This window comes from Phytomonospora sp. NPDC050363 (assembly GCF_040655735.1).
Classification (GTDB): domain Bacteria; phylum Actinomycetota; class Actinomycetes; order Mycobacteriales; family Micromonosporaceae; genus Phytomonospora.
Genome location: NZ_JBFAKK010000006.1, coordinates 453,314 through 503,800 on the forward strand (window position 1 = coordinate 453,314; position 50,487 = coordinate 503,800).

At 70.2% G+C, this 50,487-nt stretch carries 44 protein-coding genes and 1 tRNA gene (1 of these 45 running past the window's edge); 14 read left to right on the forward strand and 31 right to left on the reverse strand.

The window, feature by feature from the left end:
- A protein-coding gene (locus tag AB0I28_RS19380; protein ID WP_357495033.1) for a glycosyltransferase family 2 protein crosses the window boundary here: on the reverse strand, nucleotides 1–1,807 show its 5' portion. 80 nt of this gene lie to the left of the window's left edge; the window shows 1,807 of its 1,887 coding nt (coding positions 1–1,807); its start codon is at nucleotides 1,805–1,807; its stop codon lies beyond the left edge, outside the window.
- 141 nt (nucleotides 1,808–1,948) lie between these two features.
- Between AB0I28_RS19380 and AB0I28_RS19385 the strand changes: the two genes are divergently transcribed.
- The 5 genes from AB0I28_RS19385 to AB0I28_RS19405 all read left to right on the forward strand — a co-directional run bounded on the left by AB0I28_RS19385 (nucleotide 1,949) and on the right by AB0I28_RS19405 (nucleotide 11,261).
- On the forward strand, nucleotides 1,949–3,196 hold the full coding sequence (locus AB0I28_RS19385) for a crosslink repair DNA glycosylase YcaQ family protein (RefSeq protein ID WP_357495035.1): 1,248 nt from the start codon (nucleotides 1,949–1,951) through the stop codon (nucleotides 3,194–3,196).
- A 539-nt stretch (nucleotides 3,197–3,735) separates the two neighbouring features.
- The gene (locus tag AB0I28_RS19390; protein ID WP_357495037.1) at nucleotides 3,736–5,208 is read left to right on the forward strand and encodes a hypothetical protein; all 1,473 of its coding nucleotides are present in this window, start codon (nucleotides 3,736–3,738) and stop codon (nucleotides 5,206–5,208) included.
- On the forward strand, nucleotides 5,205–8,561 hold the full coding sequence (locus AB0I28_RS19395) for an AAA domain-containing protein (protein ID WP_357495039.1): 3,357 nt from the start codon (nucleotides 5,205–5,207) through the stop codon (nucleotides 8,559–8,561). Before AB0I28_RS19390 ends, AB0I28_RS19395 begins: the two co-directional genes overlap by 4 nt.
- Nucleotides 8,558–9,736, forward strand: a complete 1,179-nt coding sequence (locus AB0I28_RS19400; RefSeq protein WP_357495041.1) for a hypothetical protein — start codon at nucleotides 8,558–8,560, stop codon at nucleotides 9,734–9,736. Before AB0I28_RS19395 ends, AB0I28_RS19400 begins: the two co-directional genes overlap by 4 nt.
- Nucleotides 9,729–11,261 carry a phospholipase D-like domain-containing protein gene (locus AB0I28_RS19405; RefSeq protein WP_357495043.1) on the forward strand — a complete coding sequence of 511 codons (1,533 nt, stop codon included), beginning with the start codon at nucleotides 9,729–9,731 and terminating at the stop codon, nucleotides 11,259–11,261. Before AB0I28_RS19400 ends, AB0I28_RS19405 begins: the two co-directional genes overlap by 8 nt.
- 122 nt (nucleotides 11,262–11,383) lie before the next feature.
- On the opposite strand, the gene AB0I28_RS19410 is transcribed toward AB0I28_RS19405, so the two are convergent.
- Both AB0I28_RS19410 and AB0I28_RS19415 read right to left on the reverse strand, forming a co-directional pair.
- The gene (locus AB0I28_RS19410) at nucleotides 11,384–11,818 is read right to left on the reverse strand and encodes a type II toxin-antitoxin system PemK/MazF family toxin (RefSeq protein ID WP_357495045.1); all 435 of its coding nucleotides are present in this window, start codon (nucleotides 11,816–11,818) and stop codon (nucleotides 11,384–11,386) included.
- 88 nt (nucleotides 11,819–11,906) lie between these two features.
- Nucleotides 11,907–12,785, reverse strand: coding sequence for a LysR family transcriptional regulator (locus tag AB0I28_RS19415; protein WP_357495047.1), 879 nt, complete (start codon nucleotides 12,783–12,785; stop codon nucleotides 11,907–11,909).
- 108 nt (nucleotides 12,786–12,893) lie between these two features.
- Here AB0I28_RS19415 and AB0I28_RS19420 point away from each other — a divergent pair, with 108 nt between their 5' ends.
- From AB0I28_RS19420 to AB0I28_RS19435, 4 genes are all read left to right on the forward strand, one after another.
- Nucleotides 12,894–13,799: an MBL fold metallo-hydrolase gene (locus tag AB0I28_RS19420; RefSeq protein WP_357495049.1), complete on the forward strand. Its 906-nt coding sequence runs from the start codon at nucleotides 12,894–12,896 to the stop codon at nucleotides 13,797–13,799.
- A gap of 180 nt (nucleotides 13,800–13,979) precedes the next feature.
- Nucleotides 13,980–14,438: a pentapeptide repeat-containing protein gene (locus AB0I28_RS19425; RefSeq protein WP_357495051.1), complete on the forward strand. Its 459-nt coding sequence runs from the start codon at nucleotides 13,980–13,982 to the stop codon at nucleotides 14,436–14,438.
- Nucleotides 14,439–14,649: 211 nt separating this feature from the next.
- The gene (trpS, locus tag AB0I28_RS19430) at nucleotides 14,650–15,687 is read left to right on the forward strand and encodes a tryptophan--tRNA ligase (RefSeq protein ID WP_357495053.1); all 1,038 of its coding nucleotides are present in this window, start codon (nucleotides 14,650–14,652) and stop codon (nucleotides 15,685–15,687) included.
- Nucleotides 15,688–15,778: 91 nt separating this feature from the next.
- Nucleotides 15,779–16,531 (forward strand): sporulation protein, encoded by a 753-nt coding sequence (locus AB0I28_RS19435; protein ID WP_357495055.1) that lies wholly within the window; start codon nucleotides 15,779–15,781, stop codon nucleotides 16,529–16,531.
- Nucleotides 16,532–16,565: 34 nt separating this feature from the next.
- On the opposite strand, the gene AB0I28_RS19440 is transcribed toward AB0I28_RS19435, so the two are convergent.
- Nucleotides 16,566–17,153: a TetR family transcriptional regulator gene (locus AB0I28_RS19440; protein ID WP_357495057.1), complete on the reverse strand. Its 588-nt coding sequence runs from the start codon at nucleotides 17,151–17,153 to the stop codon at nucleotides 16,566–16,568.
- A 68-nt stretch (nucleotides 17,154–17,221) separates the two neighbouring features.
- Nucleotides 17,222–19,660 (reverse strand): glycoside hydrolase family 3 C-terminal domain-containing protein, encoded by a 2,439-nt coding sequence (locus AB0I28_RS19445; protein ID WP_357495059.1) that lies wholly within the window; start codon nucleotides 19,658–19,660, stop codon nucleotides 17,222–17,224.
- A 225-nt stretch (nucleotides 19,661–19,885) separates the two neighbouring features.
- Between AB0I28_RS19445 and AB0I28_RS19450 the strand changes: the two genes are divergently transcribed.
- A complete protein-coding gene (locus AB0I28_RS19450; protein WP_357495061.1) occupies nucleotides 19,886–20,464 on the forward strand; it encodes a TetR/AcrR family transcriptional regulator in 579 nt (192 codons plus the stop codon).
- Between the two features lie 63 nt (nucleotides 20,465–20,527).
- Here AB0I28_RS19450 and AB0I28_RS19455 read toward each other — a convergent pair.
- The 3 genes from AB0I28_RS19455 to cmk form a co-directional block, all read right to left on the reverse strand.
- A tRNA-Pro gene (locus AB0I28_RS19455) sits at nucleotides 20,528–20,601 on the reverse strand.
- A 218-nt stretch (nucleotides 20,602–20,819) separates the two neighbouring features.
- Nucleotides 20,820–22,241, reverse strand: coding sequence for a ribosome biogenesis GTPase Der (gene der / locus AB0I28_RS19460; RefSeq protein WP_357495063.1), 1,422 nt, complete (start codon nucleotides 22,239–22,241; stop codon nucleotides 20,820–20,822).
- On the reverse strand, nucleotides 22,234–22,914 hold the full coding sequence (cmk, locus tag AB0I28_RS19465; RefSeq protein ID WP_357495065.1) for a (d)CMP kinase: 681 nt from the start codon (nucleotides 22,912–22,914) through the stop codon (nucleotides 22,234–22,236). The genes der and cmk overlap by 8 nt, the downstream gene beginning before the upstream one ends.
- A 132-nt stretch (nucleotides 22,915–23,046) precedes the next feature.
- On the opposite strand from cmk, the gene AB0I28_RS19470 reads away from it, so the two are divergent.
- The gene (locus tag AB0I28_RS19470; protein ID WP_357495067.1) at nucleotides 23,047–23,577 is read left to right on the forward strand and encodes a methylated-DNA--[protein]-cysteine S-methyltransferase; all 531 of its coding nucleotides are present in this window, start codon (nucleotides 23,047–23,049) and stop codon (nucleotides 23,575–23,577) included.
- 4 nt (nucleotides 23,578–23,581) lie between these two features.
- On the opposite strand, the gene AB0I28_RS19475 is transcribed toward AB0I28_RS19470, so the two are convergent.
- From AB0I28_RS19475 to ald, 7 genes are all read right to left on the reverse strand, one after another.
- Entirely contained in the window at nucleotides 23,582–24,310 is a 729-nt protein-coding gene (locus AB0I28_RS19475) for a pseudouridine synthase (protein WP_357495069.1), read from the reverse strand.
- Nucleotides 24,303–25,184, reverse strand: coding sequence for an SMC-Scp complex subunit ScpB (gene scpB / locus AB0I28_RS19480; RefSeq protein WP_357495147.1), 882 nt, complete (start codon nucleotides 25,182–25,184; stop codon nucleotides 24,303–24,305). The genes AB0I28_RS19475 and scpB overlap by 8 nt, the downstream gene beginning before the upstream one ends.
- Entirely contained in the window at nucleotides 25,174–25,980 is an 807-nt protein-coding gene (locus tag AB0I28_RS19485) for a segregation/condensation protein A (protein ID WP_357495149.1), read from the reverse strand. Before AB0I28_RS19485 ends, scpB begins: the two co-directional genes overlap by 11 nt.
- A 203-nt stretch (nucleotides 25,981–26,183) precedes the next feature.
- A complete protein-coding gene (locus AB0I28_RS19490; RefSeq protein ID WP_357495071.1) occupies nucleotides 26,184–26,825 on the reverse strand; it encodes a hypothetical protein in 642 nt (213 codons plus the stop codon).
- A 4-nt stretch (nucleotides 26,826–26,829) separates the two neighbouring features.
- The gene (locus AB0I28_RS19495) at nucleotides 26,830–27,756 is read right to left on the reverse strand and encodes an AAA family ATPase (protein ID WP_184788740.1); all 927 of its coding nucleotides are present in this window, start codon (nucleotides 27,754–27,756) and stop codon (nucleotides 26,830–26,832) included.
- A gap of 147 nt (nucleotides 27,757–27,903) precedes the next feature.
- Nucleotides 27,904–28,824, reverse strand: coding sequence for a site-specific tyrosine recombinase XerD (locus tag AB0I28_RS19500; protein WP_357495074.1), 921 nt, complete (start codon nucleotides 28,822–28,824; stop codon nucleotides 27,904–27,906).
- Entirely contained in the window at nucleotides 28,821–29,936 is a 1,116-nt protein-coding gene (gene ald / locus AB0I28_RS19505) for an alanine dehydrogenase (RefSeq protein ID WP_357495076.1), read from the reverse strand. The genes AB0I28_RS19500 and ald overlap by 4 nt, the downstream gene beginning before the upstream one ends.
- A 159-nt stretch (nucleotides 29,937–30,095) precedes the next feature.
- Between ald and AB0I28_RS19510 the strand changes: the two genes are divergently transcribed.
- Both AB0I28_RS19510 and AB0I28_RS19515 read left to right on the forward strand, forming a co-directional pair.
- Nucleotides 30,096–30,704 carry an NINE protein gene (locus tag AB0I28_RS19510; protein ID WP_357495078.1) on the forward strand — a complete coding sequence of 203 codons (609 nt, stop codon included), beginning with the start codon at nucleotides 30,096–30,098 and terminating at the stop codon, nucleotides 30,702–30,704.
- A 58-nt stretch (nucleotides 30,705–30,762) separates the two neighbouring features.
- On the forward strand, nucleotides 30,763–31,281 hold the full coding sequence (locus tag AB0I28_RS19515) for an NINE protein (RefSeq protein WP_357495080.1): 519 nt from the start codon (nucleotides 30,763–30,765) through the stop codon (nucleotides 31,279–31,281).
- A 354-nt stretch (nucleotides 31,282–31,635) separates the two neighbouring features.
- On the opposite strand, the gene AB0I28_RS19520 is transcribed toward AB0I28_RS19515, so the two are convergent.
- From AB0I28_RS19520 to AB0I28_RS19580, 13 genes are all read right to left on the reverse strand, one after another.
- On the reverse strand, nucleotides 31,636–32,190 hold the full coding sequence (locus tag AB0I28_RS19520) for an NUDIX hydrolase (protein ID WP_357495082.1): 555 nt from the start codon (nucleotides 32,188–32,190) through the stop codon (nucleotides 31,636–31,638).
- Entirely contained in the window at nucleotides 32,187–33,908 is a 1,722-nt protein-coding gene (locus AB0I28_RS19525) for a CTP synthase (protein WP_357495084.1), read from the reverse strand. The genes AB0I28_RS19520 and AB0I28_RS19525 overlap by 4 nt, the downstream gene beginning before the upstream one ends.
- Before the next feature lie 209 nt (nucleotides 33,909–34,117).
- Complete coding sequence (locus AB0I28_RS19530) at nucleotides 34,118–36,442, reverse strand: hypothetical protein (protein WP_357495086.1); 2,325 nt, start codon at nucleotides 36,440–36,442, stop codon at nucleotides 34,118–34,120.
- Between the two features lie 40 nt (nucleotides 36,443–36,482).
- Nucleotides 36,483–37,604: a glycosyltransferase family 4 protein gene (locus AB0I28_RS19535; RefSeq protein ID WP_357495088.1), complete on the reverse strand. Its 1,122-nt coding sequence runs from the start codon at nucleotides 37,602–37,604 to the stop codon at nucleotides 36,483–36,485.
- A gap of 14 nt (nucleotides 37,605–37,618) precedes the next feature.
- The gene (locus AB0I28_RS19540; protein ID WP_357495090.1) at nucleotides 37,619–39,217 is read right to left on the reverse strand and encodes a lipid II flippase MurJ; all 1,599 of its coding nucleotides are present in this window, start codon (nucleotides 39,215–39,217) and stop codon (nucleotides 37,619–37,621) included.
- 37 nt (nucleotides 39,218–39,254) lie between these two features.
- Nucleotides 39,255–40,100: a hypothetical protein gene (locus tag AB0I28_RS19545; RefSeq protein ID WP_357495092.1), complete on the reverse strand. Its 846-nt coding sequence runs from the start codon at nucleotides 40,098–40,100 to the stop codon at nucleotides 39,255–39,257.
- A 42-nt stretch (nucleotides 40,101–40,142) separates the two neighbouring features.
- Nucleotides 40,143–41,072 carry a copper transporter gene (locus AB0I28_RS19550; protein WP_357495094.1) on the reverse strand — a complete coding sequence of 310 codons (930 nt, stop codon included), beginning with the start codon at nucleotides 41,070–41,072 and terminating at the stop codon, nucleotides 40,143–40,145.
- Nucleotides 41,072–42,250, reverse strand: a complete 1,179-nt coding sequence (gene steA, locus AB0I28_RS19555) for a putative cytokinetic ring protein SteA (protein WP_357495096.1) — start codon at nucleotides 42,248–42,250, stop codon at nucleotides 41,072–41,074. Before steA ends, AB0I28_RS19550 begins: the two co-directional genes overlap by 1 nt.
- A gap of 53 nt (nucleotides 42,251–42,303) precedes the next feature.
- The gene (recN, locus tag AB0I28_RS19560; protein ID WP_357495098.1) at nucleotides 42,304–44,082 is read right to left on the reverse strand and encodes a DNA repair protein RecN; all 1,779 of its coding nucleotides are present in this window, start codon (nucleotides 44,080–44,082) and stop codon (nucleotides 42,304–42,306) included.
- A 64-nt stretch (nucleotides 44,083–44,146) separates the two neighbouring features.
- On the reverse strand, nucleotides 44,147–45,049 hold the full coding sequence (locus AB0I28_RS19565) for an NAD kinase (protein ID WP_357495100.1): 903 nt from the start codon (nucleotides 45,047–45,049) through the stop codon (nucleotides 44,147–44,149).
- Nucleotides 45,050–45,056: 7 nt separating this feature from the next.
- A complete protein-coding gene (locus AB0I28_RS19570; protein ID WP_357495102.1) occupies nucleotides 45,057–45,866 on the reverse strand; it encodes a TlyA family RNA methyltransferase in 810 nt (269 codons plus the stop codon).
- A complete protein-coding gene (locus tag AB0I28_RS19575; RefSeq protein ID WP_357495104.1) occupies nucleotides 45,863–46,084 on the reverse strand; it encodes a hypothetical protein in 222 nt (73 codons plus the stop codon). Before AB0I28_RS19575 ends, AB0I28_RS19570 begins: the two co-directional genes overlap by 4 nt.
- On the reverse strand, nucleotides 46,081–46,680 hold the full coding sequence (locus tag AB0I28_RS19580) for a hypothetical protein (protein WP_357495106.1): 600 nt from the start codon (nucleotides 46,678–46,680) through the stop codon (nucleotides 46,081–46,083). The genes AB0I28_RS19575 and AB0I28_RS19580 overlap by 4 nt, the downstream gene beginning before the upstream one ends.
- Nucleotides 46,681–46,810: 130 nt before the next feature.
- Between AB0I28_RS19580 and AB0I28_RS19585 the strand changes: the two genes are divergently transcribed.
- Nucleotides 46,811–47,149 (forward strand): SCP2 sterol-binding domain-containing protein, encoded by a 339-nt coding sequence (locus AB0I28_RS19585; protein WP_357495108.1) that lies wholly within the window; start codon nucleotides 46,811–46,813, stop codon nucleotides 47,147–47,149.
- On the opposite strand, the gene AB0I28_RS19590 is transcribed toward AB0I28_RS19585, so the two are convergent.
- The 3 genes from AB0I28_RS19590 to AB0I28_RS19600 form a co-directional block, all read right to left on the reverse strand.
- Complete coding sequence (locus AB0I28_RS19590) at nucleotides 47,127–48,089, reverse strand: hypothetical protein (protein ID WP_357495110.1); 963 nt, start codon at nucleotides 48,087–48,089, stop codon at nucleotides 47,127–47,129. The genes AB0I28_RS19585 and AB0I28_RS19590 overlap by 23 nt on opposite strands.
- Nucleotides 48,090–48,127: 38 nt before the next feature.
- Entirely contained in the window at nucleotides 48,128–49,168 is a 1,041-nt protein-coding gene (locus AB0I28_RS19595; RefSeq protein ID WP_357495112.1) for an HAD-IIA family hydrolase, read from the reverse strand.
- Nucleotides 49,165–50,487 (reverse strand): hypothetical protein (locus AB0I28_RS19600; RefSeq protein WP_357495114.1); only part of this gene is annotated, 1,323 nt, incomplete at its 5' end. The genes AB0I28_RS19600 and AB0I28_RS19595, both read right to left, overlap by 4 nt.

The following is a 50,487-nucleotide window of genomic DNA, read 5'->3' on the forward strand; positions in this document are numbered from 1 at the left end:
CGGCGACCTCGCGGCGCAGATCGCCGATCCGCACCTCGGCACGGACCTCCCACGCGCCCGGACGCACGCGCAGGATCGGCAGCGACAGGCTCGCGGTCAGCCGGAAGGCGCCGGACTCGACCGTCACGGCCGTCGGCATCGTCAGCCGCGCCGAGCCCCGGGCGAGCACGATCGCCGCCTCAGTGCGGCGGGCGTCCTTAGGCGGCGGGTAATCGGCCACCACGCGCAGGCTGGTCGTGGTGCTGCGCAGGCTCACCAGGCGCGGTGAGGGATAGCTGGAGTGGACCCGTTCGCCCAGATCGAGGCCCAGGTTGCCGTGCTTGCTGAAGAAGGTCGTGGCGACGACCGACCCTCCCGGGCGCCGGACCTCGTGCGAGTCGGCGGCGGTCTCCACCGACTCGGCCCGCCGCGCGCCGAGGCGCCTCTCCCGCCGAACCCCCTCGGCCGAGATCGAGACGGACAGGTCCCACAACCCGTCGGCGAGCGCCTTGCCCCCGGCGGCCTTCGAGACGTCCACGAAGGCTTCGAAGGAGGTGCCGCCACCGGCAGGGGTGGCCTCGACGTGGTGCCCGGTCTTGCCGTCGCGGGCGCGCACGATCACGGAGACGGTCTGCGGCCGGTCGCTCAGGTCCGGCAGCACGGCCTCGAAGCCGATGGTCAGGCCGCGCTCGCTCCACGCCAGCGAGGTCAGGCGGTGCTCGACGGCCAGCCGGTCGGTCAGGTCGTAGACCGAGTCGGGGACGCGCAGGGTCTCGTCGCGGAAAAAGTTCAGCGGCCGGTAGACCCGCTCGCCGTCGACGACCGCGGCCGGCGACTCGGTCTTCAGAAGGTCGGGAAGAGCCTCCTGGAAGGCCTCGAACTCCCCTTCGGCGATGAGGTGGGACATGAGACGCCGGCGGGGGTCGAGTTTGGCGAGGACGCCGTCGGTCAGGCAGTCCTTGAGCACCGCGCGGGCGAGCTCGAAGGTCTCGCGTTTCTCGGCGGGGGTCAGTTCGCGCGCCCAGTAGGCGGAGAAGAGCGTGAGCACGGCGGTGCGGACGTGCCGGGCCATGAGGTGGTCGCGTTTCGGGCCCGGCGGGACGTGATCGGCGACGATGGCGACCAGGTCGGCCGCGACCGCGTGGAGGGCCGGGTAGTCGGGCCGCTGGGAGGTCGCGTTGGAACCGTCGGGGCGCGTGCGCAGGTAGTAGCAGTCGTAGTCGGCGAGGATCGAGATGACCTCGGCGTTGAGGTAGCAGCGGCTGGTGAAGGGCCCGTCCTCGCGGCGGGCGACGCCTTCGGGGAAGCGGATGCCGTGGCGCTCGATCATCTCGCGCCGGAAGAGCTTCCACGGGCCGAGGCTGTTGAAGACGTTCGACTTGTACAGGTCGACCTTGTCCGCCGAGCGACCGAACATCGACTTCGGGGCGCGGTCGCGGTGTCCGGGAGGCGTGGCCATGCGGCCGAGCAGGACGTCCGAGGACGCGCGCTCGGCCATGGCGACCATGCGTTCGAGGGCCTCGTCGCCGAGGTAGTCGTCGGCGTCGAGGAAGAAGACGTAGGTGCCCTTGGCGCGATCGAGACCGAAGTTGCGCGGGCCGCCGGGGCCGCCGGAGTTCTCGGGAAGGCGGTGGACCCGAAGCTCGGGGAAGTCGGCGGCGAGTCTTTCGAGTTCTTCCCAGCTGCCGTCACGGGAGCGGTCGTCGACGGCGATGACCTCGATGTTGTCCGTCCCGATCGTCTGGCGCCGCACCGAGGCGACGCATTCGGCGAGCCAGGGCCGGACGTCGAAGACCGGGATGATGACCGTCACAAGAGGGGCAGGCACATGCGGATCCTAGCGGTGCGTGTCCGCCCGGTCCCCGCAGCGGCATAGATCAACTTCAGTCCATGTTCGAGTCGCGTCCTGTCACCCCCCACCGGTACTCTGCGCCACCGGAGCCCTTTCGCTCCGGGAGCAGAAGACGAGGTGCCCGAGATTCCCACCGCAGAGCGAGTCCTCACCATCAGCCGCGTCGAGGCGAGGCGGCTGGCCATCTCGCGCCAGCACCTCGCCGCGGTCCGTCCGCGCGCCGACGACGAGGGCCTGCGCACGGTGCTGCGCGCGCTGCGCTACCTCCAGCTCGACCCGATCAGTGTGGTCGCGCCGAGCCACGACCTGGTCGTGTGGAGCAGGCTCGGGCCCACCGCCGGGGCGGGACTGCGCCGGCTGTGGTGGGAGGACCGGTGGCTGTTCGAGTACTGGGCCCACGCCGCCGCGATCGTGCTCACCGAGGACTACCCGCTGCACCGGGCGACGATGGACGCCCACCCGCCCGCCAACTTCACCGCGATCAAAGCGTGGGTGGAGGCCAACGGCCGCCTGCTCGGCCATGTCCTCGAGCGCCTCGGTGAGGGCGTCGCACTGCCCACCGACGCCTTCGACGACTGCGCCGATGTGTCCTGGGAGTCCACCGGCTGGACGGCCGGCCGCAACGTCGAGCGCATGCTGGCCCACCTGTGGCGGCAGGGCCGGATCATGGTCGCCGGCCGCGCCGGCGGCAAGCGCCTGTGGGGACTGCCCGAGGCCTGCCTGCCCACCGGCACCGACCGGGTCGCGATGTCGCCCGTCGAGAAGGTCACCGCGGCCACCGAGCACACCCTCCGCGCGCTCGGCGCGGCCCGCCCGCTCGACATCCGCCAGTACTTCCTGCGCGGCGACTATGTGGGGCTGCCGGCGATCCTGCGCTCGCTCACCGAACAGGGCCGCGTCGTCCCCGTTCGCGTGGACGGCACCGCCGCCAAGGAGACCTGGTACGTCCACGCCGAGGCGCTCGCCGGGCTCGACGCGATCCGCGCCGGAGAGTGGGAGGGCCGGACCGCCCTGCTGTCGCCCTTCGACAACCTCATCAACGACCGGCGCCTCACCGAGCGGCTGTGGGGTTTCGCGTTCCGCAACGAGATGTACGTTCCGAAGGCCCAGCGCGAGTACGGCTACTACCTCATGCCGGTCCTGCACGGCGACCGGCTCGTCGGGCGCCTCGCCCCCAGGCACGACCGCAAGCGCGGCGTGCTGGTCATCGAGGGCCTGTTCCTGGAACCCGACGTCGAAGCGACCGCCGCGCTCCGCCGGGCGGTGTCGGCCGAGATCGCCGACCTGGCCGCGCTCACCGGAGCCTCCGCGATCGAGTACGGCGTCGTCCCGGACCGTTGGAGGACGGCGCTGGTTCGCGACTGAGGCGGTGGGGTCGAGGGCGATGCTGGACTGCGGTGCCCAGGAAAGACCGGGCTCGCCGGCAGTAGGCCTCCAGCAGCGCGTGCTCCTTCACCGGCCGGTCGAGCCGCCGTCCGTGGAAGGTCGCGTCCCGGCCGGGTGGGGTTCACTGCCACTGGTTCGCAGGGTCCTCGGGCGGGCCGAGGTCGCCGCCGGTCACGTGAACGCGCAGGACCAGCACGGGAAAGGACCAGCCGCAGCGGCTGGTGCCGTTCCCCCATCGGATGATGTGACTAAACGTCGGGCATGGGGGATATGACATCGGCAGGCCTATGGGCGACCATGAGCCACCGGCCTTGTCAGATCAACGACACTAACGGTCGCGAACACTCGTATCGCAAGTACATTCCATTCTTCGCCGCCGCCGGCCTTGCATCGAGAGCGCGATGGAATCATTGATCATCCTTCTTCGCGAGCCGAACTGAACTCATTCTTGACCGTTTTCTAGAGGAGGGGTCGGCTGGCACCCCTCTTCTGCTTCGACCGAGAGGGTGGTCGGCGACGTGGCCGACGGGACCGAACTTACGTTCGACCAACGCATGGAGATCATGCGCAGCATCACCCTCGGCTCCGAGACATACGGCGAAGGCATCGCATACGAGCAGGCGACTCGCTTCTACCTTGAACACCTCGTCGACGAGTGCGCCGAGCGCATCCGGATGGACTGCCCCGGCCTTCCTTCGCGTGTGGATCTATTGATCAGCGTCACCGGTTTCTCTCCGAGGCCCACCATCGTGGTCTGCAAGGTTCTGCAGCCGCGACGACTGGTGGTGATTCCCTCCGAGAACGCTCGAGGCAGTGTCAACGACATCGCCCGACACGTCATCGGACCGACCGGGCTCCAGCAGGCCGACTTCGTGCAGCGTCGATGCACGCCGACCGACCCTTTGAGCATCTACCACGTAGTCAAGGACGAACTTGAGCTCCTGGCGAGGGAAGACGAGCGAGCGGTGTCCTACATCGACATAACCGGCGGTCGCAAGGTCATGAGCGCGACGGCGGCTCTCGCAGCCTGGCAACTGGATCTCGGTCTGTGCTATTTGGACGGGGAGTGGGATCCCGTGCTGCGCCAGGCGGTTCCCGGTCGCGACCGGTTGCTCCTGCTCGACAATCCCACCTCCCTCTTCGGCGAGCAGGAGATGAACGCGGCCGATCATGCCTTCGACGGTGGTGCCTACGAAGCCGCACGAAATCGCTTCGACGAGTTGGCGGTGCGCCTGGCTCGGCCGATCGAGGCGAGGTTCTGGGGCGCACTGTCCAGGCTCTACCAGGCCTGGTGCGACCTGGATCTGGTCTCTCTTCCCGATGCGATCGATGGCGTGCGCCGTACCCTTTCCCCCATGCAGAGACAGCTCCCGGCTTCCGCTGCGACCCGCCTGGCGGCGCAACTGGAGTTTCTCGAGCAACTCGTCAATCGTGACCCGCGAGCGCTTCTACTCTCGTTCAACCTGCTCGACGATCACTATCGAAAAGTCGGCCGCCACGACTTCGCCGCGCTCTTCTCGTATCGGACGATCGAGCGTTGCCTCGTCGGGCGACTGGCCGCTCAAAACCCTACCTTCGATCCGAAGGCACCTTCTTATGATCTTTTGACGAACGATGTACCGGCATTGCGCCAGGCCTACCGCAGCGTCTGTGACGCCGTTGACGGCCCGAAGCCCGGCCGTGCCCTTCCCAGGAACCTCGGCGTCTTCGCGGCGGCAGCACTGTTGCAAGCACAAGGCGATGCGGTCACTGACCCCGCAGAACTTGCGACCGCGACTGATCTCCAGGAGCTTCGCAAACTCGCCGAGGCCAGAAATCAGTCAGTTCTGGCCCATGGTGAAGAATCGGTGTCGCCGAAGATCTCGGCAGATCTCAACCGCAAAGCCCTGCGCGTGCTGCGCGCATACTGGCAACTCACGTACCCGGGCGAAGATCTCGACGGTATCCGAGCCGAGCTGGCCTTCCTCAGCGCCGAGGATTCGGGTAAATGATCAGGATTGTTCTGGCGGCCATCTGGCTCGATGAGCTCCGCCGCCAGCTGAAAGCTCGGTATGACGTACCCACTCCATCCGCAAGCGGACTGCGTCTGACGGCGTTCGGTGATCTCGACAAGCGTCTCGCGCGATCCCGGTTGGACCGAGGCGAAGTACGCGACCAAATCGCGGCGGGCATACTCGACATCACCTCGATCGACTCGGATAATCCTGAGCATCCGCGCTTTCGTCTGACCACCCGACGTCTTGAGGTCTACCTGCACACGGAACCTTGGGCGAGAGATCGCCGGCGATCGCTCACCGTCCTCGACAGGGCCGTAACTCGCGGCAAGAGGCGATCGGTCGACCCGTACGCCCCGTTTCTTCCCGGCCTCGTAACCATCGATGCTCCACAAGACACCGGACCCTGCGACTTGGCGACCATCGCGGATGGGGTCCAGCGTCACCGCCTCGCGTCCGAGGCCGAGCACGCACTGCCAGAATTGCAGCTCCACCCCCGAATGCAGCTGGACCTGCGGGCTTCGGCTCGAAAACGCTTCGGCTCCCTGCGTGCCCTCCTCGAACTCGGTGCGCAGCGAGCGGCCCACGGCGCTGAACTCTCTCGTTCGGGAACGATCGTCGACCCCGGACTCATCAGCGGCGAAAGCTTCACCGGAGGGCTCACCATCGAACTCGACGCTCCGGCCCCATTCGCAGCCGAGAGCGGCGACACAGTGTCCCTGGCCTTGACAGGTAGTGCCTCCTCGAAACCCCACCGGCTGCAACTTGTCCAGTTGTTCGACGAGGGCGCCATGGTGACATGGCCCGACAACCCTAGGGACGCCGCTCGTGCGCAACGCGAATTCACCGTCGGCACACGTGTAGTCCTCGCACAGACTAAGGATTTCCGATACCAACGTCACTACACCGCAGTCCGGGAATTCCTTGACGAGAGAAACATCGTCGGGAACTGGGCGGCATTGGCCACCCTGCTGTGCGAGCCCGGCCGCCTTCCACGGCCCGTGACAGCGCCGCCGATCCCGGCCACGGAGCTTGCTCTCAACGACGGCCAGAAGGAAGCCGTCCGGACGATCCTCGCGGCGCCCTATGCGTGCATGATCCAGGGTCCACCGGGCACCGGGAAGACGCAGGTGATCGCCGCCGCCGTCACCGCCCTGGTCAAACGCGGAGAACGCGTGCTGCTCACGGCTCCCACGCATGTGGCACTCGATGAAGTGCTTGCCCGCCTGCTGGACGAGACCGACGTGCTACCGATCCGCCGCAGTTGGCGTTTGGATCTGGTCGACGAACGGGTGCGGCATCTCACTGAAGACGGGTACACACACGAACTCTCCACCGGTCTTCAGACACCTCACAACAGCCAGATGGCGACCTGGCGAAGCCGCCTCGAACGGATCCTGCTGGAGCGCGGGGCGCTGACGAGTTGGACCGAGGCCGCAGCGGACGGGCGTAGGAGCGCGGCCATGCTCGTAGTCGCCGAATCACAGTTCGCCCGCAACGAGCGTCAGCGCCGAAGCGACTATGAGGCCGTGCACCGGCACGTCGCGCAAGCGCGCGCTTCAGTCTTGACCTGCGCGGACCACCGCGAGCGATACCACCACGAGTACGGTACCGCTGCTCGTGATCTGCTTGCCGTCGAAGGAAGCGCCGGCAGCTGGATTCGCGGGATCGCGAAACTAGGACTCGGTGCCCTTGCTCGAGCACGTCGTCGAAGCAGGAATCTCTGGGATCAGCTGCAGCGAGCGGACTCGCGGCTCAGCCAGGCACTGAACGACGAACACCGAGCCTTGGGAATCGAGGAAACGACCCTACGCCGACTCACCGCCGACCACTCGACAGACACCGCCCTGGTCAAACGCGCCGAGAAAGAACAGACCACGGCGCGTGCAAGCCTTGAAACGGCAGTCGAAAGGCTCGCGAACCTCGGCTTGACGCCGTTGCGGAAGTCCCCCGAACAGCACGGGACGTTTCTACGCCGGCTAGAGGCCGAGGAACGACAACTGCACGCGCGAATAGAGGTGCAGCAGCGCTGGTTCGAACTGGCGGAGATGCGAGGGACGGACGAAGAAGCCGACCGGAAGAGTGGCGTAAAGGTCATGGGGCCAGCGCTGGTCGGCGCGGTCAACCTGGTCTGCAGCACCGCCGCAGGTTTCGGTGGTGACGCGTCCTTTCGCGAACTCGACTACGACACACTGATCGTCGACGAGGCCAGCAAGGTCACCAGCGCCGAATTCCTCATCCCCGCACGCCGGGCCGCGAGATGGGTGCTCGTGGGTGACGAACGACAGCTGAGACCTTTCGTGGAACAGACGGATGAGCACCACCTTCACGCGATGGCCGCACTGGACTTCTCGGAACGCACACCCGGCCTCGCCCTCAAGGAGGCCGTGAACCACCTTTCCGAACTCTGGCGCGGTGAAGACGACGCCGAGGCGCACCAGTTCCGCGACATCAGCGTGGAGATCGCCGCGCAACGGCTCCTCGACGGCGGTAAATGGGTCGCGGCGCATCGCGCCATCTACTCCCGGCAGTTCCGCCACATCAACGCTCACGACACCTCACCTGAGCAGGCCCTCCTGCGAGCCATGCGAGAGCACCTCGTGGTGAGCCTCTTCGAGTTCTGCGTCGCCCGTGCACCGCGGGAACTGTGCCGCGCGCTCATCCAACAGAGGCGCATGCCCGGCGAACTCGCCGAACTCGTCCGCCTGCCGGTCTATCAGGGCAAGTACGAGACACCGAAACTGCTTCCTCCCGAGTCACAGCCACTGGTCAGCGTCACCTTCCCCCACCCGCTGACCTTCCTGGACACCTCCGCGCAGCCCAAGCCCTGGCATACACAGGACGGTACGACCTGTTACAACGAACTCGAAGCGAAGTTGGTCGTCGAAGTCTGCCGAGCGTGGAACCGCGAACTCACCAAACGCAACGCGACACGCCCGCTCACCGTCAGCATCCTCGCCTTCTATGGCGCGCAAGCACGTCTGATCCGCCGAAAACTCGGTGGCCCGAACCTCCGCGCCTATCCGCGCCTCGAATTCCGCGTCATCGACAGCGTCGATCGCATCCAAGGGCAGGAAGCGGACCTGGTCATCCTCTCCTTCTGCCGGGCCTACCGACTTCCCCGCCACAAAGAGTTCCGTCCACGAACGGCGCTGTGGCTGCAGAACATCAACCGGCTCAATGTGGCCTCGACACGTGCTCGCCGGGCGCTGGTGCTCGTGGGACATGCCGAGACTCTCCGTCGTCTGCGCGAGATCCCGGCGGCCGAGCGCTACTACGACAACCTCTTCGGTCTTCTTGAAAGCGGCAAGGGCTCGCTGCTCAACGAACTCGACACGGGTGCTCCATGACCAGCTTCCGTTCCGCCGATCACCATCTCCTCGATCCCGGCGCGCTCCATGCCCCCTGGGCCCGAATGCCCGTCCTGTGGTGGCGCGACGTTCCCCTTGCCGCCAGCGAGCCAGTCGAACTCACGCCCCTCGACCGCTTCGTGATCGAGGCTGCGATGAAGCTCGGCCGTCTCGGCAAGGAGGACTTCGAGCTGTTCACGGGGCTGCCTCAACGCGTGTTCGGGGGACTCGCGCGCCGCCTATGGAGTCTCAACATGGTCGAACTGACCGATGGAATCATCACGACTTCCGCAGGTGCCGCCGATGGCCTCGCCGATGGAACAGCACCCCGAACACGTGACATCAACACGGACCTGCTGTTTCTCCCATACACCGATGACCTTATCGCCGTCGAAGGCGGTCTCGGGGACTTCGAGCGAGCCATACCCCGTACGCAACGCAACGGGGTCCCGCTCCCTGACCGCTTCCATGGCCTTAGCCGCCACGAACTTCTCCGCGAACGCGTCCGCGCCGGCTCAGTGCTCAACCTCCCCGCCGGCGTGACCGGACCGGCGAACGATTCAGTCGACGAGCCGCTGGACGCTATGGCCGGGGTCAAAGGCGATCCGACGATTCCGCTCATCCCTACCATCGAGTGCTCGATCACCGTGCCACACGATTTGCAGCATCCGCACGTCATCCTGGAGCTGACAGCGAAGAACGCGAGCGCCCGTCTCGACGTCGGAGCGCCGGCGGGACTGATCCGATGGTTGACCTCAGTTGACCGCGAACTCCAGCGGGAACCTACTTCCCTGCGGCCCCTTGGCGCAGGCACGTTCGACTCGGCCAGGCTCCGCTACCACGATCTTGGCCGCTGGAGCGTGCAGGTCGACGGCCGGGAAGCCTCCCGGCTCGCTGAGCTCGGCTCACTCACCGCGGCAAGGTGCATCGACATCAGGAAGGAGGATGTCCGTCTGCTCAGTTCGATAGCCCTGCGGCCCTCGGACCCCGCCGCCGAGGAGCTCTTCGCTCTTGATGAGTTCCTGGACAGGCTGCTGGGCGCGCCGGATGAGGTGTACGAGCTTGCGAAGTCGTTCACCGGCGACCGAGCCGTCCTCCGGCGGCGCGCATGGACCCTTGGTCATTTCTGGATCGTGCACGTGCTTCGCGAAGCGGAGGACTTCGCCTATGGATGAGCACTCCACACCATCTGTGGTCGACCTTGGTGCCCTGCGGTCGGCCACAGGGTTCTTCGTACCTACAGCCAACATGCAGGCACCGTTCGCCGTCGAAGAAGACACCGGGAGGTGGCGCTTCGGTGCGACCTTCCGGGATTCCCCACAATCCTTGCGCGATCAAGTACTCGACATTGTCCGAGGCGCCCGGGAGAAGGTATTCGTCACCAGTTTCATCCTCGGCGACGAGCAACTGTCCCGGGAGCTCATCGCAGCGGCGGATCGCTTGAACGGCGGCGTATATGTCATCAGTGAGCTCAGTGAGGCCAGCCTGCGCCGGGGACTTGCCCGCCTAGCGGAAGCGCAAGAGAAGGACCCGCAGATCACGGCGAAGGTCGAGCAGGAGAAGAAGCGGTTCATGAGTCTCACGCGGCGCGGCATCGCGCTGCGAGGGCACGAGAACTGCCATGCCAAATTCGTCGTGGCCGACGACGCCATCGCCTGGGTTGGCAGCGCGAATCTCGAAACACGCGCCTTCACCGAGGTCGGTGAGGCTGGCGTCGTCATCACCGAGCCGCTTGAGGTCGGCCGACTCGCCCGCTTGTTCGCACGCATGTGGCTGACAGGGTGCCAATGGTGGCTCCCCAGCACGAGCACATACAGCGTTCAAAACTTGAAGGAAAGCCGTCTTCAGTGCCCGCTTCCGTTCGACGTTCCGGCGCCAGAGCCGACAGCGGGTCGACCCGCGATCATCTGGACCGATGCCGAAGACGAGAGCCTCCTGGCCACCATCCGCGACATCATCGACTCGGCGGAAAACTCCCTCCTGCTGGCCTCTTACACACTGGACGGCATGAGCACGAACCCCGATCTGATTCTGGAACGGATCGGGAAGGCGGTCGCGCAAGGAGTAGAGGTCACGATGCTGGTGCGCGCCAACAACCACAGAGACCGTCATCGCCGGGACGCCACCGCCTTCCACGATCTCGGGGTGCGTCTCGTCGCCGACGATCTCAATCACGCGAAAGCGGCCGTCGCCGACGAGAACAGAGGTGCCTTGTTCTCCGCAAATTTCGAGGCCAGGCACGGTCTTATCGCGGGTTCAGGCATGGAGATCGGCGCCCGCCTCGACGGCACGACCGCACTGGCCAAGCTGACGCGGTATCTGCGTCACGCGATCGAGACAGCCACCTACACATTCGACCCCGCACCGCATCAACTCCAACTGAACGACCGCCGTGTCTCACGAAGACCGCAGTGGCCACTGCCGAATCGTATGAAGGTGCTGGCCAACCCTGATGTTTGGCATCGGTTCACGCGCGGCGCCGTCCGCGGCCCCGCGCTGTGGACCAGACAGGGCGGACAACTCGAACTGCTGGTCGGAGACCGCCGCTGGCCCCTCGGGCCGGACAAGGCCGGAAACCTGCGCATGGGCCACTCCCAGGCCACCGAGCTGTCGACCATCGAACAGCTGACTGCATGGGAGCAGAGAACTCCACGCGATGTCACTTGGGGCTACTGTCCGGCCGCTCTCGAGAGGCGCTGACAGTCTGCGTTCGCGACGTCGGCGCACCGGCCCCGCCTGGCGGTGAACGCCGCCCCGGCCGACTGACCGGCATGGAGAAGCCGCCCGGCGCAGACCCCGCCGGGCGGCTCGTCACGTCGGTGTCAGCGGGGCCGTACGGCGTTCCAGCCGTGCAGGCGGATCAGCTCGGCCGCGACCCGCACGAACCGCTCCGGGTCGAGCACCGAGCCCTCCCTGCGGATGTCGTCCTCGTCGAGCGCGAAGACGCGGTCCAGCCGCAGGTAGGAGTCGCGGGCCTCACGGTCCCAGGTTCCGGTGCCCAGTGCGAGCCAGTCCGGGTGGTCGTCGTGACCCCGGCTGGACAGCATCATCGCCAGGAGCCTGCGGCCGTAGCGGCCGACGACCAGCAGCGGCCGGTCCTTGCCCTGGCTCGGGTCCTCCTCGAAGGGCACCCACGACCACACGACCTCGCCCGGGTCGGCGAGGCCGTCCAAGTCGGGTGAGTACTCGATGGTCGCGGCCCGCTCGGGGGTGTAGATCTCGCGGACCCTGCGGTCCATGTCAGCGTCGCCCAGCATCCCGGCAGACTAACCAACCGGGATCACACGACGAGCGCGGCGGTCCGGCACGGGAGCGTCCACATTGCACGCCCCCTCCCGGGTGCCGCTACCCGCCGACGTCCTCGCGGCGGTGGAGCGCCACCGCGATCCGCACGAACGCCTCGACCAGCGAGCTGCGGTCGGCGCTCCTCCAGGCGATGACCAGGTCGCTGGCGGGCAGGTCGGTCAGGCGGACCGCCGTGAGCCCGTCGGGAAGGGCGTGCCCGAGCGGCGCGAGACCCACCGTGCCGTTCCACAGCACCGACCTCAGGCACTCGCCGGCCGTCCGCACGACCGGACCTCCCCGGCGTCTCACGTCGTCGGGCGCGCCCGTCCAGTAGGCGCGCCACACCGGGTCGGTGCCCTCCGGGAACCGGAACCAGCGCCGGTCGGCCAGTTCGGCGAAGCCGAGGGACTCGCACCCTGCGAGCGGGTCGTCGGAGCGCAGGATCACGCCGACGGGGTCGGAGCGCAGAACGCGGGTGGAGATGCCTGTGGTGGTGAACGGCGCCCTGGTCAGGGCCACGTCGACCAGTCCGGCGGCGAGTCCGGCGGTCGGGTCGGTGAAGTCGGTCTCGCGGATGCGGACGGCGACTCCCGGATGCCGCCGGCGGTAGGCCTCGGCGAGGTGGACCCCGGTCTGCTCGACGCTGTCGGCAAGGCTGCCGACGGTGATGGTCGCGCTCCCCGCCGCCGCGGCGACCCGGGCGCGGGCCAGTTCGACCCGCTCGGCGATCTCGCGCGCCTCCTCGTAGAGCGCCGTTCCAGCGGCGGTCGGGGTGACACCGGCGGGCGAGCGTTCGAGCAGGACGACGCCCAGCTCGTTCTCCAGCGCCTTGATCGCGCGGCTGAGCGGCGGCTGGGTCATGTGCAGGCGCTCGGCGGCCCGGCCGAAGTGAAGCTCTTCGACGACCGCCGCGAAGTATCGCAGCGTACGCAACTCCATGAGCGGCCACGATACCCGCTCGGTATCGGCACGGCGGGAGCGGACTTGGACACGGCCGGGGTTCGAGGGCTGGACTGGACGGGACAGTCCACGAACGAAGGAACCGCCATGTCCGAGCCCGTGATCCCCGACCCCGAGGTACGCGTCGAAGGCGCCGTGGAGCTCGCGCGCGACCTGCTGGTGATCCCCGACCGGCGGCTTCCGCTGGTGCCCAACATCGGGATCATCGGCGGCCGCGACGCGGTCCTGGTCGTCGAGACCGGAATGGGGCCCGGCAACGCGCGCGAGGTGCTGGACTTCGCCGCCGAGCACGCGAGGGGCCGCCGGCTCTACCTGACCACCACGCACTTCCACCCCGAGCACGCTTTCGGGGCGCACGTCTTCGCCGGTGCGGCGACCTACCTCGTCAACCGTGACCAGGCCGCGGATCTGCGCGACAAGGGCCGCGGCTACCTCGACATGTTCCGAGGGCTCGGGGAGTCGGTGGCGAGGCGGCTGGACGATGTGGAGTTGACCGAGCCCGACCTCGTCTACGACACCGAGTACGACCTGGACCTCGGCGGCAGGGTGGTCCGGTTGCGCGCGACGGGCCGCGCGCACAGCAGGGGCGACCAAGTGGTCGAGGTACCCGACTCCGGCGTGCTGTTCACCGGGGACCTCGTGGAGGCCGCCGGGTTCTCGATCTTCCCGTGGTTCCCGCCGCACGACACCGACGTGTCGGGCACGCGCTGGCTGGCGGTCGCCGAACGCCTCGTCGCACAGGGGCCGCGTGTGGTGGTGCCGGGCCACGGTGAGATCGGCGGGACCGGGCTGCTGACCGACGTCGCCGACTACCTGCGCCTGCTTCGCGACGAGACGTGGCGCCGGCGCGACTCGGCGATGGACGAGGCGACGATCACCGAGGAGGTCACCGCGCTGATGATCGCGCGGCATCCGGAGTGGGAGGGCCGCGACTGGATCGGCAAGGGCGTCGGCTGCCTGTGCGCCGAGCACGGCACGGACGTACAGGGCTGACCGCCCACCGACTCAGTCCACAAGCGAGTTCCGTGCTCTTCGAGAGGCAACCTCTATATCGGCACATTTCAGTCGGATAGCGGACAAAATGTATCCCTTTCGTCTCCCGGTCCCTAGATTGACCTTGGGCCGGCGGCTGTCCGGCTCTTGAGGGGTGAGCTCAGAATGTTGCGTCCCGGGATGCTGTCGTCCACCGCGATGCTGGCCGCTACGGCCTTCGTCGCCACTGTTCCGGCCTTCGCGCCGTGGACACACGAGCCGCCGGCGGTGGCGCGGCACCAGTCCACCCTCGCTCCGGCGGAGGAGTGCCTGCTGCCCGAGATCGCCGATCAGCGGGGCGCCGACCTTCGCGGCTGCGACTTCACCGGCCTGAGCCTGTCCAAATGGGACTTCCGCTCCACGGACGCCAGCTGGTCGGCCTTCGTCGGCACCGACCTGTTCGACACGACCTTCGCCGGCGCGAAGCTCTACGGGGCGGACTTCCGCTACGCCGATCTGACCGCCGCGGACCTGCGGGACGCCGATCTGCGCAACGCCGACCTGCGTGGCGCGATCCTCGACGGCGTCATGTGCGGCGGCGCCGTGATCGAGGGGGCGGCCCTGCCGGAGCAGTGGCCCTGCACCGACGTCCCGGGCTGAGCCCGCCACCACAGGGCCCCGCGACGGCGCCGGCGATGCGTTAGGCTTCCACCATGCATCTGCGCGCGAATCTCGCCTGGTGGCCGTCCTAGGACGGCCGCGAAGATGCGCTACCCACCGACTGGGCCGTCCGTTGTGACGGCCCTGACGTGTGTCTCCGCGAGGCGGACCGGGCCCGGCACGGCGGCGGCCCTCCGCTCAAGGAGAAACCATGACCACCGTCACTCCCCCTCGCGACCTCGAACTGTCCGCGCGCGTGCTCTCGGCACCGGGTGACTTCCGGGTGCTGACCGGGGACCGGCCGACCGGCGAACTGCACGTCGGCCACCTCTTCGGCACGCTGCTCAACCGGGTCCTGCTCCAGGATCTCGGCGTGGAGATGTTCGTGCTGGTCGCCGACTACCAGGTCCTCACCGACCGCGACATCGACGGCCGTCTCGGCGGCATCGTCGACGGGATCGTCCTCGACTACCTCGCCACGGGCCTCGACCCCGAACGGACGACGATCTTCGCGCACTCGGCCGTACCCGCCCTCAACCAGCTGGTCCTGCCGTTCCTGAGCCTGGTGTCGACCGCCGAGCTGAGCCGCAACCCCACCGTCAAGGACGAGATCGCCAACTCGGGCCGATCGATGGTCAGCGGCCTGATGTTCACCTATCCCGTGCATCAGGCCGCCGACCTGCTCTTCTGCAAGTCGAACCTGGTGCCCGTCGGCGATGACCAGCTCCCGCACATCGAGGTGACGCGCACGATCGCGCGGCGCTTCAACGACCGCTACCGGCCGATGTTCCCGCTGCCCGAGGCGATGCTGTCGCACGCTCCCCGGCTGCTGGGCACCGACGGCGGCAAGATGGGCAAGAGCCGCGGCAACGCCATCGCGCTGCGGGCGAGCGCCGACGAGACCGCGCGAATGATCAAGGGCGCCAAAACCGACGCCGAGCGGCACATCACCTTCGAGCCGGAACGGCGGCCGGAGGTGTCGAACCTGGTGCTGCTGGCGGCCTTGTGCGCCGGACGGGATCCGCACGAGGTCGCCGCCGAGATCGGGGACGGCGGCGCGGCCGCGCTGAAGGCGGCGGTGACCGAGGCGGTCAACGAGCGCCTGCGCCCGATGCGGGAGCGGCGGGCCGTGCTCGCCGCCGAGCCCGGGCTGTCGTCCCGGGTGCTGCGGGCCGGCAACGAGCGGGCGAACGCGATCGCGGAGTCCACTTTGGCCGAAGTGCACGAGGCGATGGGAACCGGGTACTGACACCCGTCTGGGCTAGGGTCTGTCTGTCGGTCGGCGGGCAGGCCCTGGCGCGGCCGGCCACCCCCGGTACGCGATGAGAGGAACACCCCTGATGGTGCTGCGCAGGTTGTTGGCCGCTTTCGGTGCGGGCGTGGAGGTCGACACACTGCTGTCGGGCTCGGTCCGTCCAGGTGGGACGCTCAGCGGGGAGGTGCGGTTCTCCAGCGGCAAGTCCGACCACCGGGTCACCGCGATCAACCTGGAGTTCGTCGCCGAGGTCGAGGTGGAACGCGAGGGGCAGACGCACAAGTCGCGCTACGAGTTCTTCGAGGCGAAGGTCGCCGGCGAGGTGCTGCTCGCGGCGGGTTCGACGCACTCGGTCCCCTTCGCGCTGCCGGTGCCGTGGGAGACACCCCTGTCGACGCTGGGCGGGCATCAGCTCTACGGGATCCGCCTCGGCGTGTCGACCGAGCTGGAGCTGGCCGGTGCACTCGACAAGGGCGACCTCGATCCGTTGCACGTCGAGCCGCTGCCGGTGCACGAGGCGGTGCTGAACGCGCTCGGCCGGCTGGGTTTCACCTTCTCCAAGGCCGATCTGGAGTCGGGCACCATCCCGGGTTCGCAGATGCCCTTCTACCAGGAGATCGAGTACTGGCCCGGCGGCCAGTTCCGCAACTCCTTCAAGGAACTGGAGCTGACCTTCGTCACCGGTCCGTCCACGGTGGACGTGATCCTGGAGGCCGACCGGCGCGGCGGCTTCCTGTCGGCGGGCCGCGACGCGCTCAACCGCTTCACGCTCCCGCACTCCGAGAGCGGCGACCTGACCGCGCTGATCAACGAGAAGCTGGGCCGGCTGTCGGCCTAGGCCCCACGGGCGCGGGGTGATCTGCCGCACACGCCTAGGGCTCCTCGGCGGTGAGGTAGCGCTGGACGGTCGGGCCCATCCAGGCGACGAACTCCTCGGGTTCGAGCGCCGCGACCGGCGGAAGGCGCAGCACGTAGCGACACAGCACGATCCCGAGGAGCTGGGTGACGACGAGCCCGGCGCGCTTCTCGGCGCGCGCGGTGTCCTCGCCGAAGAGCCGTCCAAGTCCGGCGAGGACCTGTTCGGCCCAGATCTCGCGCATGCGCGCGGCGGCGGCCTCCTCGCTGGAGACCGCGGTGCGCAGCAGCGCGACGAGAGTGCGGTCGCTCTCCCACAGACCGAGAAGGTGCCGCACGATCGACTCGCCGAGCTCGTCGCGCGGGATCGCGGTGAAGTCCGGCAGTCGCAGGTCGTAGCTGGCGGCGAGGGCGAACAGCTTCTCCTTGCTGCCGAAGTAGCGCATGACCATCGCCGGGTCGATGTGGGCGTCGGCGGCGATGGCACGGATGGTGGCGCCCTCGTAGCCCTCGGCGATGAACCTCTCCCGGGCCGCGTCGAGGATGGCCGCTTTCGTGGAGTCCGAGCGGCGCCGTCGCGTGGGGGTCTGGTCGGTCGAGGTCATGACCGCATCCTACGTCAACAGCCGTTGACCCGGGGTCGCCCGAGCGGGCGACCCCGGAAGGGGCGGGTCTACACCTCGACGACCGCCGAGAGGCGCAGGTCGGCGACCGAACGCCCGGCGTGCACGACATAGGAGCCGCCGACCGTCCGCCACTCCCCCGCGCCCTCGTCCCAGATGCGCGCCGAGCGCGCCGGGATCTCGACCACGGCCTCCGTCTCACCGCCCGCGGGGGCGGTCACCGACGCGAAACCCGCGAGCCACCGCGCCGGACGCTCGGCGTCGGCCTCCGCGGGCTCCAGGTACACCTGCACGACCTCGCGACCGTCGCGGTCACCGGTGTTGGACACCCGCACGCGCACCGTGGCGAGCACCTCGGGGTCGTCCGACTCCTCGGCGGCGATGTCGCCGTACTCCCAGTCGGTGTAGCCCAGCCCGTGCCCGAACCAGAACGCCGGCGCCACGCCGCCGCGCTCCCAGGCGCGGTAGCCGATGAACACGCCCTCGTCGTAGACGAGCCGCCCGCCGGCCGGCTCGACCTGGGACACCGGGGCGTCGGCCAGCCGTGCCGGCCAGGTCGTCGGCAGCCGCCCGCCGGGCTCGGCGGCACCGGTCAGCACATCGGCGAGGGCCCCGGCGAACTCCTGGCCGCCGAACCAGGTCAGCAGGACCGCCGAGACGTCGTCGGCCCACGGCATCTCCACCGGCGCCCCGGCGGTGACGACCACGACGGTGCGCTCGTTGGCGGCGGCGACCCGCGCCACGAGGTCGTCCTGGCGCCCGGGCAGCGCGAGGCTCTCGCGGTCGAAGCCCTCGCTTTCGACCGTCTCGGTGGTGTTGACGAACACGACGGCGACGTCGGCGGATCCGGCGGCCTCCGCGGCGCGCTCGATGCCCTCGTCCTCGCCCGGTTGCGGGGCGGTGTGCCCGAGGGTGAAGAAGACCAGTTTCAGGGGCCCGGAGACCTGCTCGGGCGCGATCGTCGCGGTCAGGGAGAGCCTCGCCGCCTCCCCGGCGTTCAACGGCACGGTGAGGCGCGTGCTGGGCGGGTCGATGAAGGCCGCGACCGGGTCGGGGCTGGTGGGAAGCAGGGCACCCTCGAAGAGGGTCCGCTCGTCCAGGGTCAGGCGGTAGTAGCCGATGCCGGCCACCGTGAAGTGGTGATCGCCCGACACCGCGGGCGTGAACGCGCCCGTCAGCTCCACCGACGACAGCCGCAGCGAGTCGACTCCCGTGGGCAGCTCGCCCATCCAGCCGACGCGGCTTTCGACGAGGACGTCCTCGGACAGGATCGTGCCCTGGGCGTCGCGCGCGATCGACCGGAACTCACCGGATACCGGCGGGATCTGCGTTCGCGCATCGGTGCCGACCTCGTAGGAGACCTTCACTCCCGGCAGCGCCTCGCGCAGCGCGTCGAGCGGGGAGGCGATGTGGGGAACGAACACCTGCGCGCTCCCGCCGCCCATCACCCGCGGTTCGGTCGCCGCCATGCCGATCACCGCGATGCTGGCGACGTCTGCGAGCGGGAGCAGCCCGCCCACGTTCCTGGCCAGGACGAAGGAGCGCGCCGCCACGTCCCGCGCGTGCGCGGCCCCGTCGACCTCGGCCGGGAACTCGACGACCGCGGCGGGCACGTCCTCCAGGGCACCGACGCGCGCGGCCAGCCGCAGGACCCTCCGCACCAGTTCGTCGACGACGGCCTCCTCGACGCGTCCGTCGCGCACCGCGGCGGCCAAGTGCTCGCCGTAGACCGTCACCGGGCCCGGCATCGCCACGTCGGTGCCGCCCAGGGCCGAGCCGACCGTGTCGCGGGAGGCCGTCCAGTCCGAGACCACGAACCCGTCGAAGCCCCACTCCTCGCGCAGCACGCCGTTCTGGAGGGCGGAGTGCTCGGTCATCGTCGTGCCGTTCACCGAGTTGTAGGCCGACATCACGCCCCAGGCGCCCGCCTCGCGCACCGCGGTCTCGAAGGGCGCCAGGTACAGCTCGCGCAGCGCGCGTTCACCGACGACGGCGTCGAGCGTCATCCGGTCGGTCTCGGAGTCGTTGGCCACGAAGTGCTTCACGGTCGTGGCGACCCCGCCGGACTGGACGCCGCGCACGAAGGCGGCGGCCATCGCCCCGGTGAGCAGCGGGTCCTCCGAGTAGCCCTCGAAGTGGCGTCCGCCCAGCGGTGAGCGGTGCAGGTTCACCGTCGGCGCGAGCAGCACGTGGACGCCCTTGCGGCGGGCCTCCTGCGCGAGCAGACGGCCGCTCTTCTCGGCGAGTTCGGGATCCCAGCTCGCTGCCTGGGCCGTCGGACTGGGCAGGGCGATGGCGGCGTCGCCGGTCCAGGAGCGGCCCCGCACCCCGATCGGCCCGTCCGACATCACGATCGGCGCGAGTCCGACCTCGGCCACGCCCGGCAGCGACCACATGTCCTGCCCTGCCAGCAGCCTGGTCTTGGTGTCGAGGTCGAGTGCGGCGAGGGCCCGCTCTACGGCGGCTTCGGCGTCTTCGGTGTGCGGCATGGTCGGCGAACCCCTTTTGGTGTGAGCGGCGGTGCCGCGCCGCCGTTCCGGCGGCGGGGAGCGCCGGCGAAGCTCGGCGCGAAATGGTCGTGGTCCTTCGAAGCATCCCACGACCTACCGAGTGCTCGGTAGGTATTCGGAGGGGCGGACCCCGGCCGACCGACTCAGGATCCGACCATAACGGGCAGCACTCACCGACCGGCCGGGAACACATAGGCTCGGCCCATGACGCAGGCACGCACCGCACGTCGCACCGCCCGGCCCGAGGAACGCCGCCAGGAGATCCTCGAAGCCGCACTCGCCCTGTTCGCCGAACGCGGCTACCGCGGTGCCAGCCTCGCCACCATCGCGGAAAGGGTCGGGCTCACCCAGCAGGGCCTCTTGCATTACTTCCCCAGCAAGGACCGGCTCCTCGCCGAGGTGCTGCGGCTGCGCGACGAACGCGACATGGCCGCCCTCGGTTCTGCCAACCCTGACCTCGACGCACTGGCGCGCATCGTCGAACTCAACGAGAAGCGCCGCGGAATGGTGCAGTCCTACACGGTCCTGTCGGCCGACAGCGTGACCGAAGGCCACCCCGCGCGGGAGTTCTTCACCGAGCGGTACGAACGCCTGCGAGGCGAGCTCACCGCGGTCGTGCGGGCCGAACTCGGCGAGGATCTGCGCGCGGGTCTCACGCCGGAGACGGCGGCGGCGCTGCTGATCGCCGTGATGGACGGAATGCAGCTCCAGTGGCTGCTGTCCGACGAGCGCGTCGAGATGGCCGGCGCCTTCCGGGGGATGCTCGCACTGCTGCGCGGGTGACGGCGGCGGACCCGGGACACAAAAAAGCTCGAAACGGAACTTTCCCGTTTCGAGCCGTTTCTGTCGGGATGGCGGGATTCGAACCCACGACCCCCTGACCCCCAGTCAGGTACGCTACCAAGCTGCGCCACATCCCGAAGCCGCCCGCACCTTGTGAGCACTGGCAGCGATGAGAAGCTTAACGCAAGCCCCCCGGGCGCCCGCAAGCAGGTAACCGTGCTCGGCGAATCCCCGGCCCACCTGCGAACTCTCACCTTCGCGTCCTCAATGGACGTTCCCGGCCCGCCGTGTCGTGCCGTTGACGCGAAAGCGCCCGGCGGGGTCTCCCCCACCGGGCGCCGACACGAAAACGCGCCTACTTCTTCGCGCTCTTGCCACCCGGCTTGCCGCGCTTCTCGCGCGCCTTCACCGAGATCGAGATCGGGCTGCCGGTGAAGCCGAAGTCCTCGCGCAGCCGGCGCTCGACGTAACGCACGTACTGCGGGTCGAGGCGGCCCGAGGTGAACAGGATGAACCTGGGCGGGCGGATGTCGACCTGGGTCGCGAACAGGATCCTCGGCGCCTTGCCGCCCCGGATGGGGTGCGGGTGAGCGGCGATGAGGGCGGCGAGCCACTGGTTGAGCTCACCGGTGGTCACCCGCTGCTCCCAGCCGTCCAGCGCGACCCGGATCTCCCTGGCGAGCTTCTGGACGGCGCGGCCGGTCAGCGCGGAGATGTTGACCCGCGGCGCCCAGGTGATGCGGCGCAGCTCGCGGTCGATCTCGCGGTCGAGGTAGTAACGGCGGTCCTCGTCGACCAGGTCCCACTTGTTGAAGACGATGACCAGCGCCCGGCCCGCCTCGACGACCTGCGTCAGGACCCGCTGGTCCTGCTCGCTGATCGGCTCGGAGGAGTCGAGGAGCACCACGGCGACCTCGGCGGCCTCGATGGCCGACTGGGTGCGCAGGCTGGCGTAGTACTCGGTGCCGCTGGCCTGCCCGACCCGACGCCGCAGCCCGGCGGTGTCGACGAGGTGGAAGGTCTCCCCGTCGATCTCGACGAGGCTGTCGACCGGGTCGACGGTGGTGCCGGCGACGGAGTCCACGACGGCCCGCTGATCCTTGGAGAGCTGGTTGAGCAGGCTCGACTTGCCGACGTTGGGACGGCCCACCAGCGCGACGCGGCGCGGGCCGCCCGGCTTCGGGTCGCGATCCTCGGGCATCTCCGGGAGAAGCTTGAGGATCTCGTCGAGCAGGTCGCCCGAGCCTCGGCCGTGCAGGGCCGAGACCGGGAAGGGCTCGCCAAGACCGAGGGACCACAGCGCGGCGGCCTCGGGCTCGACGCGCTGGTCGTCGACCTTGTTGGCGATCAGCAGGACGGGCTTGCCGCCCCGCTGGAGGACGCGCGCGGCGGCCTCGTCGGTGTCGGTGGCGCCCACGACCGCGTCGACGACGAGCAGGATCACGTCGGCGGTGCGCATCGCGATCTCCGCCTGCGTCGCGATCGCGGCGGCGCGGCCCTTGGCGTCGGGCTCCCAGCCGCCGGTGTCGACGAGCGTGAAGCGGCGGCCCGCCCACTGCGCGTCGTAGGCGACACGGTCGCGGGTGACGCCCGGAACGTCCTCGACGACCGCCTGGCGGCGCCCGAGGATGCGGTTCACGAGGGTCGACTTGCCGACGTTCGGACGGCCGACGACGGCGACGACCGGTACCGGGCCTTCGTCGAGTTCGGCCTTGGCGGCCTCGACGTCGGCGGTGAACTCTTCGGCGAGCGCGGCCCAGATGGCCTCGTCAGTCACTTGCTTCCCCGTTGCTGTTGTCGAGCAGTTCGCGCATGCGGTCGACGACCTCTTCGATACCGAGTCCGGTGGTGTCGAGGATGACGGCGCCGGGCGCGGCCTCGTGTGGCTTGGTGGTCTTGGCGTCGGCCGCGTCGCGTCGTGCGAGGTCGGCGGCGGTCGCGGTGATGTCGCTGTTGTCCTCGGCGCTGCGACGGCGCGCGCGTTCGCGCTCGTCGGCGGTGAGGTAGATCTTCAGGTCGGCGTCGGGCGCGACGACCTCGCCGATGTCGCGGCCTTCGACGACGATCCCGCCCGCGGCCTCGGCGATGATGCGGCGCTGTTCGGCGATGAGGTGCGCGCGGACGGCGGGGATGCCGGCGACCGCGGAAACGGCCTTGGTGACTTCGGGGCCGCGGATCTCGGCGTCGACGGGGGCGCCGTCGAGGCGGGAGTAGGGGTCGGCGGGGGTCGTACCGAAGTCGAGCTTGGCGTGGTGGACGGCCGTGGTGACCGCCTCGGCGTCGGTGAGGTCGACTCCCGAGCGCAGCGCGGCGAGGGTCGCCGCGCGGTACATGGCGCCGGTGTCGAGGTAGGCGGCGCCGAGCGCGGTCGCGAGCCGTTTGGACACGGTCGACTTCCCGGTGCCCGAGGGTCCGTCCACCGCGACTACGCGTGCCTGCTGGCTGTTCACTTTCGCCTCCTGATCACCGGTCTGGGCCGCACCAATCATGCCTTGTCACCCGAAGTGAGCTCCAGCACGGGCGGGGTTTCCACGCGGGGCCGCCGGCCGTGACACGTCACAGGCGTGAATTACTCTCAGGCCGTGGGCGACGACACAGGCAACGGTACGCACTGGACGACCCTTCCCGGACCCAACGGTCCCGTGGGAGTGGTGGTCTCCCCCACCGGCCTCGTACGCCTGTCGCTCGACCCTGCCGCCGACGACGTGCCCGCCGGCGCCGTCCAGGTCGAAGACGCCCGCCTCGACATGGTCGCCGAGCAGCTCGCCGCCTACTTGGCCGGAGAACTGCGCCGCTTCACCGTTCCGCTGGACTGGTCGCTGAGCAGCGGCTTTCAGCGGAAGGTGCTCCAGACCCTCTTCGAGACCGTCGAGTACGGCCAGACGGTCAGCTACGGAGAACTCGCCGCGCGCGCCGGCCGGCCGAACGCCGCCCGCGTGGTCGGGGCCGTCATGGGCGGCAACCCCATCCCGATCGTCGTGCCCTGCCACCGCGTCGTCGACAGCGGCGGCGGGCTCGGCGGGTTCTCCGGCAGCCGCCGCGGCCCCTCGATGGAGACCAAGCGACGGCTGCTCACGATCGAGGGCCGGCTCGCACCGACCCTCTTCGACTGACGGTCTAGAGGCCGACGGCCTTGTAGAGGGCACCGAGCTCGCCCTTGTTGAGGTTGCGCACGGTCCCGGGCTTGAGGTTGCCCAGCGCGACCGTCCCGATCTTGGTGCGCACGAGCCGGTACACCGGGTGCCCCACCTGGTCGAGGAGGCGGCGCACGATGTGCTTGCGGCCCTCGTGGACGACGATCTCGACCAGCGAACGGCCCTCGTACTCGTCGATGATCTTGAAGTCGTCGACCGTGACCGGGCCGTCGTCGAGAGTGACGCCCTTGGCGAGCTTCTTGCCCAGGAACGGCGAGACGGGCCCGCGGACCTCGCAACGGTAGGTCTTGGCCACCTCGTACGAAGGGTGCATCAGCCGGTGGGCGAGATCCCCGTCGTTGGTCAACAGCAACAGGCCCTCGGAGTCGGTGTCGAGACGGCCCACGTGGAAGATGCGCTCCGGCACCGCGGTCACGTAGTTCGCCAGGCTCGGCCGGCCCTGCTCGTCCGACATCGACGAGATGACCCCGCGCGGCTTGTTGAACGCCAGGTGCACGGTGCGCACGTCGGTGATGATGCGCTCGCCGTCGACGTGGATCACGGCGATGTCGGGGTCGACGCGGCTGCCGAGGATGGCGGTCTTGCCGTCGACGGTCACCCGGCCGGCCGCGATGAGCTCCTCACTCGCGCGACGGGATCCGACACCGGCGGAGGCCAGGACTTTCTGCAGGCGCTGCTCGTTCTCACGCATCGACGCCGCCCTCGGTGAGGTCGTCGAGGTCGTCGGGCAGGAACGGCGCGAGGGGCGGCAGCTCGTTGATCGAGTTGATGCCCAGTTTCTCCAGGAACAGCACCGTCGTACGGTACAGGTGCGCTCCGCTGTCGGGTTCGGCGCCGCACTCCTCGACGAGTCCGCGCGACAGCAGCGTCCGGATGACGCCGTCGCAGTTGACGCCCCGGATGCCCGAGATGCGGGCCCTGGTCACCGGCTGCTTGTAGGCGACGACCGCGAGGGTCTCCAGCGCGGCCTTGGTGAGCCTCGCCTGCTGCCCGTCGAGGACGAAACGCTCGACGTAGGCGGCGTAGTCGTCACGGGTGTAGAAGCGCCACCCGCCCGCCTGGCGGCGCAGGTCGAAGCCCCGGGCCTGCTCGGTGTACTCCGCGGCGAGCCGCTCCAGCGTCGCGGTGATCTCGGCGGCATCGCGGTCGAGGATCTGGGCGAGCATGATCTCGCCGACCGGCTCGTCGACGATCATCAGGATCGCCTCCAGCGTGCCGGGCAGGTCGTCGACGGCCGGCAGCGGATCGGGGTCGGCGACGGCGACGGCGACCGCCTCGGGCGCCGAAGCGCCCGGCGCGGGCGCGCCGAACTCCGCGAGGTCGGAACTGTCGGCCGGCGCCTCCGGCTCGGTGTCGGGCGGGGTGTCCGGCGGTGCCTGGACGGTCAGCGCGGCGAGGAAGTCCGACTCGGGCTCCTCCGCCTCGGCGACGGCCTCGGCCTCCGGGGCGCCCGTCTCGGCGTCCTGCTCGGCCGTGGCGGTGCCTCCCGTCGGCGGACGCTGCCAGGGCGGCGTCCACTCGGCGACCGCGTCCGCGAGGGACCCCCGCACCTCGTCACTCACTATCAGGTTCCTCCGTCGTCTCTACTTCTTCGTCGGCCTTCACCGGCGCCCCCAGGTACTCGTCGACCTCGATGGCGCGTGCCTCGGCCTCGGCGATCCACCGTACGTTGAGCTCGCCGAGGGCTTCGACCTGCTCGAAGCCGACCATGTTCTCGCGGTACAGCTCCAGCAGGGCAAGGAATCTGGCGACGACCTCCAAGGTCGAGTCGCAGTCGGCGCACAAGGCGCGAAAGCTCGCGGTGCCGAGTCCGCGCAACCGCTCCTGCAGAATCGCGGCGTGCTCGGCCACACTGACGCGGACCATGTGCACATGGGCGGTCGAGACCTCGGGGATCGGTTTGGGCCGCATGGCGTCGCCGGCCAGCTTCGCCAGGCGATCGGGCCCGATGCCGAGGACGAGTTCGGGCAGGGCGGCCGCGAAGCGCGCCTCCAGCGACACCGCGCGCGGCCAGCGGCGGGCGGCCCCCTGTTCGAGGCCGTGGATGTGCGCGGCGGCCTCCTTGAAGGCCTTGTACTGCAGGAGCCGGGCGAACAGGAGGTCGCGGGCCTCCAGCAGGGCCAGGTCCTCGGCGTCCTCGACCTCGGCGCTGGGCAGCAGCCGGGCGGCCTTGAGGTCGAGCAGGGTCGCGGCGATGACGAGGAACTCACTGGTCTCGTCGAGGTCCCAGTCGTCGCCCATGGCCCGGATGTAGGCGATGAACTCGTCGGTGACCTTGTGCAGCGCGACCTCGGTCACATCGAGCTTGTGCTTGCCGATGAGCTGGAGCAGCAGGTCGAAAGGCCCCTCGAAGTTGGCCAGCCGGACCTGGAATCCGGTGTGCTGCGCGGCTTCGGGCGTCTCGGCGGCGACTTCGGGCGTCTCGGCGACGGCGTCGGGCACGGCGGCGGTGTCCTCGTCCACCGCCGCGGCAGCGTCCCCGCTCTGCTCGTTCGCCGTGATCACCCCGAAAGCCTAAACGGCGTCGCGCCCCGATGCGGCGACACCTCGGTTCAAGTATCGACTCAGGTCAGCGATTCCACGACCGGGGTGAGCACCAGGTCGAGCACCCGGTGCAGCGGCGGGACACCGCCGATCGGCAGCACCAGCGCCGTGAGCAGGATCAGCGCGCCCACCCGGCGGTTCGAGAGCACCTCGCCGACGGTGCCGCCGCGCTCCCCCCACAGCAGCGTCCAGCCGTCGGTCGGCGGAAGCGGGACCAGCGCGACGACGGCGAAGCAGAGGAGTCCGACACCGGCGGTGAACAGCAGCTGCTCCGGTGCCGGGCCCGGCACACCGCGCAGTACGTCGGAGGGACGGTAGACCGCGCCGGTGATGCTCGCCGGATAAACCCAGCCGTAGACGGCCAGCACCGCGACGCCGGCGGTGAGGGTCGCGGCGGGACCGGTGAGCGCGGTCCAGACCGCGCGCTTGCGGGGCAGGCCCCCGACGGGTGGCGCCGCGCCCCAGCCGGTGCCGCCGAACACGGCGGCGAGCAGGCCGATCGGATCTATGTCGCGTCGCCAGTGGGGCAGTACGGTGACGGCCGTCGCACGCCCCAAGCCGTGGGCGACGAGCGCACCGGCGACGTGCCGGATGCCCAGGCCCAGTGCGAGGGCCGCGACCAGTCCGGCGAGGGCGGCCGGCTGGCCGAGCGCGTAGATCAAGTCCTCAGCGTCTCAGATCGTGCGCGGCGAGCACTTCCCTGGCGAGTTGCCGGTAGGCCCGGGCTCCACTGGAGGCCGGCGCCCAGGTGGTGATGGGCTCACCGGCGACGGTGGTCTCGGGGAAGCGGACGGTGCGGGTGATGACCGTCTGGTAGACCCGGTCGCCGAAGGCCTCGACCACGCGGGAGAGAACCTGGCGGCAGTGGGTGGTGCGGGAGTCGTACATGGTCGCGAGGATGCCCTCCAGTTCGAGATCGAAGTTGAGGCGCTCGCGGACCTTGTCCACAGTGTCCAGGAGGAGGGCGACACCGCGCAGGCTGAAGAACTCGCACTCAAGGGGCACGAGCACGCCGTGCGCGGCGGTCAGGGCGTTGACCGTGAGCAGGCCCAGGGACGGCTGGCAGTCGATGATGATGAAGTCGTACTCGCTCATCACCGGCCGCAGGACGCGGGTGAGGGTCTGTTCGCGGGCGACCTCGTTGACGAGCTGGATCTCGGCCGCCGACAGGTCGATGTTGGCGGGCAGGACGTGCAGACCGGCCACATTGGTCTTGATGACGACGTCTTCGATGTTGACGCCGTCTTGCATCAAGAGGTTGTAGATGGTCAGGTCGAGGGTGTGCGGGTTGACGCCGAAGCCCACGCACAGCGCGCCCTGGGGGTCGAAGTCGACCAGGAGGACCTTGCGGCCGTACTCGGCCAGTGCCGCGCCGAGGTTGATGGTCGAGGTGGTCTTCCCCACGCCGCCCTTCTGGTTGGCCATCGCGATGACGCGGGCCGGGCCGTGACGTTCGAGGGGTTGCGGCTGCGGGATGTCGCGCTTGCCCGTGTACGCCTCAGGGTCGGCGGGGCCGGCATCGCCGTCGGCTCCGTCTGGGGCGGGCGGCGTTTGTCGCAACGCGGCCCACTTGTCGTCTCTGTCGACGTTCATGTCACGCCCCTCCCGGTGAGGTCGGCGCCGCCACGGTCTTCGCGCGCAGAGGGCGGTGCGCCCGTGGTTGCGACTGTACGGCAGCGGGCATGCGGATGCGACATGAATCTGTTGCTGCTGCCCCATCGGCGTGTCGCGTTGACGTGATCATCGGCGGGCTCGTGGGTGGGAAGTCGCGTACACCTCTCGGAGTCTATCGACCGTTACAAGCGTGTAGACCTGAGTGGTCACAACCGATGTGTGACCGAGGAGTTCCTGCACCACACGGACGTCGGCCCCGCCGTCGAGGAGGTGGGTGGCGTAGGAGTGGCGCAGGGTGTGCGGCGAGATGTGCACGTCCAGGCCGGCGCGTTCGGCGATGTTCTGGATGATCGCCCACGCGCCCTGCCTCGACAGTGGACCTCCGCGTGAGTTGCGGAACACACCGGGACCGTTGGGATTCATGGCCGGGCGGCCGCGGACGAGGTAGGCCTCGACGGCCGCGACGGCGTAGTTGCCCAGCGGGACGGTTCGGGTCTTGCCGCCCTTGCCGTGCAGGGTGACCGCGCCGCCGGAGAGGTCGAGGTCGTCGATGGCGCAGGTGACGGCCTCGGTGATGCGCGATCCGGTGCCGTACAGGAACTCCAGCAGGGCGGTGTCGCGCAGGGGGATCGGGCCGTCACCGAAGCGGGCGGCGTCGAGGAGCTGCCCGACCTGCTCGACGCTGATCGCCTTCGGCAGCCGCGTCGGGAGGTTGGTGGGCGGCGCGTCGGCGAGCGGGTTGACCGAGGCGTGCCGCTCGGTGACGGCGAACTTGTGCATCCCCCGCAGTGAGCTGACCGCTCGCGCCACCGACGCCGCCGACAGTGGCTGATGCGGTCCATAACCCCGGGTCAGGTCGGCCCGATAGGCCTCGACGTGGTCGGGGGTGATGTCGTCGATGCCGGGCAGGTCGTGGGCGATCAGCCATTCGATGTAGCGGTCGAGGTCTCGCCGGTACGCGGCGAGGGTGTTGCCGGACCGTCCCTTCTCGACGGCCAGGTGGTCGAGGTACGTCGCGACCACCTGGCCGATCCGCTGTCCCGTCAAGCGAGAACCTCGTCGAGTTTGACGGCGTCGAGGCCGTGCGCGTCGGCGACCGGTCCGTAGGTCACGTGCCCGCCGTGGGTGTTGAGCCCGAGGGCGAGCGCGCGGTCGCGGCGCAGGGCCTCGCGCCAGCCGTGGTTGGCGAGCTCGAGGACGTACGGGAGGGTGACGTTGGTCAGCGCGTAGGTCGAGGTGTGCGGGACCGCGCCGGGCATGTTCGCCACGCAGTAGAAGATCGAGTCGTGGACCTTGTAGGTCGGCTCGGCGTGGGTGGTCGGGCGCGAGTCGGCGAAGCAGCCGCCCTGGTCGATGGAGATGTCGACGAGGACGCTGCCGGGCTTCATCCGCGAGACCAGCTCGTTGCTGATCAGGTTGGGGGCCTTGGCGCCGGGGACGAGGACGGCGCCGATGACCAGGTCGGCCTCCAGGACGGCCCGCTCGATCTCGTAGGCGTTGGAGGCGATGGTCTGCAGGTGGCCCTGGTAGATGCGGTCGGCCTCGCGCAGCTTGTCGATGTTCTTGTCGAGGAGCTGGACCTCGGCCTGCATGCCCAGGGCGATGGCGGCGGCGTTCATGCCGGACACGCCGGCGCCGATGACGACGACGCGCGCCGCGTGGACGCCGGAGACGCCGCCCATGAGGACGCCGCGGCCGCCGCCGGAGCGCATCAGGTGGTAGGCGCCGGCCTGCGGCGCGAGTCGTCCGGCGACCTCGCTCATCGGGGCCAGGAGGGGCAGCGCGCCGTTGGCCGACTCGACGGTCTCATAGGCGATGCCGGTGACTCCGCGCTCGAGGAGGGCGTCGGTGCACTCCTTGGAGGCGGCGAGGTGGAGGTAGGTGAACAGCACCTGGTCCCTGCGCATCCGGTGGTACTCGGAGGCGATGGGCTCCTTCACCTTCAAGATCAGCTCGCCGGTCGCCCAGACCTCGTCGGCGGTGGCGAGGATGGTCGCGCCGGCCGCGAGGTAGTCGGCGTCGGGGATGGAGGAGCCGATCCCGGCTCCGGCCTGGACATAGACGTCGTGCCCGCCGCGGACCAGTTCGTGGACCCCCGCCGGGGTGATCGCCACCCGGTATTCGTGGTTTTTGACCTCGCTCGGGATACCGACCTTCATGCTTGCGACTCCTTCGTCGCGGGGCTGGCGCGTCGACGGCACCGTGCCGTCGATTGCTGAGGGCGCGCCCACCCGCATGCGGCAGTGTAAGTCTTGGGGTGAACCCGGTGGTCAGCTTGGTCGGCTCATGGGCCGGTGGGGGTCGGTTATCGTTCGTCGATGAGCTCTCCGTACCCGCCGCAGGGCGACCCGAACGGTCAGCAGCCGGGGCAGCCGGATCCTTACACCGGAAGCTATTCCTACGAACTGCCCGGCCAGCCCGCCCAGGGTCCCCCCGCGCCGCAGCCCAGCGGATACCCACAGCCGCAGCCCAGCGGCTACACAGACCCGTACAACAGCCAACAGGGCGATCCATACGCCCAGCCGCAGGCCGACCCGTACGCGCAGAAGCACGACCCTTACGCCCAGCCGTACCCGCCGGCCTACCAGCAGCCCGTCTACCAGCCGGTTCCCGTAGCGGTGCCGATGGCGGCCTACTCCTCCGGCGGCTACGTCGACCCGTTGACCGGCCGGCAGTACTCGGAGAAGTCGAAGACGACCGCGGGTCTGCTGCAGATCTTCCTCGGGGGCTTCGGCGTGGGGCGTTTCTACACCGGCCACATCGGCATCGCCATCGCGCAGCTCGCGGTCACCGTCACCCTCGGCTGCCTGGGCTTCTTCCTGGTCCTCCCGTGGTGCGGGATGGGTCTGTGGGGCCTCATCGACGGGATCGTGATCCTGTCGTCGAGCACCGCGACGGACTCCGAGGGACGTCTGTTGAGAAGCTGACCGCTCGGACGGCATTTCCGGTCGAAAGGGTGGGGCAACCGTGGGATATCGTGCGGGTATGACCTCTCCGTATCCGTCCCAGGGTGACCCGTACGGGCAGCAGCCGCAGTACGGGCAGCAGCCGCCTCCGGCCGCCGGCTCCTCGTACGAGCTGCCCGGCCAGCCGGTGTCGGGCTATCCCGCGTCGCAGCCGTCGGGTTACACCGACCCGTACGCGCAGCCCGCCGATCCGTACGCGCAGGGCTACCAGCAGCCTGTTTACCAGCCGCAGCCGATCTACCAGCCGGTTCCGGTCGCGGTTCCCATGCCGGGATACTCGACCGTCGGCGGCGGATACGGTGTCGACCCCGTGACCGGGCGTCCGCTTTCGGACAAGTCGAAGCTCACCGCCGGCCTGCTGCAGATCTTTCTCGGCGGCTTCGGTGTGGGGCGCTTCTACACCGGCCACATCGGCATCGCCGTCTGCCAGCTGCTGTTCGGCTGGGCGACCTGCTACATCTGGCCGCTCGTGGACGGCATCGTGCTGCTCGCTTCGAGCAACGCCACCGACGCCGAAGGGCGCCTGCTGCGCTCCTGACGCAGACCACCCGACCGGGTCCCGCTTCCCAAATACTGGGCGGTAGGACCCGGTTTTTCGTGGATTCAGTGAACTCGCGCGAAGTCGGCGCGAAAGGACATCCAGCTCAGAGCCCTTAGGGCAGCTCCGGGGACCGGAAGGGCAACACGGACCGTCATCGAGACCGTCACGGTCCGTCCGCGACCCGCCGCAAAAACCGGCGATCCGGCATACCGCCGAAGAATCTTGATGTGCCCAGCACTCACCGCACACGATTCCAGGCACCGAAACCGCCGCGTCCCTTCGGATCTTCGGACGGCGCTGCGAGGGCACGAAAAGGCGCGGCCGCTGTGCGGCCGCGCCCTCGGATGTCGTCTATTCGCGCAGCGCCGCAGCCGCCAGAACCCCGATCTGGCACGCCGCGTTGGAGATGCGCCCGTCGAGAACGCCGGCGACGGCCTCGTCGAGAGTCCACCAGCGCGTGGTCATCTCCGCCTCCTCATGGGTGCGGACATGGCGCTCGGCGTCGGGCACCTCGCGCAGCCCGCGCGCCAGGAACAACCGGATCCGCTCGTTGGAGCAGCCCGGGCTCACCAGCGCGTCGGTCAGGTGCCGGTAGGTCTCCGCCGTCAGGTCGGCCTCCTCGGCCAGCTCCCGCGCGGCCGTCTTGACCGGCTCCTCACCGTCGACGTCGAGCAACCCGGCGGGAAGCTCCCACAGGTACTCGCGCACCGGATGCCGGTACTGGCGGACCAGCAGCACCCGGTCGTCGTCGTCGAGGGCAACCACGCCGACCGCGCCGATGTGACGCATGTAGTCGCGCGCGGCGACCGCGCCGCCGGGCATCTCGACCTCGTCGGTCACGATGCGAAACAGCGGACCGGCGAAACGCTCCGTGCTCGAACGGACCCGGTATTCGTGTCCGCTCACGACACCGCCAGCTCGTCGTCGATGGAGGCGACGGGCAGGCGGTCCCCGGCGGCGTGCTTCATGGAGGCGCCGACGAAGGCGGTGAACAGCGGGTGCGGGCGCGTCGGACGCGACTTGAGCTCCGGGTGCGCCTGCGTGGCCACGAAGAACGGATGCAGGTCGCGCTCCAGCTCGACGAACTCCACCAGGCGACCGTCGGGCGAGGTGCCCGAGATGATGAAACCGGCCTTGGTCAACGGCTCGCGGTAGGCGTTGTTGACCTCGTAGCGGTGCCGGTGGCGCTCGCTGACGCTGGTCGACCCGTACGCCTCGGCGACCAGCGATCCCGGTTCGAGCTCGGCCGGGTAGGCGCCCAGGCGCATCGTGCCGCCCATGTCCCCCCGGCCGGCGACGATGTCGGCCTGATCGGGCATCGTGGCGATCACCGGATGCTCGCAGTTGTCGTCGAACTCGACCGAGTTCGCGCCGGCGAGCCCGCCGACGTGCCGGAGCACCTCGATCGTCATGCAGTGCAGGCCGAGGCACAGGCCGAGAGTCGGCAGCCCGTTGCGGCGGGTGTAGTCGATCGCGCCGATCTTGCCCTCCACACCGCGCGAACCGAAGCCGCCCGGGATGATCACGCCGTGCACGTCGGACAGCGCCTTGGCGGCGCCCTCGGGCGTACGGCAGGAGTCGGACTCGATCCAGCGGATCTCGACGTGCGCGCGGTGGGCGAACCCTGCCGCGCGGACCGCCTCGGCCACCGACAGGTACGCGTCGGGCAGGTCGACGTACTTGCCGACGATGCCGACGGTGATCCGCTCGTCGGGGTTGTGGACCCGGTCGAGCAGGTCGTCCCAGGCCGTCCAGTCGACGTCCTTGAACGGCAGGCTCAGCCGCCGCACGACGTAGACGTCGAGCCCTTCGCGGTGCAGCACCTTCGGGATGTCGTAGATGCTCGGCGCGTCGGCGGTCGAGATGACCGCCTCGGTCTCCACGTCGCAGTACAGGCCGATCTTGGCCTTGAGGTGCTCGGGGATCTCCCGGTCGCTGCGGCAGACGATCGCGTCGGGCTGGATGCCGATGTTGCGCAGCGCGGCCACCGAGTGCTGCGTCGGCTTGGTCTTGAGCTCACCGCTGGCGGCGAGGTAGGGCACGAGGGAGACGTGGAGGTAGAAGACGTTGTCGCGGCCCAGGTCGTGGCGCAGCTGGCGGATCGCCTCCAGGAACGGCAGCGACTCCATGTCGCCGACGGTTCCGCCGACCTCGGTGATCACCACGTCGGGGACCCGGCTCGCCGGGTCGTCGGGATCGGGCTCGGCCATGGCCTTGACCCGGTCCTTGATCTCGTTGGTGATGTGCGGAATGACCTGGACGGTGTCGCCGAGGTACTCGCCGCGTCGCTCCTTGGCGATGACCTTGGAGTAGACCTTGCCGGTGGTGACGTTCGCCCGGCCCGACAGCGCGCGGTCCAGGAACCGCTCGTAGTGGCCGACGTCGAGGTCGGTCTCGGCGCCGTCCTCGGTCACGAAGACCTCACCGTGCTGGAACGGGTTCATCGTGCCCGGGTCGACGTTGAGGTAAGGGTCGAGCTTCTGCATCACGACGCGCAGACCGCGCGCGGTGAGAAGATTTCCGAGGCTCGAGGCCGTCAGGCCCTTGCCGAGCGCGGAGGCGACGCCTCCGGTGACGAAGATGTGCTTCGTGGTTCGCGCCGAATTCCGTGCCGAGGTGGCCAATGCCGTCTCCCGTGGTAGCCGTCAGGCGTGGCTTGTCTCAGTTGTGTGGCAGCCACGCTATCCACGGGATTCCACAGTAACACCGCGCCGACCTGCGCCCTTGGCGGGTCGACCGGATCCACTGAGGGAAGCCCGCCAAGAGGGTGGTTGCGAACCGCCTGGGCGATATATGGTGATTCGCCGAACCGGAGTGGAGCCGAACGGGCGGCCTACTCCGGCACCGGTGCGGCCTTGCCCGCCTTCCCGCCGTCGACTTCCGGCGCCGGGTCCTCGGTGCTCTCGGCGGCCTGCGGAGTTCGGGCCGCGGCCGTCGCCGGGACCGATGTCGCACCCGGCCGCGAGGAGACCCCCGTGACCGTGACGATCCGCCGGCGACGCTTCTCGCCGCGCACCTGCGCACGCGCCAGCACCCGCAGGGCCACGATCACGGCCAACGGGACGGTGATCGCCGCAGCCGCCCCGGCGGCGTAGAGCCCGCTGCCGTCCAGCAGCCCGCCCAGCACCGCCGCGACCGTCGCCCCGACGAATCCCCCGCGCACCGCCGGATACAGCCCGAACGCCCGTTTCAGCCCGCCGGACGGGCGCAGCAGCACCAGCCCCACGAAGCCCGCCGCGCCCAGCACCAGCACCGTGAGCCAACTGGTCGCCACCGCGACGACGTCCGACTCGGCGATGTCGCGCAGGGTTCCGTTCGACGTGCCGGAACCGACGCCGGCGACGAAGCGCCCGAGCGGTCCCCGGTCGAGTTCGTCGCGCGTCAGATCGATCGCCGCGAAGGCGAGCATCACCCCGACACCGGCCAGTGTCGCCCAGGCCAGCCGCGCGAAGGTCAGCCACCCGCCGGTCGAGATCACCGCCGCCAGACACACACCGGCGGTCAGCCCGATCGCTCCGGCCGGGTCGGCGCCCAGTTGCGGACTTCCCACGATCAGGATCCCGATCGTGCCGAGGGCCGCGATCACCAGCGGCCGCCAACGGCGCGCGGTGTTCTGCGCGATGCACCCGGCGGAGGTCATCAGCCCGGCGGCGAACACGCCGAACCCGACCGAGCCCAGACCCGAGTAGCGCCCGCCCTCCAGCGCCGAGTAGCCCGCGACACCGTTGAGCTGCAACCCGCCACCGGTCAGCACGTCGACCGCGACCACGATCGCGCCCGCGCTCGACACCAGCGTCATCAGCCGCAACGGCGTCCGCCGGCGCGGGAGCAGCAGCGCACCGGCCGTCAGAGCCAGCGTGATCGCCACCGACACGACCATGAACACCAGGAAGGGGTTCCACGCCCGCCACCACGGCACCAGGTCACTGAGGATCGCCGCCGGCAGCGACAGCGCGCCGGCCACCGCACTGCCCACCAGCATCCGCATCGTCCAGGGCGAGGGCGGTCTGATCCCGACCGGCCCGTGGCCGCGGCGCATCCGGTGCAGCACCGGGGTCGCGGCGATGAACAGGATGAACAGGCCGACCGTCAAGATCATCAGATAGCGGCCGACCGTCGCGTGCTGCGCGGCCGCCTGGTGATCGGCGTCGGCGAGGTCCTCGATCGCCGCGGCCAGATCGTCCGGGCGTCCCTTCTCGACGTCGGCCGGGACGCCCTGGAAGGCCTGCGACTGCGAGCGCCCCAGCGCCTGCACCGCCGTCGGCGCGAGGTCGACCAGCTGGATGTAGCCGGTGCGGTTGGTGCTCGCCGAGCTCAGCCAGCCGTCGTCGAGGCCGGGGCCGTCGGCGATGGCGGCGTGCAGGCGCGGCGGAGCCTGCGTGTCGGCGATGCCGGCGACCATCAGCAGCGAGTTCTGCGGGCGCGCGGCGATGATCGCGGCGAGCTCGGTGTCCATGCGCGCGGCGACCGCCGCGCGGGACGGCGTCTCGGGCAGTGAGCCGAGGTCGACGACCGACAGCGCGCAGCTCGACAGGAGCTCGGCGGCCTCGGCGGGGTCCTCGGGAAGGTCCTCGGTGTATGTGTCGACGCGGCCGGTGGGACGCGCGGTGGCATAGGCGGCGCCGGGGCCGACGGCCACGGTGCAGCGCACCGACTCGGCGAGCGCGCCGACCTCGGCACCCTTGTTGCGGCTGCGGTTGCGGTTGACGGCGGCTTCCTGGCCGGGGATGTGGGCGCCGTCGCCGCCGGGGTCGGGCTCGATGCCCTCTTCGGCCAGTGGCGGGCACACACCGTCGACGGGTTCTTCGCCGCCGGCGGCGCGGGCTCCGGCCGAGAGGGTGTACCAGCCGTCGGTGGAGCAGGTGAGGCTGCTGGCGGAGCGGACCGACAGGGACGCGATGGAGCCCTGTTGCGCGAGACTCCACAGGTGCGGAGTGTTCTGCGGGGTCACGTCGTCCCAGCGCAGTCCGGTGACGCCGACGATCACGACGTACTCGACGTTGTTGCGCTCGGTGCCGCCGGACGGGCGGGGCAGGAGTTCGAGGCCGGCGACGAACATCATCGCGGCGACGGCGAACCACGCCAGGCTGCCGCGCCAGTGCAGATCCCACCAGTGGCGCAGGCGTTGTGCGGACCATCGTTTCGCCGGCGTCGACATCAGTGTCGCGGTCCTCCCCCGTGGCTGTCCTGGTGACCGATCACGCCCCGGTCAGCTCCCGGTAGACGGCACGGACCTGCGCCATGCCGTCTTCGACGGTCGGCAGGCCGGCGGCCTTGTCGATCCCGGCCTTCGAGAGGCGCTCACGGGCTTCGGGGTCGTCGAGGAGTTTGGCGATCGCCTCGGCGACGGCCTCGGGGTCGTCGGGGGGAACGAGGCTGGCGGCCTCGCCGACGACGGCGGGGACGCCGCCGACGCGGGTGGCGACCAGCGGGGTTCCCGAGCGCAGTGCCTCCTGGGCGAAGAGGGGGTAGCCCTCCCACTGGCTGGTGGAGGCGACGATGTCGGCCGCGGCGAGCAGGTCGGCGATGTCGGCGCGGTGGCCGAGGAACCGCACGGGCGCGCCGGTGCGTTCGACGCGTTCGGCGAGCTCGGCGCGCTGCGGGCCCTCGCCGGCGATCACGAACAGCGGCTTGGGGTCACGGTCGGCGAGCGCGGCGGCGGCGTCGATGAGGACGGCGTGGCCCTTCTGCGGGTGCAGGCGGCCGATGGCGAGGATGAGGGGACGCCGGCGGTCGGAGTCGCCGAGTTCGGCGCGGACGTCGTCGGCGGTGCGGGTGGTCTCGGGCAGGAACGGCGCGGGGATCGGCGCGAAGCGCACGTCCTGGCCGCCGAGCTTGAGGACGCGGGTGACGAGGTCGTCGGACACGCACAGGGAGAGGTCGGCGCCGCGGGCCACGAGGGTCTCGGCGGCACCGAGGATGCGGGCTTTGGGCCCCTCGGCCATGAGCACGTTGTGCCAGGTGACCACGAGGGGCACGCCGACCGGGCGGGAGGCGCGGGCGACGAGGCCGGCGCGCATGCCGTGGGCGTGCACGAGGTCGGCGGCGATGGAGCCGCCGGGGCCGCGCAGGGCCTTGCGAAGTCGGCGGGTGGCGCGGGCGTCGGCGACGGGGTCGAGGCCGGCCGAGATCTCCACGGGCACGAAGCGGGCGCCTTTGGCGGTGAAGCCGAACAGCTCCTCGGTGGCCGAGGGTCCGCACACGGTGACGCGCGCGTCGGCGGCGGCCAGGCCTTCGGCGATGGACGCCACGTGGGCGCCCACTCCCCCGGTGCTGGTGCCCAGCACCAGGAACACGCGCTTACCGTCGAATGTGTTCACGTTCATCTCCACGTTCATCCCCGCCTGAGCTTTCGCGTGACGCGCCCGATGAGGGGGCGGACGTCGTGGCGGTCGAGCAGCACCGTCACCGCACCGTAGACGACTAGCACGACGGCTCCCGCGCAGACCCCGGACAACAGGGGCGGCAGGCCCTCGGTCAGTGACACCACGGGAAGCCCGGCGGCCAGCGCGAGTCCGGTGGCGAGGACGACGACGCCGAAGGCCCGCGCGACGCCGACCAGCGCGGAGGCTCCCGCGCGCACGGCGACGGCGGTGATCAGGGCGGCTCCGATGACGGCCATGCCGATGGAGTTGCCGAGGGTCACGGCGAGGATCCGGTCGGCGCGGGGAAGCGTCGCGGCGAGGATCATGGTGGCGGCCATCACCACGCCCCAGCCGATGACGGTCGCGATCGCGGCGCGGGCGGTGTCGCCGCGCGCGTAGAGCGCTCGCGACAGCAGTGCGTAGAGGCCGTAGCCGAGCAGGCCGGGCGCGAGGCCGATGACCGCGGCGGACAGCTGCGCGGGGTCGGGCTCGCCGGACAGGATCGGGTTGAGGAAGTCCGCGAGCGGCCGGGCGAGGACGATCAGCGCGACCGTGCCCAGGCCGGAGAGGAGCAGCACGGCGCGGGTCGTCGAGGACAGGGTGCCGTCGTAGCGGGCGGTGTCCCCGGTCGCGTGGGCGTCGGCGAGCGCCGGGTAGGCGGCGGTCGCCACGGGTACGACCAGGACGGCCCATGGCAGCAGGTAGAGGGTGCTGGCGATGGTGTAGTTGACCAGCGTGCCCTGCGGGGCGGGCGGGTTGCTCAGGTAGATGACGACGAGCACCGACAGCTGCTGGGCGGCGACGGTGACCGCGCCGGCGAGTGCGAGCGCCTTGACCCTGCGGCCGATGCTGTCGCCGAAGGCGAGGCGGGGCCGCAGCCGTACGCCGAGGCGGAGGGTCGGCACGACGAGGCATCCCGAGAGCACGACGACGCCGAGGGTGGTGCCGACCGACAGGACGAGTTCTCCGGTGCGGGAGACGCCGGCGAGGTTATCGGGCTCGCCCATCGTTCCGTAGACGGTGTAGGCGACGATCACGGTCGCGCTCGACAGCAGCGGCGCCAGTGCGGGCCACGCGAAGCGGCGGTGGGCCTGCAGGACGCCGGTCAGGACGACGCCGATGCCGTAGAGCGGCAGCTGTGGCGCGAAGACCCGCAGCATGCGGGCGCCTACGGCGGCCATCTCGGGTTCGGCCTGTGCCGAGAGCAGTCCGATGATCGGGTCGGCGAAGACCGTCACGGCCACCGCGATGGGCACGAGGATGACCAGGGCCCAGGTGAGCATCGCCGAGGCGGTGCGCGAGACCGTCGCGGGGTCCTTGCGGGCGATGGGCGCGGCGAGGACCGGGATCACCAGGCTGGCCAGGGCGCCCCCGGCGACGATCTCGAAGATGATGTTGGGGACGGTGTTGGCCGTCTGGTAGATGTTGCCCAGGTCGGTGACGCCGACGGCCCAGGCGAAGACGAGGACTCGCGCGAAGCCGGCGAGCCGGCTCAGCACGGTGATCCCGGCGATGAGCGTGGCGGCTCCGCCGATCCGGCCGCCTCTACTCGTGGCGGCGGCCGTCATCAGTCCGCGGCCTCCGCGTGGGTACCGCCGGGCAGGATCACGACTTGCGCCCGAAGCGGTCGATCTCGCGCAGAACGGGGGTGGCCTCGATGACCTTGGTGAAGCTGACCTTCTCGCTGGCGACGGTGGCGGCGGCGAACAGCGCGAACAGGCCGAGGCGGCCGTAGCGGCCGGTCTTGGCGGTCAGCGCGAGGCCCAGCTGGGCGCCGAGCGCGTTGGCGCCGGCGTCGCCGAGCATGACCTTCTCGTCGAGGTCCTCGCCGATGAGCGCGCCCGCGGCCGCGACGGGGCCGCTGACGAGGTCGCCGCTGGCGGGCGTCTTGCCCAGACCGGCGAGCTGCCCCAGCGCCATCGTCGCCTTGAGCGCGCGGCCGGGCCGCAGGTCGAGGAGGTTGATGACGTTGGCGGCACCGGCGACCACTCCGGCGCCGACGAGCGTGTCGAACAGCGACAGGCGGCCGTCGCGGCGCCGGTCGGCGTCGATCAGGGCCACGGCGGTCAGACCGGCGGCGCCCACGCCGACGATCTTCACCAGCCCGCTGGTGACCTTCCCGTCCTGGAGGGCGGCGAGGTGGCCCTTGAAGCCCTTGTACTGCTTCTGGTCCTCACGCGCTCCGACGACGTCGTCGTAGAGCCCCACCGCTCCGGCGCCCAGGCCGGCGGTGAGGGCGGCGACGGCGGCGCGCGGGTTCTTCGCGCCGGCGGCGGCGCTGACCGAGGCGCCCACGGCCGCCGCGGGACCCGCGGCGAGGCTGATCGACTTGCCCTTGTGGTTGACGCGTTCGAGGCTGTGCGCCAGCGGCGAGCGGCGCAGCGCCGTCATCGCCCCGCGGGCGACGAGGATGCCGGTACCGGCCAGCACCAGCCGGGACAACATTCCCATGGTTCTCCTGTCGGGGTCGTCGAAGCGGTCGCGAGGCCCCTCTTAGGCGGGAGGCATCGGCACCGTCGACTCGGCTCCGGTACCGGTGCCGTAGTCACCGACGTGGCCGGCCAGGTCGTAGGAGAGCGCGAGCGCGGCCGCCAGCTGCCCCTGCGGGGTGGAGATATTGTCCACGGTGGACATCGAAGCGTTCAGCGCGGGGTCGTTGCGAACCGCGGTCACCACGTTGCCCTGCCCGCCGATGCCCGGACAGGTCAGCACCGCCGTACCGCCGCCGTCGAACTGCGCGGCGGTGGTGACGACCTTGTTGTTGCGCGCCTCGGCGTCGGCGTCGGCGTAAGGCTTGCCGGTGACGATGAGCACGGCGGTGGCGCGGTCGCCCTTGAAGTTCTCCTTGCCGGTGATCATCTGCGCCTCGGTGAAGCCCGCCAGGACCTTCTTCTGCTCGGCGGCGGTCACGTTCGGGGTCGCGGTCATCAGCACGGCCGTCAGCAGCGCCGAGGCGGTCTCGACACCGACGCTGTTGTTGGGCAGGTTGGCCACCGAGGTCGGCAGCAGCTCGGTCGACAGCTCCAGCAGTTCGTCGTTGTTGGCCGGATCGGTGAAGTTGTCGGTGATGCCGAGCTCGCCGGTGATCGTCGCGCCGGTGTAGCCGAGCATCTCCCGGGCTCCGAGGACGTCGTCCTCGGAGGCTCCCGAGACCGTCACGATCAGGATCGACTGGTCGGTGAGCTTGCCCGCCAGCGCCGTCGGCGCGATCTGGCGGGCGAAGTCCTCCTCGGACTCCACCTGGTCGCGAAGCTGGTCGAGGTTCTCGCGGTAGCCGTCGTTCTCCTTGGCCAGCGAGTTCACCCGGTCGTTGAGGAAGTCGACCGCGGGACCGTTCAACGCCGCCGTGCCCAGCACCAGCCCGATGGCCAGGGCGAGGAACACCGCGGTGAGGGATACCAGGTGGTAGCGGAAATTGATCACTAGAACAACCTTTGAAGCGAGAAGATGAGGTCGTCCCACCATTCGGTGACGACCTCCAGGTAGGAGCGCCCGACCGTCGACACCGTCAGCGCCGCCGCCATCGCCGCGACCCCGGCGAGCACCAGCAGCAGCAGGGACGACACCGACACGTTCTGCTTGTAGAGACGCGAGACGCCCTTGGCGTCGACGAGCTTCCCGCCGACCCGCAGGCGCGTCAGGAAGGTCGAGGCCATGCCGCCGCGGCCTTTGTCGAGGAACTCCACGAGGGTGGCGTGGGTGCCGACGGCGACGATCAGCTCGGCGCCCTTCTCGTCGGCGATGAGCATGGCGATGTCCTCGCTGGTGGCCGCCGCCGGGAACGAGATCGACGGGATGCCCAGGTCGTCGAGGCGCGCCTTGCCCGGCGCTCGGCCGTCGGTGAAGGCGTGCACGATCACCTCGGCGCCGCAGCGGAGCACGTCGTCGGAGGCGGAGTCCATGTCCCCGACGATGATGTCGGGGGTGTAGCCGGCCTCGACGAGCGCGTCGGCGCCGCCGTCGACGCCGATCAGGACAGGCTTGAACTCGCGAATGTAGGGCCGAAGAACGTCGAGGTCCTCCTTGTAGTCGTACCCGCGGACCACGATCAGGCAGTGACGCCCGCTGATCGCGGTCTCGATGTCGGGCACGCCCACACCGTCCAGGAGCAGGTCGCGCTCGCGCTTGAGGTACTCCATCGTGTTGGCCGCGAAGGCCTCCAGCTGCACCGACAGGCCCTCGCGGGCATCGACCATGGCGGTCGAGACGGTGTCGGAGTCCTGGCGCGCACCGCTGGCTATCACCTTGTCGCCGACGAAGACGTCCCCGTCGACGATGCGCACGGTGGTGCCCTCGCGCAGCTCCTGGAAGATGTCCTCGCCCACGTCGTCGACGAGCGGGATCCCTGCCTTGACCAAGACCTCCGGCCCCAGGTTCGGGTAACGCCCGGAGATCGACGGCTTGACGTTGATGACGGCGGCGACCTCGGTGGCCACCAGCGCGTCGGCGGCGACCCGGTCAATGTCGAGGTGATCGATCACGGCAATGTCACCGGGACGCAGGCGGCCGGTGAGTCGCTTCGTACGGCGGTCCAGCCGGGCCGGGCCGGCAATCGTGCCGGCTTCGACCGCGCGGGACCGGCGCAGAGTAGGTAGACGCATCGGCCCCATCCTCGCATCAGTCGACCATGAACCGGCAACGCCACGCGCATCACTCACGAATTAGAATGAATTGCCCGCTTTTCCTTCGCGGCGACGGCGAGGAGCTCCTCGGCGTGCGCGACCCCCAGGTGACTGTCGGGGAGTCCGGCGAGCATGCGCGCGAGTTCACGCGCCCGTTCGGTGTCCATCACCGCGTGCACGCCCGACGTGGTCACCGCCCCGGACACGTCCTTGGCGACCACGAGGTGCCGGTCGGCGAACGCGGCCACCTGCGGAAGGTGTGTCACAACGATAACCTGATGCCGGTGCGCGAGCCGGGCGAGCCGACGCCCGATCTCCACCGCGGCCGTTCCCCCGACACCGGCGTCCACCTCGTCGAAGACCAGCGTCGGCGGACCGCCGGCACCGGCGAAGATCACCTCGATGGCCAGCATCACCCGCGACAGCTCACCACCCGACGCGCCCCGCTGCAACGACGCCGGCGGCGAACCGGGGTTGGCCTGGAGCCGCAACTCGACCTCGTCGGCGCCGTCGGGACCCACCCCGCACTCGACACCGTCGACGGGCAACCGGTGCGGACCGCGCGCGGCAGCCCGCGCCGACACCTCGGCGAGGACCTTCGCGTGCGGCATCGCCAGGCCGGTCAACTCGACGCTGACCTCCTCGGCGAACCGGCCCGCGGCCTCCTTGCGGGAGGCGAGCAGCCGCGACGCCAGCGCCGCGACCTCACCGGCGAGCCGGTCGCGCTCGGCCGCCAGCGACTCCATCGCCTCGTCGGAGGTGTCGAGCTCGGACAGGCGCAGCGCGGCGGTCTCCGCCCACGCCAGCACCCCGTCGATGTCCTCGGCGTACTTGCGCGTCAGGCCCTTGAGAATCGAGCGGCGCGCGAAGATGTCCTCCAGCCGCGCCGGGTCGGCGTCCAGCGACGCCAGATAGCTGCCCAGATCGCCCGACACGTCGCCGATCACCGACGCGGCCTCGCTCAGCCGCGCCGCCATCTCGCCGAGCGCCGAGTCGACACCGGACTGGGCCTCCAGGGCCCGCTGCGCCGACGACAGCAGCGTCAGCACGTCCATGGCCTCGTCGACGGCGTCGGAGTCACCCGACAAAGCGCCGTGCGCGGTCACCGCCGCACCCCGCAGCGCCTCGGCGTGCTCCAGCCGCCGCGCCTCCTCGGCCAGCGCGTCGTCCTCACCCGGCTCGGGCGCCACGTCGGCGATCTCGGCCAGGCCCAGTTGCAGCAGCTCCGCCTCACGGCTGCGCTCACTGGCCTCCCGCCGCCGCTTGTCGTACTCGTCGGCCGCCAGACGCCACTGGGCGTAGGCCTCCCGGTAGCCGGCGTAAAGCTTCTCGTGATCGGCGCCCGCGTAACGGTCCAGGGCCGAACGCTGCTCGGCCGGCTGCAGCAGGCGCATCTGGTCGGACTGACCGTGCACCGACAGCACCAGCTCACCCAGCTCAGCCAGCACCCCGATCGGGGCGGACCGGCCGGCGACATGCGCACGGGAGCGGCCCTCGGCCGTGACGGTACGGCTCAGCAGCAGCTCGTCGTCGTCCACTTCGGCCCCGGCGTCGACGGCACGCTGCCGCACCGCCGAGGACGTGCGCGTGTCGCGCCCGTCGAGACGAAGGCGCCCTTCCACGACGGCACGTCCGGCGTCGGTCCGCACGCGACCGGCGTCGGCCCGACCTCCGAACAGCAGACCGAGACCGGCCACCACCATCGTCTTGCCGGCACCGGTCTCGCCGGTGATGACGGTCAGCCCGTCGGCGAGCGGCAGGCTCGCGTCCTCGATGACCCCAAGTCCGGTGATCCGCAACTCTTCCAGCACAGCCCCGACCCTAGTAGCACTGGCGTACGGATGGCCAATCCGGATCGCAACTTCCCACCGATATCTATGTGCGGTTCTGCCGCCAGCCCTCCACGGGCAGGCGCAGTTTCGCCACCAGCCGCTCGGTGAACGACTGCGGAGACAGATGCACCACCCGCACCGGGCGCTCACCGCGGCGGACCCGCACATGCGTGCCCGGCGGGAGATCGAACACCCGCCGCCCGTCGCAGGAGAGCACCGCCAGGGTCGTGTGCGGCTCCACCGTGATCTCCACAGTGGACGACGGCGACACCACCAGCGGACGGCTGAACAGGGTGTGCGCGCTGATCGGCACGAAGAGCAGGGCCTCGACCTCCGGCCACACCACCGGTCCGCCCGCCGACATCGCGTAGGCAGTCGAGCCCGTCGGCGTCGCGCAGACGATCCCGTCGCACCCGTACCGCGACAGCCGGCGCCCGTCGATCTCGACGAGCACCTCCAGCATCCGCGAGGGCATGCCCTTCTCCACGGTCGCCTCGTTGAGCGCCCAGGACTCGGCGATGACCTCGCCATCGAGTGTGGCGGTCACCTCAACGGTGAACCGCTCCTCGACGGTGTAGTCGCCGGCCGCGATCTGCCGCACGGCGATCTCCAGATCACCGCACTCGGCCTCGGCGAGAAAGCCAACGTGCCCGAGGTTGATGCCCAGCAGCGGCGCGCCGGCCGGGCGCGCCAGCTCGGCGGCGCGCAGGAAAGTCCCGTCACCGCCCAAGGCGATGACGATCTCGGCCTCACCGGCCGAGACCGCGCCGGTGACCAGTTCCACGTCGGGAAGCGGCAGATCCACCGCCTCCTCGGCGAGCATCCGCACGGTGAAACCCGCGCCGCGCAGGATCTTGGCCACCGAACGGGCCTGCTCACTGCTGTCGGCCCGCCCTGTGTGGGTGACCAGTAGCGCCGACCGGGGCGAAGGTGTCGTGTCGTTCACCGGACAATCATGCGTTGTCCGATTCGGCGACGACACGACGGACCTCCCCGTCGTCGAGCGGTCCGGCGTCCTTGCGCAGGCGGCAGAAGAACTCGACGTTGCCCGACGGACCCGGCAGCGGACTGGCCGCCACCCCCGCCACGCCCCATCCGAGCCCCGCCGCGGCAGCCACGACACCGCGCACCGCCTCGGCACGAAGCTCCAGGTCACGGACCACTCCGCCCGAGCCGACACGCTCCTTGCCGACCTCGAACTGCGGCTTGATCATCGGGACGACGTCACCGTCGTCGAGGGTGCACGCCGTCAACGCCGGCAGCACCAGCCGCAGTGAGATGAACGACAGATCCGCAACGGTCACCTCGACCCGCCCGCCGATCACTTCGGGCGTCAGATGGCGAACATTCGTCCTGTCGTGGACGTGCACGCGCTCATCGGTCCGCAGCGACCACGCCAACTGCCCGTAGCCGACGTCGACGGCCTCGACGACACGCGCGCCGCGCCGCAGCAGCACGTCGGTGAAACCGCCCGTCGAAGCACCCGCGTCCAGACAGCGCTTCCCCTCGACCGACAGACCCGAGGGCCCGAAGGCGTCGAGGGCACCGATGAGCTTGTGCGCGCCGCGCGACACGTAGTCGTCACCGGTCTCGCCTTCGCGGACGAGTACCGGGTCGGCCGGATCCACCGACGTGGCCGCCTTCCTGGCGACCATCCCGCGCACCTCGACCCGCCCGGCGGCGATCAGCTCGCCGGCCTGCTCGCGCGAACGCGCCAGACCCCGGCGAACCAGCTCGGCGTCGAGTCGGAGCCTGCGCATCACGCGTCGTCGACGGTCGCCAGGATGTCCTGCAACCGCTCGTGCACCGTCTCGAACACTCCCACCCGCTCGGCGCACGGCAGGGCTTCGAGCCCGTCGAGCACCGCGAGGGCCTCGTCCACCACCGAGACGTCACCGTCCACCGGGGACGACGAAGCGGGCGACGCCGCACGGCCCTCAAGGGACCGCGCGAACGCCGCCGGATTGGGAATACCGCTCACTTCTCGCCCTCGGAGGACGCCGCCTTCTTGGCCGGCGCCGACTTCTTCGCGGACGTGGAGGTCTTCTTGGCGGCGGTGGTCTTCTTCGCCGCACCCGCCGTCTTCTTCGCGGCGGTCTTCTTGGCCGCCGGAGCGGCCTTCTTCGCCGCGGTCGGCTTCGTCGACGTCGACGTGGCCGCCGCCTTCTTCGCCGGGGCTGCCTTCTTGGCCGGCGCGGACTTCTTCACCGGCGCGGTCGCCGACGTGGTCGCCACCGTCGCCGCCGCGGCGGCGCGCTCGGCCGCCGACGCGCGGCCCTCGGCCTCACGCAGCTTCGTCTCCAGGTCGGCCACCCGGTCGTTGAGCTCGCCGACCTCCTCGGACGTCGCCAGACCGACGCGCCCGAGATTGCGGTCGAGTTCGTAGCGCACCAGCTTGGTCAGGGCGTCCCGGTTGGCCGAACTGGCCGACATCAGGTCCTCGGCCATCGTCTGCAGCTGGTCGACGGTCGCACCGCTCTGCTTCGCGAGCTTCTTGACCACCTTCGTCGCCCGCTTCCGCGAGGTCTCGGTCAAGCCCAGCGCCAGCTCCAGATAAGCCCGCCACGCGTCCTGCATTTCGGCCTCCACACATCCCGGTGTCGGTTTACTTGATTCACTGCGTTCCGGTCACGCTACCCCGGAAGCGATGGCCGCCCATGAGGTACCGTGCCCAACGGTGCAATCCGAGGACCCGGAGGAATGACGAATGGCGACCAAAGAGGAGTGCCGCCAGGCGCTCGACGACCTCGCGGTGAAGCTCGCCGAAAACGCGGAGTCGCTGCGCGGCAAGGTCGACCTCGACCGCCGTCTCGCCTGTGACATCACCGATCTGGACGTCAGTTTCCACGGGCGCCTCAACGGGGGAAAGCTCACCGGACTCGAAGAGGGCGACGATCCCGAGGCCAAGATCCGCCTCATCGTCGGCAGCGACGACCTCCTCTCTCTCGTCGCCGGCGACCTCGACTTCGGCCGCGCCTTCACCTCCGGCCGCGTCAAGATCAAGGCGAACCTCTTCGACCTGCTCAAGCTGAAGTCCCTGCTGTAGCGGTTTCGCCGGCCCGCTCGACGACTCCGCACCCGCACAGCGGGTGCGGGGCCCAGCCACTGCGCCGCACCTCTCCGGGAGCGTTGACGTCCAAGGTCCCCTCGACCGCCGAGGGCCGCCCACCGTCGACATGGGACAGCACCTGCGCCACGATCACGCCGGCGGCGATCAATCTCACCGGCGTCTCCAGGTACTCGGCGGCCGGACGCGTCGTCTGGGTGTGCGCCACGACCGTCCCCCACGCCGGATCCCGGTCCCGTCGCCACAGGTCGACGCAGTTGAGGCACGCCGTGCGGGAGGGCACCACCAGCGGCCCCACGCACACCGTCCCATCCCGCCGGGTCACCGCCAGATGCGGCAGATCCCTTCGGGCGCAGGCGAAGGCGAGCAGGGCCGCCGGCTGGGGGACGTCCAGGAGCACCGCGAAACTCGGCCGCGCCCGGCGCGCTCCGGCGCCGGACCACACCTTGCCCACGCCGGCCGAGCGCAACTGCTCGACGACCAGCTCGGCGAGCGGTCCGGCCCCGTCGATGAGGACCTTCGCCGCCGCGCGCGCCGCCAGCATCCCCGCCGGAGTGCCCGGCGCGGCCTTCCGCCTCAGCGCGATCGCGGCGGCCTCGCCGATAAGGCCCTCGCGCACCTCCACCGGCGTCTCACCGCGCGGAAGCGGTGGCAGCAGGGCCGCGCTGTCGACGATGACACCGGCCTCACGCAGTACCCGCAGCAGTTCGGCGGCCACGCCGTCATCGTGGCCGGCCCGGCGGGCGGCACGCAGAAAGGCGCGCTCGTCATGTCGGCCGTCCAGGAGGTCCAGCAGCCCGATGAGGCGCGGATCCCCGAGGTCGACGATGACGGCGCGCCGCTGATCGACGCCGAACTGAACGTGGGTCTCTTCCCGCCGGAACCATCGCAGGCCCGGCACCAAACGCAGTGTGCTCATAACGGACATAATGACAAGGGTGCGCAAGCCCTTCGCCGTCAGCCGATGCGAAGCTCCCGCAGAGCCTCACCGGCAGCGGCGCCGTCGGCCTCGACACGCTCCCACGACGGAACACCCCACGCCAGCTCCGCCAGTGCCCGCAGGGCGTCCAGCGGCTCGCCGGATCCGCTCAACCGCAGGGCATCGGCCTCGGCCGAGGCCTCCCAGCCCGCGCAGGCCACCACGGAGCCGGAAAGCCACTCCGGAGCCGCGTGAGCCACCCGAACGTCGGCCAGGGACCACCCCAGGTAGGCCGGACGGGAGTTCTCCGGGATCCGCAGCACGTCGGCGGGCCCCACGATCCCGCTCAGCACCAGCAGGCTCGGCAGTTCGGCCGCCACCGCGCCCTCGATGTCGGTGTCCCAGCGGTCACCGACCACCAGGGCCGACAGGTCGGGGGCGACCTGGGCGCCCTGCCGGAACATCGCCGGGCCGGGCTTGCCGGCCACGATGTCCGGCCCACGGCCCACGGCGGTCGACACCGCGCCGATCAAAGCGCCGTTGCCGGGCAGCGGGCCGCGCTTCGACGGCAGCGTCAGGTCCGGGTTCGTCGCGACCCACAACGCGCCACCGCGAACGGCGACCGTCGCCTCGGCCAGCTCACGCCAGCTCACATCGGCCGCGTAGCCCTGGACGACGGCCGCAGGAGACCCGTCGCCGCTGTCCACCGGCTTCAAACCGACGGCGCGCACCTCGTCGGCGAGGCTGTCGGTGCCGATGACCAGGACCGTCGAGCCCTCCGGGACACGCTCCGCCAGCACCCGCGCGGCCGTCCGCGAGGAGCTGAGCACCTCGTCGGGTTCGGCGTCCACGCCCATCCCGGTCAGCGCGCCCGCGACGGTCTCCGGGCTCCGGGAGGCGTTGTTCGTCACGAACACGACCCGCCCGCCCTCGCCGCGATGCGCGGCGAGGGTCTCGATCACCCCTTCGATGGGGTGATCGAGCAGGTAGACCACACCGTCGAGATCGAGCAGCAGCAGGCCGAACTCACGGCTCAACGGCTCAGGGCCGCCGCGCAGGACGGCCTGCCGCCGCGTCATCGCGTCTCGTCCGGGTTCGCCGGGCGCTCACCGCCGGAGAACGGCGGGTTCACCACGCCGGGACGGGATTCCTTGTCGCCGGACTCGGCGGACTCGTCCTCGTCGTCCTGGTCTTCGTCTTCGTCTTCGTCTTCGTCTTCGTCTTCGTCTTCGTCTTCGTCGCGATCATCGGACTCGTCGTCGTCATCACGGTCGTCTGACTCGTCGCCCTGGTCGGACTCGTCCTCGTCGGACTCGTCGCGGCGCTCGTCGTCCTTGCGCTCGTCGTCCTCGTCGCCCTGGTCCTCGTTGGAGGACGTGCCGGCGTCGCCGACCGGCGCGGGGACCTGGGACTTCTCGGAGGAGGCCGCCAGCTCGGCGAGGATCTCCTCCTCGTCCTCGATCTCGGGCAGCACGACGCCCTCGAGTTCGAGCAGGCGCTCGGTCGCCTCGGTCTCACCGTCGGGGTCGACCTCGAGCGTCTTGGTGAACCACTCGATGGCCTCCTCCCGGCGCTCGGTGGCCTTCAGCGCGTCGGCGTAGGCGTACCGCAGTCGCGCCAGCCAGCCCTCGCCGGTGTTGGCGGACAGTTCGGGGATCTGGAGCATCCCCACGGCCGCGGCGTCCTGGCCGAGGTCGCGGCGGGCACCCGCGGCGACGATCAGCAGTTCGATGCGGACCTCTTCGTTGAGCGCCGACTGGTCGGCCTCGCGCCACGCGTCCACAGCCCGCTCCGGGCGGCCCAGGGCACGCTCGCAGTCGGCGATGATGGCGACGTAGTCCTGCGTCCCGTTGAGTCGCTGGGCGGTGCGCAGTTCGGAGATCGCGATCTGCCACTCGCCGGCGAGGTAGGCCGTCAGGCCCGCGCCCTCGCGAACGACGCCGATGCGCGACGCCAGCCGGCGCGCGACCGCGGCGTGCTCGAGTGCGAGCTTCGGGTCCTCTTCGAGGACCCGGCCGGCCATGACCAGGTGACGTCCGACCCGCTCGGCCAGACCCTTCGGCAGGGACTTGAGGCCCTCGCGGACCTCGCGGTCGAGTTCGCGGTAGTCGACGTCGTCCGGCAGCGTCGGCTCGTTGAGCTCGGTGCCGCCCGCCAGCACCGGCGGGTTCTCGCCGGCACGGTTGCGGTCGTCGCCCTCAGGAGGGCCGGAACGGCGGTCACCGCGGTCGTCGCGGTCGCGAGGCGGCCTGCGGTCGTCCCCACGGTCGCGGAAGTCGCGGCCGCCACCCGGGCGGTCGTCACGACGCTGATATCCACCGCCGGAACCGCCACCCGGGCGGTCATCGCGACGCTGATATCCACCGCCGGAACCGCCACCCGGGCGGTCATCGCGAAC

What these genes read in the sequence shown, in the direction of transcription:
- AB0I28_RS19585 (WP_357495108.1), top strand. Translation starts at nt 46,811, where the DNA reads ATGGCGACCAAAGAGGAGTGCCGCCAGGCGCTCGACGACCTCGCGGTG.
- AB0I28_RS19440 (WP_357495057.1), bottom strand. Translation starts at nt 17,153, where the DNA reads ATGACCTCGACCGACCAGACCCCCACGCGACGGCGCCGCTCGGACTCC.
- AB0I28_RS19475 (WP_357495069.1), bottom strand. Translation starts at nt 24,310, where the DNA reads ATGCGTGAGAACGAGCAGCGCCTGCAGAAAGTCCTGGCCTCCGCCGGT.
- AB0I28_RS19515 (WP_357495080.1), top strand. Translation starts at nt 30,763, where the DNA reads ATGACCTCTCCGTATCCGTCCCAGGGTGACCCGTACGGGCAGCAGCCG.
- AB0I28_RS19420 (WP_357495049.1), top strand. Translation starts at nt 12,894, where the DNA reads ATGTCCGAGCCCGTGATCCCCGACCCCGAGGTACGCGTCGAAGGCGCC.
- AB0I28_RS19495 (WP_184788740.1), bottom strand. Translation starts at nt 27,756, where the DNA reads ATGAACGTCGACAGAGACGACAAGTGGGCCGCGTTGCGACAAACGCCG.
- AB0I28_RS19530 (WP_357495086.1), bottom strand. Translation starts at nt 36,442, where the DNA reads ATGTCGACGCCGGCGAAACGATGGTCCGCACAACGCCTGCGCCACTGG.
- AB0I28_RS19595 (WP_357495112.1), bottom strand. Translation starts at nt 49,168, where the DNA reads ATGACGCGGCGGCAGGCCGTCCTGCGCGGCGGCCCTGAGCCGTTGAGC.
- AB0I28_RS19415 (WP_357495047.1), bottom strand. Translation starts at nt 12,785, where the DNA reads ATGGAGTTGCGTACGCTGCGATACTTCGCGGCGGTCGTCGAAGAGCTT.
- AB0I28_RS19395 (WP_357495039.1), top strand. Translation starts at nt 5,205, where the DNA reads ATGATCAGGATTGTTCTGGCGGCCATCTGGCTCGATGAGCTCCGCCGC.
- AB0I28_RS19545 (WP_357495092.1), bottom strand. Translation starts at nt 40,100, where the DNA reads ATGGGAATGTTGTCCCGGCTGGTGCTGGCCGGTACCGGCATCCTCGTC.
- ald (WP_357495076.1), bottom strand. Translation starts at nt 29,936, where the DNA reads ATGAAGGTCGGTATCCCGAGCGAGGTCAAAAACCACGAATACCGGGTG.
- AB0I28_RS19410 (WP_357495045.1), bottom strand. Translation starts at nt 11,818, where the DNA reads ATGCTGGGCGACGCTGACATGGACCGCAGGGTCCGCGAGATCTACACC.
- AB0I28_RS19450 (WP_357495061.1), top strand. Translation starts at nt 19,886, where the DNA reads ATGACGCAGGCACGCACCGCACGTCGCACCGCCCGGCCCGAGGAACGC.
- AB0I28_RS19540 (WP_357495090.1), bottom strand. Translation starts at nt 39,217, where the DNA reads ATGACGGCCGCCGCCACGAGTAGAGGCGGCCGGATCGGCGGAGCCGCC.
- AB0I28_RS19405 (WP_357495043.1), top strand. Translation starts at nt 9,729, where the DNA reads ATGGATGAGCACTCCACACCATCTGTGGTCGACCTTGGTGCCCTGCGG.
- trpS (WP_357495053.1), top strand. Translation starts at nt 14,650, where the DNA reads ATGACCACCGTCACTCCCCCTCGCGACCTCGAACTGTCCGCGCGCGTG.
- steA (WP_357495096.1), bottom strand. Translation starts at nt 42,250, where the DNA reads ATGCGTCTACCTACTCTGCGCCGGTCCCGCGCGGTCGAAGCCGGCACG.
- AB0I28_RS19580 (WP_357495106.1), bottom strand. Translation starts at nt 46,680, where the DNA reads ATGCAGGACGCGTGGCGGGCTTATCTGGAGCTGGCGCTGGGCTTGACC.
- AB0I28_RS19425 (WP_357495051.1), top strand. Translation starts at nt 13,980, where the DNA reads ATGCTGTCGTCCACCGCGATGCTGGCCGCTACGGCCTTCGTCGCCACT.
- AB0I28_RS19445 (WP_357495059.1), bottom strand. Translation starts at nt 19,660, where the DNA reads ATGCCGCACACCGAAGACGCCGAAGCCGCCGTAGAGCGGGCCCTCGCC.
- AB0I28_RS19510 (WP_357495078.1), top strand. Translation starts at nt 30,096, where the DNA reads ATGAGCTCTCCGTACCCGCCGCAGGGCGACCCGAACGGTCAGCAGCCG.
- AB0I28_RS19590 (WP_357495110.1), bottom strand. Translation starts at nt 48,089, where the DNA reads ATGAGCACACTGCGTTTGGTGCCGGGCCTGCGATGGTTCCGGCGGGAA.
- AB0I28_RS19435 (WP_357495055.1), top strand. Translation starts at nt 15,779, where the DNA reads ATGGTGCTGCGCAGGTTGTTGGCCGCTTTCGGTGCGGGCGTGGAGGTC.
- AB0I28_RS19400 (WP_357495041.1), top strand. Translation starts at nt 8,558, where the DNA reads ATGACCAGCTTCCGTTCCGCCGATCACCATCTCCTCGATCCCGGCGCG.